This window comes from Bacillus sp. S2(2024) (assembly GCF_050474045.1).
In the GTDB taxonomy this organism is placed as follows: domain Bacteria; phylum Bacillota; class Bacilli; order Bacillales; family Bacillaceae_G; genus Bacillus_A; species Bacillus_A yunxiaonensis.
The window spans coordinates 4,815,172-4,872,842 of record NZ_JBFLUS010000003.1 but is presented as its reverse complement, the minus strand read 5'-3'; the positions used below and the strand labels follow the sequence as shown (position 1 = coordinate 4,872,842).

At 35.4% G+C, this 57,671-nt stretch carries 47 protein-coding genes and 1 riboswitch (2 of these 48 only partly in view); of the genes, 16 read left to right on the top strand and 31 right to left on the bottom strand.

Going from position 1 to position 57,671, the window contains the following annotated elements:
* The 13 genes from AB1284_RS24740 to AB1284_RS24680 all read right to left on the bottom strand — a co-directional run.
* Window positions 1-880, bottom strand: the 5' portion of a protein-coding gene (locus tag AB1284_RS24740; RefSeq protein ID WP_429752613.1) for an ATP-binding protein. Its footprint begins 356 nt before the window's first position; 880 of the gene's 1,236 nt are visible here — the first part of the coding sequence; the start codon lies at window positions 878-880; the stop codon falls past the left edge of the window.
* A gap of 118 nt (window positions 881-998) precedes the next feature.
* The gene (locus tag AB1284_RS24735) at window positions 999-2,207 is read right to left on the bottom strand and encodes a histidine kinase dimerization/phospho-acceptor domain-containing protein (protein WP_429752615.1); all 1,209 of its coding nucleotides are present in this window, start codon (window positions 2,205-2,207) and stop codon (window positions 999-1,001) included.
* 329 nt (window positions 2,208-2,536) lie between these two features.
* Complete coding sequence (locus AB1284_RS24730; RefSeq protein ID WP_429752617.1) at window positions 2,537-2,776, bottom strand: excisionase family DNA-binding protein; 240 nt, start codon at window positions 2,774-2,776, stop codon at window positions 2,537-2,539.
* Window positions 2,777-2,910: 134 nt separating this feature from the next.
* Window positions 2,911-3,552 (bottom strand): L-fuculose-phosphate aldolase, encoded by a 642-nt coding sequence (locus AB1284_RS24725; RefSeq protein WP_429752619.1) that lies wholly within the window; start codon window positions 3,550-3,552, stop codon window positions 2,911-2,913.
* A gap of 32 nt (window positions 3,553-3,584) precedes the next feature.
* Window positions 3,585-3,806, bottom strand: a complete 222-nt coding sequence (locus tag AB1284_RS24720) for a hypothetical protein (protein WP_429761879.1) — start codon at window positions 3,804-3,806, stop codon at window positions 3,585-3,587.
* Between the two features lie 190 nt (window positions 3,807-3,996).
* A complete protein-coding gene (gene mtnA, locus AB1284_RS24715; protein ID WP_429752621.1) occupies window positions 3,997-5,043 on the bottom strand; it encodes an S-methyl-5-thioribose-1-phosphate isomerase in 1,047 nt (348 codons plus the stop codon).
* A 12-nt stretch (window positions 5,044-5,055) separates the two neighbouring features.
* Window positions 5,056-6,288: an S-methyl-5-thioribose kinase gene (mtnK, locus tag AB1284_RS24710; protein WP_429752623.1), complete on the bottom strand. Its 1,233-nt coding sequence runs from the start codon at window positions 6,286-6,288 to the stop codon at window positions 5,056-5,058.
* A 209-nt stretch (window positions 6,289-6,497) separates the two neighbouring features.
* A complete protein-coding gene (locus AB1284_RS24705; RefSeq protein WP_429752625.1) occupies window positions 6,498-7,742 on the bottom strand; it encodes an anaerobic sulfatase maturase in 1,245 nt (414 codons plus the stop codon).
* 37 nt (window positions 7,743-7,779) lie between these two features.
* Window positions 7,780-10,002: a sulfatase-like hydrolase/transferase gene (locus AB1284_RS24700; protein WP_429752627.1), complete on the bottom strand. Its 2,223-nt coding sequence runs from the start codon at window positions 10,000-10,002 to the stop codon at window positions 7,780-7,782.
* Between the two features lie 288 nt (window positions 10,003-10,290).
* Entirely contained in the window at window positions 10,291-12,072 is a 1,782-nt protein-coding gene (locus AB1284_RS24695; protein ID WP_429752629.1) for a L,D-transpeptidase family protein, read from the bottom strand.
* A gap of 155 nt (window positions 12,073-12,227) precedes the next feature.
* Window positions 12,228-12,836 carry a methyltransferase gene (locus tag AB1284_RS24690; protein WP_429752631.1) on the bottom strand — a complete coding sequence of 203 codons (609 nt, stop codon included), beginning with the start codon at window positions 12,834-12,836 and terminating at the stop codon, window positions 12,228-12,230.
* Window positions 12,837-13,000: 164 nt separating this feature from the next.
* A complete protein-coding gene (locus tag AB1284_RS24685; protein ID WP_429752633.1) occupies window positions 13,001-14,107 on the bottom strand; it encodes a M20 peptidase aminoacylase family protein in 1,107 nt (368 codons plus the stop codon).
* Window positions 14,108-14,378: 271 nt separating this feature from the next.
* On the bottom strand, window positions 14,379-15,665 hold the full coding sequence (locus AB1284_RS24680) for a transcriptional regulator (RefSeq protein WP_429752635.1): 1,287 nt from the start codon (window positions 15,663-15,665) through the stop codon (window positions 14,379-14,381).
* A gap of 91 nt (window positions 15,666-15,756) precedes the next feature.
* On the opposite strand from AB1284_RS24680, the gene AB1284_RS24675 reads away from it, so the two are divergent.
* Both AB1284_RS24675 and AB1284_RS24670 read left to right on the top strand, forming a co-directional pair.
* On the top strand, window positions 15,757-16,866 hold the full coding sequence (locus tag AB1284_RS24675) for a mandelate racemase/muconate lactonizing enzyme family protein (RefSeq protein WP_429752637.1): 1,110 nt from the start codon (window positions 15,757-15,759) through the stop codon (window positions 16,864-16,866).
* A gap of 13 nt (window positions 16,867-16,879) precedes the next feature.
* Entirely contained in the window at window positions 16,880-17,575 is a 696-nt protein-coding gene (locus AB1284_RS24670; protein ID WP_429752639.1) for a GNAT family N-acetyltransferase, read from the top strand.
* Window positions 17,576-17,727: 152 nt separating this feature from the next.
* Here the strand turns inward: AB1284_RS24670 and AB1284_RS24665 are convergent, their stop codons facing one another.
* Together AB1284_RS24665 and AB1284_RS24660 are read right to left on the bottom strand one after the other, a co-directional pair.
* Window positions 17,728-18,597: an HD domain-containing protein gene (locus AB1284_RS24665; protein WP_429752640.1), complete on the bottom strand. Its 870-nt coding sequence runs from the start codon at window positions 18,595-18,597 to the stop codon at window positions 17,728-17,730.
* A 148-nt stretch (window positions 18,598-18,745) separates the two neighbouring features.
* On the bottom strand, window positions 18,746-20,452 hold the full coding sequence (locus AB1284_RS24660) for an IS200/IS605 family accessory protein TnpB-related protein (RefSeq protein WP_429752641.1): 1,707 nt from the start codon (window positions 20,450-20,452) through the stop codon (window positions 18,746-18,748).
* A 588-nt stretch (window positions 20,453-21,040) separates the two neighbouring features.
* Here AB1284_RS24660 and AB1284_RS24655 point away from each other — a divergent pair.
* Together AB1284_RS24655 and AB1284_RS24650 are read left to right on the top strand one after the other, a co-directional pair.
* Window positions 21,041-22,075 carry an AI-2E family transporter gene (locus AB1284_RS24655; protein WP_429752642.1) on the top strand — a complete coding sequence of 345 codons (1,035 nt, stop codon included), beginning with the start codon at window positions 21,041-21,043 and terminating at the stop codon, window positions 22,073-22,075.
* A gap of 146 nt (window positions 22,076-22,221) precedes the next feature.
* Window positions 22,222-22,299 carry a DUF4368 domain-containing protein gene (locus AB1284_RS24650; protein WP_429754385.1) on the top strand — a complete coding sequence of 26 codons (78 nt, stop codon included), beginning with the start codon at window positions 22,222-22,224 and terminating at the stop codon, window positions 22,297-22,299.
* Here AB1284_RS24650 and AB1284_RS24645 read toward each other — a convergent pair.
* The 5 genes from AB1284_RS24645 to AB1284_RS24625 form a co-directional block, all read right to left on the bottom strand.
* Window positions 22,296-23,840 carry a DHA2 family efflux MFS transporter permease subunit gene (locus AB1284_RS24645; protein WP_429752643.1) on the bottom strand — a complete coding sequence of 515 codons (1,545 nt, stop codon included), beginning with the start codon at window positions 23,838-23,840 and terminating at the stop codon, window positions 22,296-22,298. The two genes, AB1284_RS24650 and AB1284_RS24645, sit on opposite strands and share 4 nt — an antisense overlap.
* A gap of 406 nt (window positions 23,841-24,246) precedes the next feature.
* Window positions 24,247-24,954, bottom strand: coding sequence for a M48 family metallopeptidase (locus AB1284_RS24640; protein WP_429752644.1), 708 nt, complete (start codon window positions 24,952-24,954; stop codon window positions 24,247-24,249).
* A 121-nt stretch (window positions 24,955-25,075) separates the two neighbouring features.
* The gene (locus AB1284_RS24635) at window positions 25,076-25,606 is read right to left on the bottom strand and encodes a DUF1456 family protein (RefSeq protein WP_429752645.1); all 531 of its coding nucleotides are present in this window, start codon (window positions 25,604-25,606) and stop codon (window positions 25,076-25,078) included.
* 528 nt (window positions 25,607-26,134) lie between these two features.
* Window positions 26,135-27,124: a tRNA dihydrouridine synthase gene (locus AB1284_RS24630; RefSeq protein WP_429752646.1), complete on the bottom strand. Its 990-nt coding sequence runs from the start codon at window positions 27,122-27,124 to the stop codon at window positions 26,135-26,137.
* A gap of 546 nt (window positions 27,125-27,670) precedes the next feature.
* Window positions 27,671-29,140, bottom strand: coding sequence for an RNA-guided endonuclease InsQ/TnpB family protein (locus tag AB1284_RS24625; RefSeq protein ID WP_429752647.1), 1,470 nt, complete (start codon window positions 29,138-29,140; stop codon window positions 27,671-27,673).
* Window positions 29,141-29,637: 497 nt separating this feature from the next.
* Between AB1284_RS24625 and AB1284_RS24620 the strand changes: the two genes are divergently transcribed.
* Together AB1284_RS24620 and AB1284_RS24615 are read left to right on the top strand one after the other, a co-directional pair.
* Complete coding sequence (locus AB1284_RS24620) at window positions 29,638-30,684, top strand: branched-chain amino acid transport system II carrier protein (protein WP_429752648.1); 1,047 nt, start codon at window positions 29,638-29,640, stop codon at window positions 30,682-30,684.
* Between the two features lie 28 nt (window positions 30,685-30,712).
* Window positions 30,713-31,468, top strand: a complete 756-nt coding sequence (locus AB1284_RS24615; RefSeq protein ID WP_429752649.1) for a gamma-glutamyl-gamma-aminobutyrate hydrolase family protein — start codon at window positions 30,713-30,715, stop codon at window positions 31,466-31,468.
* A gap of 455 nt (window positions 31,469-31,923) precedes the next feature.
* On the opposite strand, the gene AB1284_RS24610 is transcribed toward AB1284_RS24615, so the two are convergent.
* The 3 genes from AB1284_RS24610 to AB1284_RS24600 form a co-directional block, all read right to left on the bottom strand.
* Window positions 31,924-32,637, bottom strand: a complete 714-nt coding sequence (locus AB1284_RS24610; RefSeq protein WP_429752650.1) for an HNH endonuclease — start codon at window positions 32,635-32,637, stop codon at window positions 31,924-31,926.
* On the bottom strand, window positions 32,624-33,937 hold the full coding sequence (locus AB1284_RS24605; protein WP_429752651.1) for an AAA family ATPase: 1,314 nt from the start codon (window positions 33,935-33,937) through the stop codon (window positions 32,624-32,626). Before AB1284_RS24605 ends, AB1284_RS24610 begins: the two co-directional genes overlap by 14 nt.
* 435 nt (window positions 33,938-34,372) lie before the next feature.
* Complete coding sequence (locus AB1284_RS24600; protein WP_429752652.1) at window positions 34,373-34,720, bottom strand: hypothetical protein; 348 nt, start codon at window positions 34,718-34,720, stop codon at window positions 34,373-34,375.
* Window positions 34,721-35,021: 301 nt separating this feature from the next.
* On the opposite strand from AB1284_RS24600, the gene AB1284_RS24595 reads away from it, so the two are divergent.
* On the top strand, window positions 35,022-35,534 hold the full coding sequence (locus tag AB1284_RS24595) for a hypothetical protein (protein ID WP_429752653.1): 513 nt from the start codon (window positions 35,022-35,024) through the stop codon (window positions 35,532-35,534).
* A 45-nt stretch (window positions 35,535-35,579) separates the two neighbouring features.
* On the opposite strand, the gene AB1284_RS24590 is transcribed toward AB1284_RS24595, so the two are convergent.
* From AB1284_RS24590 to AB1284_RS24575, 4 genes are read right to left on the bottom strand one after another with little or no spacing between them, the layout of a single operon-like run.
* On the bottom strand, window positions 35,580-36,161 hold the full coding sequence (locus tag AB1284_RS24590; protein ID WP_429752654.1) for a helix-turn-helix domain-containing protein: 582 nt from the start codon (window positions 36,159-36,161) through the stop codon (window positions 35,580-35,582).
* 23 nt (window positions 36,162-36,184) lie between these two features.
* Window positions 36,185-39,175 carry a type I restriction endonuclease subunit R gene (locus AB1284_RS24585; protein ID WP_429752655.1) on the bottom strand — a complete coding sequence of 997 codons (2,991 nt, stop codon included), beginning with the start codon at window positions 39,173-39,175 and terminating at the stop codon, window positions 36,185-36,187.
* Window positions 39,176-39,187: 12 nt separating this feature from the next.
* On the bottom strand, window positions 39,188-40,507 hold the full coding sequence (locus AB1284_RS24580; protein WP_429752656.1) for a restriction endonuclease subunit S: 1,320 nt from the start codon (window positions 40,505-40,507) through the stop codon (window positions 39,188-39,190).
* Window positions 40,504-42,513, bottom strand: a complete 2,010-nt coding sequence (locus AB1284_RS24575; protein WP_429752657.1) for a type I restriction-modification system subunit M — start codon at window positions 42,511-42,513, stop codon at window positions 40,504-40,506. The genes AB1284_RS24580 and AB1284_RS24575 overlap by 4 nt, the downstream gene beginning before the upstream one ends.
* 414 nt (window positions 42,514-42,927) lie before the next feature.
* Between AB1284_RS24575 and AB1284_RS24570 the strand changes: the two genes are divergently transcribed.
* The 3 genes from AB1284_RS24570 to AB1284_RS24560 are packed head-to-tail and all read left to right on the top strand — an operon-like array spanning window position 42,928 to window position 44,604.
* Entirely contained in the window at window positions 42,928-43,698 is a 771-nt protein-coding gene (locus tag AB1284_RS24570; protein WP_429752658.1) for a rolling circle replication-associated protein, read from the top strand.
* Window positions 43,682-43,873 (top strand): helix-turn-helix domain-containing protein, encoded by a 192-nt coding sequence (locus tag AB1284_RS24565; protein ID WP_429752659.1) that lies wholly within the window; start codon window positions 43,682-43,684, stop codon window positions 43,871-43,873. Before AB1284_RS24570 ends, AB1284_RS24565 begins: the two co-directional genes overlap by 17 nt.
* Complete coding sequence (locus AB1284_RS24560) at window positions 43,870-44,604, top strand: hypothetical protein (RefSeq protein WP_429752660.1); 735 nt, start codon at window positions 43,870-43,872, stop codon at window positions 44,602-44,604. Before AB1284_RS24565 ends, AB1284_RS24560 begins: the two co-directional genes overlap by 4 nt.
* A 514-nt stretch (window positions 44,605-45,118) precedes the next feature.
* Here the strand turns inward: AB1284_RS24560 and AB1284_RS24555 are convergent.
* Together AB1284_RS24555 and AB1284_RS24550 are read right to left on the bottom strand one after the other, a co-directional pair.
* Entirely contained in the window at window positions 45,119-46,819 is a 1,701-nt protein-coding gene (locus AB1284_RS24555; protein WP_429752661.1) for an AAA family ATPase, read from the bottom strand.
* Window positions 46,820-46,884: 65 nt separating this feature from the next.
* Window positions 46,885-47,232 carry a hypothetical protein gene (locus AB1284_RS24550; RefSeq protein ID WP_429752662.1) on the bottom strand — a complete coding sequence of 116 codons (348 nt, stop codon included), beginning with the start codon at window positions 47,230-47,232 and terminating at the stop codon, window positions 46,885-46,887.
* Window positions 47,233-48,221: 989 nt separating this feature from the next.
* Between AB1284_RS24550 and AB1284_RS24545 the strand changes: the two genes are divergently transcribed.
* Together AB1284_RS24545 and AB1284_RS24540 are read left to right on the top strand one after the other, a co-directional pair.
* Window positions 48,222-48,380: a hypothetical protein gene (locus AB1284_RS24545; RefSeq protein WP_429752663.1), complete on the top strand. Its 159-nt coding sequence runs from the start codon at window positions 48,222-48,224 to the stop codon at window positions 48,378-48,380.
* Window positions 48,377-49,921, top strand: coding sequence for a recombinase family protein (locus tag AB1284_RS24540; RefSeq protein ID WP_429752664.1), 1,545 nt, complete (start codon window positions 48,377-48,379; stop codon window positions 49,919-49,921). The genes AB1284_RS24545 and AB1284_RS24540 overlap by 4 nt, the downstream gene beginning before the upstream one ends.
* Here the strand turns inward: AB1284_RS24540 and rlmD are convergent.
* A complete protein-coding gene (gene rlmD, locus AB1284_RS24535) occupies window positions 49,849-51,231 on the bottom strand; it encodes a 23S rRNA (uracil(1939)-C(5))-methyltransferase RlmD (RefSeq protein ID WP_429752665.1) in 1,383 nt (460 codons plus the stop codon). The two genes, AB1284_RS24540 and rlmD, sit on opposite strands and share 73 nt — an antisense overlap.
* A gap of 121 nt (window positions 51,232-51,352) precedes the next feature.
* Window positions 51,353-51,454: riboswitch (purine riboswitch) on the top strand.
* Between the two features lie 175 nt (window positions 51,455-51,629).
* Between rlmD and AB1284_RS24530 the strand changes: the two genes are divergently transcribed.
* The 4 genes from AB1284_RS24530 (at window position 51,630) to AB1284_RS24515 (ending at window position 56,619) form a co-directional block, all read left to right on the top strand.
* Window positions 51,630-52,826, top strand: coding sequence for a NupC/NupG family nucleoside CNT transporter (locus AB1284_RS24530; protein ID WP_429752666.1), 1,197 nt, complete (start codon window positions 51,630-51,632; stop codon window positions 52,824-52,826).
* Window positions 52,827-53,016: 190 nt separating this feature from the next.
* Window positions 53,017-54,135: a polysaccharide deacetylase family protein gene (locus AB1284_RS24525; RefSeq protein WP_429752667.1), complete on the top strand. Its 1,119-nt coding sequence runs from the start codon at window positions 53,017-53,019 to the stop codon at window positions 54,133-54,135.
* 68 nt (window positions 54,136-54,203) lie between these two features.
* Window positions 54,204-55,295 (top strand): polysaccharide deacetylase family protein, encoded by a 1,092-nt coding sequence (locus tag AB1284_RS24520; protein WP_429752668.1) that lies wholly within the window; start codon window positions 54,204-54,206, stop codon window positions 55,293-55,295.
* Between the two features lie 94 nt (window positions 55,296-55,389).
* Complete coding sequence (locus tag AB1284_RS24515) at window positions 55,390-56,619, top strand: aminopeptidase (protein WP_429752669.1); 1,230 nt, start codon at window positions 55,390-55,392, stop codon at window positions 56,617-56,619.
* 50 nt (window positions 56,620-56,669) lie between these two features.
* On the opposite strand, the gene AB1284_RS24510 is transcribed toward AB1284_RS24515, so the two are convergent.
* Window positions 56,670-57,671: the 3' portion of an NAD-dependent succinate-semialdehyde dehydrogenase gene (locus AB1284_RS24510; protein WP_429754386.1), read on the bottom strand. It continues 408 nt past the right edge of the window; 1,002 of the gene's 1,410 nt are visible here — the last part of the coding sequence; the start codon falls outside the window, past its right edge — the gene reads right to left on this strand; it ends in the stop codon at window positions 56,670-56,672.

The window sequence follows — 57,671 nt, the reverse complement described above, 5'->3', positions numbered from 1 at the left end:
CAGACATCATCGAAATTGTAATACCACATTGTGAAGCTGGCTGCTCTACAATATAAATCACATAAGATAAAATATCATTTATATTATGTAGTTTATATTCTCTCTTTTTTGGCTTCCCAAGAACCATTAATTCACTAACAATCGTATTCATGCGCTCAATTTCTTGCACCATAACATTATAATATACAGCATCTTCAGGGTGCTTTTCTCTCTGCAATTGTGTAAATTCTTTTAATGACGTTAACGGGTTACGAATTTCATGTGCAATAGCAGTCGCCATTTTCCCAACGACTGCTAGCTTCTCGGCTTGCTGCGCTTCTTCAAATATTTTTGTAATGGTACGAATATACGCTTTAAAACGCGTTAACAGAAGGCATGATATAATTGCAAGAATTACACAAAATACAATAGGAATAATAGCTCTTGGCGTCCCTAAGATAATTCCTAGAAAGGCATATTTCCCAATCATCCCAAGTGTGACTACCCAAAAATATCGTTTATTCACAAAAAGGGGAGAAAATAGAATAAGAAATGGTTCTACTACGTTCCCGCTTGTGAATTCTTTAGTAGTTCCTAAATACATCATTAAATTATTCACTACATCAATGAAGATGTATCCAAGGAAAATAATATACTTTACAGCATATGGATTTTTCTTTTTTATAAAATAAACCCCTATTATTAATAATAGTAGCATGAAAGCATACATTCCAAACTCTAATCCACCTTCAGGCGGAGCAAAATCCTTGTCATCTATTTTCATTTTGAGATAAATATAATTATAGATAATGTCATAAGAGAAGAAAATAATATAAAACAAGCTCAAAAAAAGTTTTAGTGCTTTAATCTCCTCTTGTATAAGTACATGAACCTTGTCCACGATAAAACTCCTTTATCAACAACAACAATTTTCCTAGTCATTTATTACCTTATAAAAAACAATTTTATGAAACTGTTCTATATCGAATAAATTACTAGTATAAGTATGATTTATAAAGTTAATACTGTTCTGCCTGTGTAATTGGCAAAATTACCTCTATCTTAGTACCAGTAATGATTCCATGATTGAAATAGACTTGCCCTTGATGCTCATTCACAATTTTATAAATAGCCATTAAACCTAAAGCAATTTCGCTTTCCTTTTTCATTTCAAAAGGATTTGCAATATCCCCCCTACTTTTTCTATCAATTGTACACATTCTATCAGAAATATATATAAGAGCTTGATTTTCTGTAATCATATACATTCCAACATTTATATTTTTTTCTTGTTTCATTGTTTCAATTACCTTTTTTATAGCATGAACTAAGACGTATTGTATTTGACTCGCATCACATTCTATATTTGGTGCATCTTCTGTAAAAACGTGGTTCACCTTTATCTTACTTTCCAACATTTTTTGTTCTGCCTCAGTCTCAGTAATTGCTGCTAATATTAACTGCTTTACACTATGTATACCATACTCCATAGATCTTGGTTTTCCTAGAATCATAAGCTCACTTATCATTTCATTCATTCTTTCAATTTCTTGAATCATGTTAGGATAAACTGGATCATCCGGATACTTTTCTTTCTGTAATTGTGTAAAACCTTTTAACGATGTTAGCGGATTGCGTATTTCATGTCCAATGGCTGCAGACATCTCTCCTATAACTGCCAACTGCTGCTTTTGTTTTGTTTTTGTAAATACCTTATTAATTCCCTCAATGTAAGATTGGAAGCGCATTAATAAAATGTAGGAGATACCTAATATTACAATAGGAACAAGCATTGTGAGAAAAGCCTTCGGCTCTTGAAATACAGCTATAATTACACTATATTTTATAACTAAACTAGTAGTTAAAACCCAGAGATACCTTGTACTCATAAAAATAGGGACAAAAAAAGTCAAAACACTTTCCATGAAATTTCCAGCCCCGAGCCCAGATGCTCCACTCAAATACATTGTTACATTACAAAAAATATCTCCAAACAAATATCCTATTAAATATACATATTTTACTGCATGTGGAATCTCTCTTTTTATGCAATGTATGCCAATCAATAATAAAACTAACATAAGCAGACACAACCCAATGGCCAGTACAAATTTATATGTACCCGTGTTGAAGTTTACTCCCTTTATGTGTGGTCCCTGAAAAATTATATAAGCAAAATTAAACACCCACAAAAATAACTTTGCACTTTTCATTTCTTCTTCAAACAATATGGTATTTGGATTCACCTTAAACTCCTTTGCACACTTATATAATTGCGAATAAAAATCTCCCTAACATTACATTATAACAATAATACAATGTTACACAATCTTATTGTAAAAATACAAAAGAAGACTTTTATCTAATAGATTACATCTCTAATTAGAAATAGCCTTCTTCCCATTACTTATTCTCCCCTGCTATTTTGAAATATCTTTTCACGCTCTTTGTATATAAGAAAAACTCTCTTTCTAAAGACTATTTAGTCAAACTTTTTCTTCTATGATTACAATCATGTATTTTAATAATTCATTCATATTTTCCAAGTATCCTATCCCTAGTCCTCATCCTTCACATCTACATCTTCTGGAATTGGTTCATTTAATATTTCTTCTACTAACTTTTTATATTTCTCCATTTGTTCTAAGTGCGTATTAAATTGCTCTTTATTCAGCAAGTACTGCTGGCCATCATGGACAGCACGAATGCGTTTTTGTTGGATTAAGCTTTCGATATACGATTCTGGCATACTTAAAAATTCAGCTGCTTCTTTTACTGTTAAATACAATATGTTCATTCCTCTCTGTATGAAATACAACATTTCAGCTATATAAACTTTATCACATACAACATAACTTTTGGAGCTGACTACGCAATTGTATTATATTCTATATAAACAAAAGATTAGGGAATCTGATCCCTAATCTTTTGTTACTTTTGACCGTATGTCTCAAACTTCTTCGCTAATACAGCTAATTCTTCCTCTGGTAATAGCTTCGGTTCTCCTATGCATTTCGTTTGATAGTAAATTTGCGCACAAAATTCGATCTCTTCTGCGACTGTAAACGCCATTTTAATATTATGTCCCCCTGCAATAAGTCCATGATTCGCAAGTAAAACAGCGCGGCGATCTATCATTCCTTCATAAGCTGCTTCTGCTAATTCTTTCGTACCAAATGTTGCATACGGTGCACAGCGCACATTTGGACCTGCAAAGGCTACTAAATAAGAAACAGCTGGAAGCTCCCAACCTAATGATGCAATTGTCTTTGCATAAGGAGAATGTGTGTGGACAAGAGCATTCAAGTCGCCTCTTTTTTGATAATAAATGAGATGCATATCAAGTTCACTTGATGGTCTTCTTGTTCCATCAATCACATCTCCAGCTAAATTCAGTACAACCACATCTTCAGGCGTTGTTTCAAAATAATCTAAGCCGCTTGGACTCATTGCAACTAGACCTTGCTCACGGTTAAAAATACTAATATTACCGCCTGTCCCCTTTGTTAGTCCGCTTGTAATTAATTTCTTTCCATACTCTACAATTTCTTCTCTCTCTTTTTGTAGTAACATATACATCCTCCTCAGTGGGAAACTTGCTACGGCTAGTTTGCTATAATGACAGGTATTCCATATTCCTTATAGCTTGTAATACATTCTTGCTGCATCGGTGTAAGTGGTATAAGTTCATCTGTAATAATTTTTGTAATACGCTGTTTATCGCACACTTCAAAGAAAGCAACCTTTCCAAGTTTCGTATGATCCACTAGAACGATGGTCTCACTTGCCTTATTCAGCATCGCCTGCTTCGCTTCCCCTTCATCTATTGCTGTATCTGTTAAACCTTCATGAAAACTTAGCCCTTTACTTGAAATACATCACTTAAATACGAAACATCTGCGTACTCTGTCTTCTCGAGCATCGCAATTATTTTATTTCTTCTATCTGTTGGTGAATTAGACATGATAATCGATCCTCTTTTTTATATTTTCTTATATGTCTAATATGCAAAATTCATTATGACTGAAATAACTTTTTTAGATTCTCCGCAAACGGTGGACGTACGATGCCCTTCTCTGTAATGATTGCTGTAACATTCTCATGTGGCGTTACATCAAATGCCGGGTTATACACCTTGCTATCTTGCGGTGCTGAATATTGTCCAAAGCGGTTAATAACTTCAGAAGCATCGCGCTCTTCAATCGGAATCTCTTTGCCTGTTGGTGTTTTCAAATCAATTGTTGGTGTCGGCGCTGCTACATAAAATGGAATGTTATAATACTTTGCTAAAATAGAAACACCTAACGTTCCAATTTTATTCGCTACATCACCGTTTGCTGCCACACGGTCACACCCTACAATTACTGCATCAATTTTCCCTTGTGACATCACCATCGCTGCCATATTGTCGGTGATGACCGTTACATCGATACCAGCTCGCTGCAGCTCTAACGCAGTTAGCGTAGATCCTTGTAATCTTGGACGCGTCTCATCAGAATAAATTTTTAAATCCCAGCCTTTTTCCTTCGCTAAATACATCGGTGCTGTCGCAGTTCCGTATTTCGTTGTCGCCAAAGCACCCGCGTTACAATGCGTTAACACACCCATGCCGTCTTGAAATAAAGTGAGCGCATGTTCACCAATTTGACGGTTAATCTCCTCGTCTTCTTTATGAATCATTTTTGCTTCTTCTAACAATCTATTTTTCAAATCTATAATAGATAAATGAACATGTTCTTTTGCGACACTCTCTATTCTCTCAAGTGCCCAAAATAAATTCACGGCTGTCGGTCTTGAAGTTGCTAAATAAGCACATACCTTTTCAACTTCATTTATAAACACTTCCATTGAATCTTCCGGCACTTCTTTTACTCCTAAATACACACCGTAAGCTGCTGAAACCCCAATCGCTGGTGCACCGCGCACCTTCATTACTTGAATCGCATCCCATACGCTCTCTGCCGTTGTAAAAGATTCATAGACAACCTCATTTGGTAATAAAGTCTGGTCTAATAAAACTAAAGCTTCATCTTTCCATTGAATCGGTATTAATTGCTCTGACATGATTTTCTCTCCTTACTTTGTGCTAAGTGATAGTGCTTGCGTTTTTAACGTTTGTAAAAAATCATTGCCTGTTTTGTGCGTACTTGCCTGTAAAATAAATGATTTCGCAGCTTGTAAACAAATACGTTCTGCTCTAGCACGCGCTTCTTCATCTGCAATAGACGTGATATCCTTCACCTTTGCTAAGCCAACAATACGGCGAATTAATTCAAGACCAGTAACAGCTGCTGTATCTTCTAATACAGACTGTAAATACCAACGATCAAATCCCTCTTCTTTCGCCATAACGTCTGTGACATGCACATTCCAAGCTTCTAAGAACTTCACCGAGAATAGATCAATTATATCTGTAATCGTACATTCCAACCAGTTCATATATGTATCCTTTTTCACACCAGAACCTATTGTTGCATCTGCATTTGCCCATGCAAATATTAAGTTTGCCACAACGTTCCCAATGTCATATCCCATCGGTCCATAAAACGCAAATTCTGGATCAATTACCTTTGTAGAATCTTTTCTTACAAACACAGACCCAGTATGCAAATCTCCATGCAGCAAAGCTTGTGCAGTTGTCATAAATGCAAACTTCAGCTTTGCTACTTCCATACGAAGTACATCATCACCATATATATGCTCTCGAATCCAGCCTTCGTTTAAAGGAAATAATTCGTTTCGTTTATTATGATCTATAAACGGCTCAGAGTACACAAGATCTTCTGTAATCTCACATAACTCTGGATTTATATAGTTTTTCACAAGCTCTTTCTTCTCTTTATGATTCATGACCACATCCGATGTTAATAGCAATGTGTTCACCATAAAAGTTGTTAAATCATCTGCGAGCTTAGGAAAGATTTGATGATTTATAAGTGCAGTTCTAAGAATCATATGATCTGATAAATCTTCCATTACACAGCAATTCATTACATCATCATACAAATACACATCCGGCACGAGACTTGGTGCCAGCTTCCCCTCTAGCTGGAGCACATCTGACTCAATGCGAATACGATTCGTAGATAATTTAAACTCATCAGAAATCCGCGCCGTATCTCCCGCCTGCTTCACAATAACAGAAGTTCTCTTCTCTTCATCCCAAACACGGAACACATAATTTAAATTTCCGTCCCCAATTTCCTTACACTGCAAACGCTGTGCGTCCTCGAACATCGATAACTTCTCCATCACATACGGTATTACATTGCTAGATTCCATTAAAAAATACTTCGTGAATTTAGACATGGTTTCTCCCTCCACACCAAATGTAAGCGTTTTCTAAAAGACGTAAAAATAATAGATTGATAGTATTTTATTCAACCTACGATATGTTCTTTTTGTATCATATTTTGTTAGAAACGAACATCTAGTTTTTATTATAGCTTGTTAAGGAGGGGAGTCAACTTTTGCCTATATAAAGTCCCAACGGTTTAAAAAATTAGAAATATCCTTTTTTAAATTTTTGAAAGACCGCCTTGATCCATAATTATTTCTTTAATATAAGAAACAGGCAATCCGTCTTGTAACAGCTGCTTCATTATTTTCGTGTACGGATGAATATGTTTAAAATACTTCTTATAGGATGCACATAAATAATTTAACGCTGGTTCATTTTGATCTGAAACTAAAAATCTATTTTTAGGACATTCTCCATGACAAGCGAATCGAACCTCGCAATCTCTGCACACTTTTGGTAGAGTATCTCGCTTCTTTTCGCCAAAGGCAAGGAGTGATGGCACATTCATTATATTTGTTAAACCATCTGTAATATTCCCCAATCGATATTCAGGATAAACGTAATGATCACAAGAAAACATCTCACCATTATGTTCCATAGCTACCGCCCGGCCACACTCTTCCCTAAAAATGCAGATTGGTGACGGGATTCCTATCCAGGCAGCTAATGCCCATTCAAAATTCATAACATAAACCGATCCTACATCATGTTGAACCCACTCATTAAATATTTGAATCAGGAACTCTCCATACATTTCAGATTCTACTGTCCAAGGAGTTACCTTTTGCTCTGCTTCTTCCATGAATAAAGAAGGAGGAGTTGCATGGCGCAAGGATAACTTTGCAGCCTCTTCATTCACTTCTCTTTCTACAATCGGGATAAACTGTATATATTGAATGTCTTGCTGCTTAAAAAAATGATAGATTTCTAGAGGTTTATAAGCGGAATATCTCGTAACGCAAGTCAGTATGTTAAATGCTACGCCATGTTTCTTTAACATAGCAATTGCCTTCATTACGAATTCAAATGTAGGTTTCCCCCCGTGGTCAATCCGGTACATGTCATGAATATGCTCAGGTCCGTCTAAACTCAGACCAACTAAAAAATGATGAGCTGAAAAAAATTCACACCAACGGTCATTTAACAATGTTCCATTCGTTTGAATTGTATTTGTAATTTGTTTACCATCTGCATATTTTTTTTGAAGAGATACAGCCTTGCGAAAGAAATCTAAGCCTATTAATGTTGGTTCTCCTCCCTGCCAAGCAAAAACAATTTCTTGCGTGTCCTGAGAAGCGATATACTGTTTAATATATGATTCTAAAACTCCATCAGACATTTGGAAAGAATGATCCTTAGGAAAATAAGCTTCTTTTTCAGTGTAATAGCAGTACTTACAATCGAGATTACACATCGGGCCCGTCGGCTTAACCAGAATATGAAAACTGTTATGCTTCCTCATTTTATTACCTCTTTTCTCTAGAGGGATAATACCAACCTTACAAATAAATAATCGTTCCGTTTAAATTAATGTAAATGGAATCTCTTTTGTTCAAAAACTGGTTATCTTTTTGATCATCCTGAAATTCAATAACCGCTCTCTCTATTTGCCCGCTAAACGGAAATTCCGCCATTGGATAGTTAGTGCTCACAGCTGTTAATCCATCTCGCCCTATATCTAATCCCTCAGTAGAAATAAGAAATGGTAATGTGCGAGGCATATAGAGTATACCAACCTGTTGACCATTGATATAAAAAATGCCCGTTCCTCGATTTAACATCCCTTTTTTAAATTCAAATCGTATAATTGAATACCCAACAGGTACCTCAACAGAAGATTGCATTTTATAAACAGCTCCAACATAGTTATATTCATAAAATAAATAGTTATCTTTTATATATAATGTATAACCACTTGAATGATTACCATGAGCAATCAATACACCTTCTGCTGTAAGGGTTGAACGAACGATTGGAACTGTAATGGAATAAGAAGAAAATGTTATTTGAGGAGCAGCACTTGTTGGCAAATGAGCCATACCAGGATAGAAAATGAACTTTGTCCTCCCCTCCTGTAAGCCTTCATATCCTTTTCTATATGGATTATCACTTAAGGGTAAGACACCGTACTTCTTAGCTTCTTTCCACCATATTTCTTGAAGTTCTTTCAATTTTCTTGGATACTTTTTTGCTAGATTGTACTTTTGCGAAAAGTCTTTATTTACATTGTATAATTCCCAATGATCTTCCTTATAAGGTATACCTGTTTCATGATAGGTAACGGCAACCCATCCATCTTGCCAAATAGCCCTATGTCCGATCATTTCAAAATACTGTGTTTTTCGTTTTGATGGAACATGCGGTTCTGTAAATGTATCCAGCATGCTCAAACCATGAAGCGGCATCTGCGGAACGCCTTCATATACCCCAGGAGCTTCAATGCCTAGAAGGTCTAGTATAGTAGGAGTAATATCAATAGCATGATAAAACTGGGAACGAATTGATCCAGGGTCTGGAATACTTTGAGGGCATTGGATAATGAGCGGGACATGTGTCCCTCCAAAAAAAGTATTTTGCTTATAATATTTAAAAGGTGTATTACAAACTTGTGCCCATCCTTTAGGATAATTAGAACTTGTGGAAGGTCCTCCTATTTCATCTATATGAGCAAACATAGTATCCACACTTTCCTCAATCCCATTGAAGTATACCGAATCATTAATGGAACCATTCCAATTTCCTTCCTGACTGCCTCCGTTATCAGAAAGTAAAACAATTATAGTATCATCTAGCTTATTTTTTGATTTTAGGAAATAGAGCAGCCTGCCAATTTGCTGATCTGTATGTGTTAGAAACCCGGCATACGTCTGTTGAAATTTGATAAACAATTCTTTTTCTTTCGTTGTCAGTTCAATCCACGGCTTAATCCCTGGATTGCGTTCAACGAGTTCTGTATAAGGCGGAATAACTCCCAATTCCTTTTGCCTATTGAATCGCTCTTTCCTTATCTCATCCCATCCTTTATCATAAACTCCCTTATATTTTTCTATAAATTCTCTTGGCACTTGATGAGGCTCATGCTGTGCCCCGAAGGCTAAGTATAGAAAGAACGGCCGGTCCGGAGTAACAGAAATATGATCTGTTAAAAATTCCAAGGTTTTATCAACTAGATCCTCCGATAAATGATAATTAGATATATCGGGCCTCTGTACACGATGATTATCGTATACTAAATCCGGTGCATACTGATCTGTCTTAGCTAATAAAAAACCATAATATCGTTGAAAGCCTTTTGAGAGCGGCCAATTTTCAAAAGGTCCGCTTGATGCCGCTTCATGTCCAGGAACCAAGTGCCACTTTCCAACCATATATGTAGCCATCCCATTCAACTTTAAGATTTCAGCTAAAGTGGCAGCATTATCTGAAATTTTCCCTCGTTTATTAGGGTATTGGGGTCCAAAATCTAGTTCAGTTATGAATCCCACCCCCACAGAATGGCAGTTACGGCCTGTTAAAAGGCAAGCACGAGTAGGAGAACATAACGGAGTTACATTAAAATTATTGTAACGCAGACCATTTTTAGCTAATGAATCAATATTAGGTGTTTCAATTTCTGAACCAAAGCATCCTAAAGCGGAATAACCCACATCATCTAAAACAATATATATTACATTGAGCGCAGATTTTTTATCGGAACTTCCAAGCCCTGTCTTCAATCCCATCACCATCTTTCCTTTCACACTGACAAAGTCTGTAAACAATGGATCATATATATTAAGTAATTTATTAAGGGAATAATTTTATAATGAGTGCTCTAGTAAAAAAAAGCTTTAAAAAATGATTAGTTATATCATGTACTTGCTGTTCTTATAAAAATAAAATTGCCCTACACTTCACCAAAAAGGGAATTGTGTAGGGCAATTTAACTTGCGCTTCTTATTATGAAATAAAACCTTTGATTTTTAAATTAACATCTCTAACAAATGTACTTAAAAGCTACTATTTCCTGCTTAATTCTTAGATACTGCTTTCCAAAACTCACCCGCTACCACACTATATCCCGCTAAACTTAAATGAGCATCAGATTGATTTGGAATATACTCTGCATAATTCGCTTCAATTGCCTTCTCAGTAGGTACGAATGTATCACCATGTGAATTAGCCTGTAATTCCATTTGAGTATTTAAATCATGTAATAATGGTAATAGCGTCGCCTGTTGTTCTTGTGATTGATATGGGAAAGGATTATAGTATCCCATTACATAAACATGAACGTGATTATTAAGATTATCTATAGTACTCAAAATCGTTTCTAAATTCGCACTTACATTTTGAATTGCTTCTTGGGCTTGATTTGAATTTGTTTGAATTACAGGAGCCAGATCATTCAAACCAATATCGATAGTAATATGACTTGCTTCTTTTATTTCTTTTTGAACTTTTTCATTGTATAAAACATCGTTTTTCAATTGAACAGATGTATATCCCGCCGTACCAAAATTATTAAAATCAACTACATGATAAGATTTTTGAAAGCGTTCTTTAATAAAATTAGGATAACCTGCATCCATTTTTCCATATGGAGTTTGCCCAGCTGCTAAAGAATCTCCTAAAGCAAGATATTCAACTTTAACCAAGACGCCATCCTTGTCTAATTTATACCCGTCGATTATAGTACCTGCAGCCCTTGAGCCATTATCATAGAAGTAATACCAGTCATCATCGATTTTCATCCAACCAGTTTTCATGACACCAGATCCATCTAGATAATACCATTTCCCTCCGTCTGATATCCAACCGGTTTTCATGACACCAGATCCATCTAGGTAATACCATTTTCCTCCGTCTAGTAACCAACCAGTTTTCATAACACCAGATTTATCAAGATAGTACCATTTCCCTCCGTCTAATAACCAACCAGTTTTCATGACACCAGATTTATCAAGATAGTACCATTTCCCTCCGTCTAGTAACCAGCCCATTTTCATCACACCAGATCCATCTAGGTAATACCATTTTCCTCCGTCTGATATCCAACCGGTTTTCATGACGCCAGACCCATCTAGGTAATACCATTTCCCTCCGTCTGATAACCAGCCGGTTTTCATCACACCAGATCCATCTAGGTAGTACCATTTCCCTCCGTCTAATGTCCAGCCGGTTTTCATCGCTCCATTACCATCTAGGTAATACCATCTTCCTCCATCTAATAACCAACCAGTTTTCATCACTCCGTTGCCATCATAGAAATACCATTTACCATTTGTTTGTTTCCAACCGGAAACAACATAATAGCCATTGGAAGCAGCAATCGTATCGAATGTATCATTTGTATTTGTTATGATTACTGGTGTGTACAGCTGTACTTGATCAAAAAGCCAACGAATTTCATCGTTGTGCATTCGTATACACCCTGAACTTACATAAGATCCAATTGAATTTTCGTTATTATTTCCGTGTATAGCATAAGTTGTACCATATGTACCCCTAGCATCTAATCCCATCCAACGGTTACCTAGAGGATTACGAGGATCACCACCAGGGATATTGCCTGTATAATATGGCCGGTTTACAATCTTAGTTACAATTTTAAAATTCCCTTCTGGCGTTAAAGAGTCATCTCTTCCTGTAGCTACTCTAAATGTTTTAACTAAAGTACCTCCATTATAATAGGCCAGTTGATTTATTTTTTTGTTAATGATAAGTAACTGGGAACCACTATCTGCTTTTGTCTGATCGGTATAAAAAAACATACTAAACAATAAAACAAGCATAATCGTAAATTTTTTCATATTTTCCCCCGAATATATATATATTTTAAAAATAACAATATCATATTATGTGAGAAAATTCTGTCAAACTTTGATGAAAACGTGTGATATTTTAGTATTTTTTATCCCCCATTAACGTGGAGAGGCCCCTTTCTTTATCAATCTAGCACGGCTTTCTAATACGCTAATCGATATATTAAAAACCTCTCATTCGAATTTCGTTCATACAATCCTGACAATATAACCTCCTCTTTCAATTCAAAAGAAGTTTGATTATCTAAAAAATAAATATAATCTTCTGATGGATAATATAAAACTAGTTCTACTTCCCTTTCTATTCTTTCTACTGAACGCAATATGTTGTTTATCACATTCATAAACACTTGCACCGAAAATGGATTAAAAAAGTAAAATTTATTATCCAGTGGATCAATCTCGTACTCTTGTGCCAAGCAACACTGAAATTGAATTTTATCTTTACTTTTTTTAGACTTGTTCAAATAACAATCTCGATTTTCCATTGCTTCTTGATAGAAGGTCTCGTTCATTTCTATTCCTACCACAGATGCATGATAGAAATGATGGATATAGAAATTTAAACGTCCTTTTCCGCATCCAAAATCAACAACTCGATCACTACTTTTCAGTTCATACTTATTAAACAACTGTTCTAGTGCCAGATATGGTGTTGGTTCATAACGATGATAATGCAGGGACTCGTAGAACCCCTTTTGCTCTCCTACTGTTTTTATGTTTAGTACTGCATCATAATACTGTTCGTTCATGGATTCACTCCTAATTAAGAAACTATACATTCTATTATAAAGGATTCGCACCTGTACCCTATGAAAAAGCTACCCTAAAAGGACAATCATTTTTGACCTTTTCAGGATAGCTTTCATATCTAAATTTAAGGACTAAAAACCTCAAATTTCAAATAGAAATAATCTTATTTCAGAACTTCCAATACCGTTTGCTTCAATATTTGCACGCCATCTACTATACAAGCGTGATCAAACGTCATGTGAGGATGATGTAACCCTGGCTTTAGATTCGCACCTAATCCTAGCATGGCAGCTTTTAAGTGCGGCTTTTTGACCGTATAATAATGAAAATCATCACTTCCTGCTGTAGGAAGCGGTGCAGTGCAGCCTTCTTCGCCATATATTTGGAGAATTCCCTTACGAAGGAACTGCTCCGCCTCAGCTGATACTTGTGCTCCAGGTGCGAAATCAACCCATTCATAAGAAATCTTCACACCCATCGCTTCAGCTGCTTGAATAACTTTTTCTATCTTTTCCTTTAACTCTTCCAACAATGGATTGCTTTCTGCTCTTACATCTAAAGCGAAATGCCCGTTCCCTGGAATGATGTTTAAACTTTCACCACCCGCTTGGCATCTCGTCATTTTAACGGAGTATGAATGTTGTGGTGACAGCCATATATTTTTCAATCCAATATTAATCATTGAAATCACATCGATTGCGTTTACACCTTGATGCGGCCGCGCACCATGAGCGTCAGTTCCATATATATGAGCTTCTAAAAAATCAGCCGCTCCATGGCGAATGGATGGTGCCGCTTGCTTCAATGATAATTCCTCTATTGGTCGTAAGTGAACACCAAATAGGAAATCAACATCATCCACAACACCTTTCTCAACCATCTTCAGAGCTCCGCCTCCTTTTTCTTCTGCGGGCTGAAAAATAAAGCGGACCGTTCCCGTTTGCCACTCCTCATTTTTCAACTGTAAAATAAGCCCCATCACAATTGTCATATGACCATCATGACCACATGAATGATTTGCTTTGAACTCCCCATCTACCTCTTGCCATAATGCATCCATATCAGCTCGAATAGCGACAACTGGTTTCCCGCTTCCCATTTCTGCAATTACTCCAGGACAATCATCAAATGTTTTATAAGAAATTCCTTCTGTCTCTAAAAATTTTGTAATATAAGTAGTCGTATTATGTTCATGCCAACTCACTTCAGGATGCTCATGTAAATATTGAAAAATTTTATTTAAACGATTCTGCAAATCTTCTCTTTTCAACTTGATGCTCTCCCTTCTATACGCAAAACAATTCTCTTAAGGCTGTTTTGAAATGACATTCATTCCACACTGAACAGCCTTTTGTTTTTCAAAAACATATTGAATATTCGTTTAAATGTCAAGTAATCCTTCTCTCAGTATGATGAATGAACTTTCCCTTTTCACCATATGCCGGACTGAATTTTACTGTATCCACCCTCTCCATTCTTTATGCGTTAAATCTTTTTAGTATCACTAAACTTTCCAAGACAAAAAGAATAGCACTAAGAAACTACATTAGAGACATAGTATGAAAAGAATAAATGGGAAGCTTTAGCTCATAAAGGGCGCGAGGACGTCCTTGCTGATAAGGCATCTCCTCACCACAAATATTTGCATATCCTTGATCCACTAATTTCTTTAAAATACGCTCTGTTGTACGTCTTGTTACTTGTAAATACTCCGAAAGGTCAGCTGCCGTAAATTGAAGTGATGAATGATATTGACTAAATTGAATGATTTTCGATAAATTTGCCGGACTCAGTTTTGTTTCTTTCGCCATCTTTAGTAGCTCTTGGTCATCATTTTTAAGGCTCTGTACTTGCTTTTCTCTTGGAAAAGGACCGAACAGTTCTTTTTCATCCGTTAATATATAACAACAGCTTTCCATTTGATTGTTTGTTGCGAAACTTTGAGCAATCTGAGCGTTTTGTTCCGCTTCTTTTACTGTTCTTCCGTAGCCAAAGCCAAGTGCTATAGGATCTTTTGAATTGCTCAAAAAGTTTTGAAGAGAACTTGTTTTTATAAGTGCCTCAATATCACCACGCGTCGTATACAAAATGTATGAAGTTTCATCTACTTGGCGAAATGAGCCGTGAATTTCACGAGCAAATGTATCAAGATGCTCCATTGAAATATGGTTTGATGCCGGGAATGCTACCACACAAGCTGCAACAGTCGCTGAGTGACTCTTTGCTAACTGTGCTTTTGCTTTTGCATCTTTTAATCCTTGTATAAGAGCTTTTGTCGGATCAAGCATTCGCTGTGTGGGCACACCAAGTTCAATAAGTTTGTCATAGACAGCATGAACACTCGTTAGTGCTAAATCAACCAATCCTAACTGGTACCGAGAGTAATGAAAATCCACAATCTCTTTTATTTCAAACATATTCGGTAACATATCTTGATAATCCATAACGTGAGGAACCCCTGTAATCCCGATATCATTGAAAACATTTGTAACGAAAGAAGAATTCACTAAATCAATTGAAATTCGCTCCGGTTGAATGTTTTTATGATGTAAAATGAAAAGCAAAGAAGACGCAAGTGCCATTTCGTTTTGCTGCAAATAAATACTTGGAATTCGTAATTGTTCTCGCATTTCTTTTGAAATATAATAAGGTATAACACCGGAGAAGAAGATAACATCACACGGCTTTAAATGCCGGATAACTTCTGAAGATTCTTTCGGATGAGAATAAACATAAGGTTCAATCTCTATATCTTCGACTTGGTGGGCAACAGATACAAGACGCTGAATAGACTCTTGTGTCCCAATAACCGCAATCTTTATCATCATTTGTTCAAACTCCTTATAACTATTTAACGACTATTTAACGACAACTATATCAAATGCACAAGAGCATTGTAAACAGAAAGGGGTCTTTTCAATGAAAATCACAGCAATTCATCTTTATGCAATTCGTTTACCGCTTCAGAGTCCATTTATCGTAAGCTACGGCACTTATCCTGATATGCCTTCCATTATTGTAAAACTCGAAACTGATGAAGGCATCATTGGTTACGGGGAAGGCGTAGCTGACGAGCATGTTACAGGTGAAACATGGGAAAGCACTTTTCATATTTTAAAACATACAATAGCTCCTGCACTGATAGGTAAAAATCCAATGAATATCGAGAAAATACATGACATCATGAATCAAACTATTTACGGGGTGCCTACTGCCAAAGCTGCAATTGATATTGCTTGCTTTGATGCAATGGGGAAAAAACTTGGACAGCCTGTGTATCAATTGATCGGCGGACGCTATCATGAAGAATTCCCAATTACCCATGTTTTAAGCATCGATTCCCCAGAAAACATGGCGGAAGAAGCTGCTTCCATGCTACATAAAGGGTACCAATCCTTTAAAATGAAAGTCGGAACAGATGTCAAAAAAGATGTTGAGAGAATTGAAGCTGTACGTGAACGAGTCGGAAATGATGTCGCAATTCGCGTTGATGTGAATCAAGGTTGGAAAAACAACGCGACGACGCTAACTGCATTACGCTCACTTAAGCATCTGGACATTGATTGGATTGAACAGCCTGTTATAGCCGACGATATCGACGCAATGTCTTATATTCGCTCAAAAACAGACCTTTCTCTTATGATTGACGAAGGATTAAAAGGAACGCGTGAAATGCGCCAAATTATTCAAAAACAAGCAGCTGATAAGGTGAACATTAAATTAATGAAATGCGGCGGAATCTATCCAGCTGTCAAACTAGCTCATCAAGCAGAAATGGCTGGCATCGAATGTCAAATTGGTTCAATGGTCGAATCATCCGTTGCCTCTTCCGCAGGATTCCATGTCGCTTTTTCTAAAAAAATCATTACAAGTGTTGAACTAACAGGACCATTAAAATTCACAAAAGATATCGGGAATCTCTCCTATGATGTCCCATTTATTCGCCTAACAGAAAAGCCAGGACTCGGCGTTGACGTCGATGAAAATATACTCAATGAGTTAACTGCTTTTCAAGATATTGTTCGCTAAAGGGGGCAAAAGCATGAACATTCTTTACGAAGGAACGTTAAAACAAAACAAGCAAACATTCAAAGTCACACCATTGTCTTTACATCACATCGAGCAAATCTTATCCGTACAAGATGACGTAATTGAAGCACTAGAAAACAAAGAAAGCTTGCAGCCTCTTACATTAGAAGAATTTCAAAATATATTAACAGGAAATGGCTTCATGATCGGTGCATTCGCAGACGAACAACTCATTGCGTTTCGTGCGCTCTTAGTCCCACCGATTGATGAAGAGCATTTAGGATTTGATATTGGCTTACAAGGTGAGGAATTAGAACGTGTCATCTATCAAGAAGTCTCAAACGTTCATCCAACCTACCGCGGAAATGGAATGCAGAAAATATTAGCGAAGGTCATTATGGATCAATTACAACAAACCGATAGCAAATACAATTATGTCTGCTGCACAGTTGCGCCATTTAATATCCCTAGTTTAAAAGACAAGTTCGCCCAAGGGATGGAAGTTGCTGCGCTGAAAGAAAAATATAGTGATCTATTGCGGTATGTGTTTGTGAAAGAGTTGAAGAGTGAGAGACAAAGAGAATGGGTGAACGTAGAAGAACTTCTAATGAGTGATATTGCTGGGCAGAAAAGGTTGCTGGCGGAAGGGCATCGTGGATATGAGATGGAGTTCCGTGATGGGGAGTATTGGGTTTGGTTTGGGAAGTAAAATAACAATAGCGCATTTTCTAATATTATTTATTTGAAGAACTAAAAAGGTGAGATACTACTATCTGTAGTGTATCACCTTTTTTCAATGAAACAGCCTTCTTAGAAAATGGTAGAGAAAATTTGATAATTTTCTCCTTCCACCTTTCCTCTCTATAATTTCGAGCAGTTTCTTAAATAATACTGATAAAATAATTCATCGGACCAACCCATTCGATGCTTTAGTTCAGTTAAATAGGCCAAGATAATAATGGGGCCATCTGAATTGGACTGAAAAGAAACTCCTCTTTCTTCCAGATCATTTGCTAATGGCGTGATCATTTCAATATTTCCACTATGATAAATCACCTCACCAGCGGTAGAAACTTCCTTCACAAATTTTAATAGCCCGCTTTCATGCAGTTTCGCTTTTTGTGACTCATAAATGCCATATGCACAACTGAATAATACATCGATGTCCTTCAACGTAAGTGTTTCTTCTCCAATAAATAAATTTTGTGTTTCTTTTTCGAACACCCGAATAATTGGAATGTCCCGCTTTTTTTCTTTCAAAGCATGCAAGATACTCATGTAATACCATGATTGGTCACGCTTCCCACGATTAAATCGCGACCATACTTGATCACCTTCTCTTTCTATGTCCTCTTGAATGGATCGTAAGTTATGTAATTTATCTGCGACAATCAAAGTAATCTCTTCATTCGAACGGTGTGGAAGAGATAGAATGGTATGTTTTTTTCTTTCTTCCCATGACAACGATTTATCTGGTTCTGAAGCCGCCTGAACCAATCTCAGCACTTCTTCGCCAAAATGCTCACACAACTCAGCCTCGGTTGTATTCGTGTCTTCTAAAGTATCATGCAATAATCCTGCGGCAATCACTTCATCACGCTGCTTTGCTTTCTGTAAAATGAGTGCTACTCCAAATGGATGTATAATGTACGGAATGTTAGTACCCTTGCGCATTTGACCTTCATGCTTAATAGCAGCAAACTGCATCGCCTTCTCAATTAACCTGCTCATGTACCTCATCTCCTTTACCTTCATTTATATTCATAACATAAACACCGCTCAGATTGAACTACCCCCACCTAAAATCCTAACGAATTTTTGAGGAAGGGGATTCCCCAAAGGGACAACTAAGACAAAATGCTTAGCAGACCATACCCATTCAACAAGGTATGGTTTTTCTGCTTTCAAACTTAGACAAACCTTTTACTTCCAAGTCTGTAAGAGCCCCTGAAGGAAAAAGTTCGTTCACAGAACGAATCTTGTTATGGTTCGAAAGCTCTATCCGATAGAATGTGTGAACACGTAAATCAGACAGGATGCCAGACAGCCACTTCCATTGCGCCCAATGATGCAGACCTACCATCTTCTCCGGTAATAGTGAATACAAAATTGGTGGAAGTTTTTCTTTAAATCCCATTGCTCTTCTAGCAATGACATAAGAAGCTGTTTGGTGAATGCTGATACCAAAACGTTTCATATATTTGATTTTACCAATTTGAGAAGTGTACGCTGGATTTACCTCAAATGCTGCTACACCCATTTTCTCAGCACGGCTCTTAATAGCTGAAATCATCTTTTTGTAAGCAAACATGCTCATCATCATATTTGCTTTTTTGTTGCCATAAGGGGTCTTAACCTTTGCTTTTGTTGTGTTTAATTTTTCTACAACAATCGGTTTGTTTGCTTTTACAGCAATATCAACTAATGCAATGGCTTCCCCTTCAATAATTTTAGTAATTTGTTCTGATGTTTTACCTAAAATAGCAAAGGATAATACACCCGTTTTTATGAGTTGTCCTTGTTTATCGATGTTTGACCAAGCAAAGTGGTCAAAATTACAGTCTACTCTAATGACACCATCAGATTTGCTGAAGTTTTTATTTGGGTTCTCTTCCATATCTATTAAACATTTAAAAATGTAGTAATCCCCGTGATCTTCAATTGCCCAACTGATGGGTTTTCCTGCATTCTTTTTATCTTTGCAATTCCATTGGTTTTGAACAGCTGCATTCACTTGTTCTTGCCCATATGGAAATGTAAGGTTCGGAATTTCAACTGCAACACCGTTTGGGGTTGTAAAGTATAAAGATTGTGATTCTGTATTGTATGTAAATACAAAGTTTCCTGATTTCGCGTCTTTTCGACCTGAAATCAACATTTGACTGTAACGTGCCGTTTCAAAATCCTGAACCCAAAGTGTATGATTTTGAACATAAGTATCTACAGTGTGTTGTGCTTTGAATAGTTTTTTACTCCCAAATACAACAGAAGAAACTTTGTTTTTTAAACTATGACGTAGTTTTTGTAATCTATCCAATCGAAATTCAAGGCTACCTAAACGAGAACGAAGTGTTTGAATACGCACATTTAAATATTCATGCTCAAATTGATAGGCATGATAGTAAATATCCGTTCTCCTTTTAAATTGCACAACAAAATATCGTCCCATTTGTTGTTCTCTGGACGTTTTATTGAACTTTGGCTTCCCTTGGATCAAAGATGTTTTCATTTTATTCAGCACTGTCAAATCTGACTTGGTTTTCTTAATCTTCTTTTTTACAGCTTTAATCTGTTCATTTTTATTTTCGATATACAATTTCTTCAATTCTGTCTGAGAAGAAAACAGTGTATTGGCTTCCTGCACAGCACTATTTGCATAATAGTCATTCAGACTAAATCGTGATTTTACAGTAATTTGCATACTATCAGAACGTCTGAAGGTGCCAGAACGTTTTTCTAACACTTGCGTTTGAAAAGCGAAATGCTTCGCACGATTAAATATGAAAAGAGCATGTCCAATCGCTTCAACATACTCCGGATTCAGTGCATTCTTATAGATACGAATTGAAAAATATGCTTTTTTCATTGGACACACTCCTTTCTTGTTTTGTATACACAAAGTATACCAAAAAGGAACATATGTTTCTATTTATATACTAAAAAAAACAAAAAGCGATTCATCCCCCACCTACTGCTTCGCGCTTGAGGTGGGGGTCTTCTCGCCAGATATGATAAAATCTTCCGAGCGGTGTTTACTCCTCCAACTACTAAAGCCATTCAACTTTACAAGATCCTTCTTTTACAGTTAGTGTTTCTTTAAATTGAACAAGCTGATTCAAAAGACTATATCCCCGAAAACTTAGATTCGGATAATGAATCACCGGAATCTGATGAATTTATACAATGTTATTTAATATAAAACGTGTACGTCTAACACGTAAATCCAACTGCCCTCATTATTTTTCATCTAAACTTCTCCTTTTCTGTAGATTAATTATATAACTGCTGAAAATTGATTCTTCTCTTTTTAATCTACGTATGCATATTATAATTACATGTGTTTTTTTATATACAAATAAAAACACAGAAAGCAGGTAGAAAGTAATAGATAAATGATCAACGTTTTCATGAATATATTGAATTTCTATCCACTGAAGGGGGAGATCGAGTCCTAATGATACAAATGAAAAATTTCTTTCAAAGTAAAGGGTTTCAAAGGTTGCTTGTGTTAATAATTTTAGCCCTTATATTATATGGGTTAAAAGGTATGATTCATTTAATATTGATTACCTTTATCCTTACATTTTTAATGGATCATTTTCAAAGGTTTATTTCTGAAAAGCTTAATCGTTTTGTACGGATAAACAGGAAAGTGATTATCGTTTTTTTATACATCGTTTTAGTTATGTTCATTGCTACCACGTTATATAAATATTTACCGGTCATTACCGTTCAAATTTCACAGTTAATTCATCAGTTTCAAGTGTTTTTTAAGCAGCCACCTGATAATGAAATTATAAAATATTTGATTTCTACCATTAAAGAGATGGAAGTATCAAAGTATATTGAACAAGGTGTCGATGTTATTTATCAGTCTTTAGCTAATATCGGAAAAGTAAGTTCGCAAATGTTTCTTTCCTTTATTTTAAGTTTGTTCTTCTTGTTAGAAAAAGAGCGTATTATAGCCTTCACTTCTAAATTCAAAGATAGTAAGCTTAGCTTTTTTTACAATGAGATTGCATATTTTGGACAGAAATTTGTACGTTCATTTGGAAAAGTTATTGAGGCACAGTTTTTAATCGCTGTTGTAAATTGTATTCTTTCAGTTATTACACTTTGGCTTTTAGGATTTCCGCAGCTCCTTGTATTAGCAGTAATGATCTTTTTGCTTGGGCTCATTCCAGTTGCAGGTGTAATCATTTCGCTATTTCCAGTTTGTATTATTGCCTATAATATTGGTGGGATTACATATGTAGTATACATTTTAATTCTCATTACAGTCATTCATGCGTTTGAAAGCTATTTTTTAAATCCAAAATTTATGTCTGCAAAAACGAATTTACCAATTTTCTATACGTCTATGATCCTTATATTTTCAGAGCATTTTTTTGGTGTGTGGGGGTTAATAATTGGGATTCCGATTTTTATCTTCTTGCTTGATGTACTTGACGTGAAGAATGAGGAGAAATCGTATGTAGATGTGGAATGATACCTCGAAGGCATGTAAAAAGCAATCCAAGTATATTGGATTGCTTTTTATCCCGCTATTCGTGGGCAGTAATATCCCCACCTCAAAATTCAGCCTAAGAAAAGAAGTAAGCACTCAGTAAAATAAAAAAACAACTTAGTGTTTTCATGAATTTTAACGAATTAACTCCTGAGATGCTTCATCGATTAATAGACAAAATTGAAATCTTTCTCATTACTTATTAAGCTCTAACAAAGCCCTCTGTTTCAGATTTTTCCTTATTGTCTTTTTGTTCAACCTTATAACGATCTCCACCTACAAATAAGGAAACAAGCAATCCAATGATACCAGCTACCATTGCCAATATAAAGCCATGGTGCAGTGCTGCTTCTAATGCCCCTCTCATGAATTCTACTAGCTGAGGAGGAAGCTGTGTATGATTTTGCATCAAGATTTCTGGTTTTGCTAATTTATCAATTTGATTAGCTGGCATTTTAGAGGATGCCGCAAAATCTAGCATCTTTTCTTTTAAATCATTGTTCACAATGGTTGCTGTAATTGCAGCCCCCATCACACCACCAATACTTCTCCAGAACCCAACAACTGATGAAGCAATCCCCATATATTTCATATCGACGGATTGAGCGACAGCATTTTGTGCGACGCTCATAAGCGGGCCAAGAACAATCAGCCCCATTGTGATCATGACAAGAGTCACTGTCAATTTCGCCGTATCATGTGTAATGTTACTAAGCATATAAGCTTCAAATATTCCAACTGCCATCGAAATGACCATGATAGTACGGAAAGGAACTTTCGTACAAAGGAAACCTCCTAAAATCGCACCAATCATAATTGGAAACATCATCGGTGTTAATACACCATTTGAATTTTCATTTCCAATAATAGCTACTGAAAGAATAGGAAGATACGTAATTGCCGAGAACATGATTGCTCCCTGACAAAATACAACAATACTTGTGCCAAGCACCATTTTATTTTTAAATATGGAAAGAGGTAAAATCGGCTCACTAGCCTTTCTTTCCACTAATATGAACAACACAATTGATATTGCAGCTGCACTGAACATTCCAATAATTTGAGCGGAATCCCAAGCATAATCCTTCCCGCCCCATTCTAAACCGAGAAGAAGTAAAACAGTTGAAGTAATTAATAAAACTGTTCCAAAATAATCAACCTTTGGTTTATGTTCTGATTTAGATTCTTTTAAAGAAAACAATAAAGTAACAATCGATAAAATGCCAAAAGGTACATTTACATAAAAGCACCATCTCCACCCCAACCACGAGGCTTCAGAAATCCAAGTACCGATTTGTGGTCCAAGAACTGAGGATATACCAAATATCCCGGCAAACACACCAGACATTTTTGCTGCTTGCTTAGGATCTGTAGAAATTGAATAAATGATTGTGAATGAAATCGGAAAAATAGCCCCTGAACCTATCCCTTGAATAACACGATACGCAATCAACTGATCTATATTTTGAGCAGTTCCGCATAATGCCGAGCCAATTAGAAATAAACTGATCCCAAGTAAATAAAACAGTTTTCTTCCAAATAAATCGCTCATTTTCCCAAACACAAGCATCGTACTCGTTGCCGCAAGCATATAAGCTGTAAAAACCCAGCTCATTTTATCAAATCCACCAATATCCTTAATGACTTGACTAATACTCGCAGAAACAATGGTGTTATCCAAAGATGACATAAACAGTCCTAACGCCATAGCTACGATCACAAAAGGCATCCTTTTATTCTTTTCCATCGCGCTCTCTCCCCGTTTTTTCAATCGTATCCACTCAAATAGAATAACATCTTTCCATTAAATAACAATAAAATTCAGAAGTGATTTTTTGACAAAAAGCGACTTCGTTTGTAATGACATACAGGTACTTACTATAATTACGCTTTGAAATTTACTTTATGTGGATTAATTATTGCTAAAGTTATTTTAAATGTATTGAGTTTATATTTCTGTAGATACAAAGAGAAGCCCACTTTCGGGAAGGAAGTGGGCTTCTTCTTATTGAAGTATTAGTGTTGCTACGCACTCGACATGTCCAGAGTGTATGCGGCAATACAATAGGATGTTTGTGAATTCAATTATAAGAGAAGAAGCAATTATAAACTAAAACTGTAGTGCAATAGTAATCGCTCCAACGATGTCACTGCTAAACAGTCATTTTCCAGCTTGATAATGCCAACCAGTTTTCCATTTCCTTATAATCAGGCATTATTTTCCCAACAAGGCGCCAAAAGGATCGATCATGATTTAGATGGACCATATGGCACATTTCATGAACGACTACATAGTCGATCACCTGCTGAGGTGCCATTGCTAGCTTCCAATTAAACGTTAATTGTAGATTTGAATCACAAGTGCCCCAAGTACGATTACTATCTGAAATACGAATGGAACGCGGTTTTGTTTTAAAGTTGCTTTGATAGGATTGGATACTCTTCTCTACTAACGCTTTACACTGCTTATAGTAAAATCGTTTTAAAGCTTGTTGTATTTTCTCATTCTTAAGCTCTTTCACATAAATATGTAGCTTATCTCCCTCAAACACTGCGTTATCTTTCTCAATACTTGCATCTTGAGAAATCTGTATCGGATATGTGTTCCCTAAATATAGAAAGCCATCTCCTTGATCATAAGCCTTTTCCTGTGGTCCAAGCACTCGCTCCTGCATTTCCTTACGTGTTTTCTGAATCCAATCCCATTTCCCCTCTAACAATTGGACTAAGTATTCAACAGGCGTTCCTTTCGGAGCTTGTACTTCAACATTTCCGTACGAATCTACATAAATACGTACAGATTTTTTCTTCTTATAATTTATATGAAAATTAATTGTCTCACCTAAATATGTATGTATCATTCCATCACCTAAAGTATTCGTTCATGTTATTTTTACAAATAAAAAAGAGTAGGCTACAAACGTCCTACTCTATCTATTATATCATTTACTGTTTCAACATAAATGTTACAAGGCTTATTCCTTATCCTCTATACTTTACAGCTAATCCCTTTACGAAATTCCTTGCGTATCTATCGCCGCACTCTTTGTAATTCTTATGACCTTTCTTTCTTAATAGAGCGCCTAACTCTCCTTTTGTCACCTTAACTCCTACGCTGTCTAATATATCCAGCACATCTTCACTCGTTAATGAAAGTGCTATTTTCATTTTCTTTAGAAGAAGGTTATTGGCACTCTCATTACTCTGTAAAGGCATTGCTTGTCTAGCTGGTTGCCCTGGTTTCGGATCTTGCTTTCCTCTTTTTAAAGTAATAAATCCATTTAAAAATGACTCTAACATCATCATATCGCATGTTAATACGTAATCATCTTCGACTACATCAGCATTTTCAGCTTCATGCTGGGGACTTTTCTTTACTTTTGTAAGCATATCAACTACTTCTTCTTTCGTTACTTCCATGCCACCAAGTTTAAATATCTCTACCATATCTGTATCTTTTATATCCATAGCATATCTTACTCTTTTTAATATATCATTATTGCTCATTGCCATTGTTAGTCCTCCTAAAATGTTGATTATTTATCCAGCAGTAAAAGCGTATCCTTTAACACGCTCTAAATTTCAACCATTATCATGTTAAATATAATAGTATCACCAAGAATCGTCCTTAAGATTGTATCCCCAGCACTTTTAAGCTAAGGCCTGCTAAATTAATACTTTAACATTTTAAAGATGGGTTTTATAGTCTTACCCGAACTTTTTCCATCATTGTATCTATAGATCTCTTCCATGTTTGTTGTATGCCTATAAAAAGATTTCCCTCATAACATTAACGAAAAGAAAAAACAGTGCTTTGATTTCTCAAATACACTGTTCTTTTCCAGCTCTACGCTTATTTTAAACTCAGCCAAGCCACACACTCCATATGTCCAGAGTGTATGTGGCAACACAAGGGGGCTGGTTGGTTTATTACATTCTTAAAACCTTTTTCTTTCAGTTGCCATCTACAAAGGAACTTGAAACGGAATAAAATAAGTACCCATAAATTGATGCAATTCATTTCCCTCTAACTTTTGAGAGTTACATCTTTTCACTATCCCCTGCCTCATCAACACTCTTTTCAAACTTATCAAGCAATGCACGCACTTCATCTGTTGATTTCGTGCTCATCAATTGATTTCTTAATTCAGCAGCTCCATGGAATCCTTTGACATAAATTTTGAAAAAGCGATGAAGCCCTGTGATTGAACGTGGTAGTACTTCCGCATATTGATCTTGAAGATCAAGCTGTAGTCTTAAAAGATCAAGGTGTTCTTTACTGGTATGCTCTTTTGGCTCTTTTTCAAAAGCAAAAGGATTTTTAAAAATACCTCGCCCGATCATAACGCCATCAATACCATATTGTTCAGCAAGCTGCATCCCGATTTGACGGTCAGGAATGTCTCCATTGATTGTTAGTAGCGTATTTGGTGCAATACGGTCACGTAATTTTTTGATTTCCGGAATTAGCTCCCAGTGCGCATCTACTTGGCTCATTTCTTCTCTTGTACGTAAATGAATAGAAAGGTTCGCAATATCCTGTTTTAAAATATGCGTTAACCACTCCTCCCACTCATTTACATCCTTAAAGCCAAGTCGTGTTTTCACGCTGACAGGCAGTCCGCCTGCTTTTGCTGCTTGAATAAGTTCTGCCGCAACGTCTGGACGCAGAATAAGGCCACTACCTTTCCCTCTCGATGCCACATTCGGTACAGGACAGCCCATATTAATATCGATGCCTTTAAATCCTAACTCTGCCATGCCAATACTCATTTGACGGAAATATTCGGGATTATCCCCCCAAATATGTGCCACTATTGGCTGTTCATCTTCTGTAAAAATCAAACGGCCACGCACACTTTTCATACCCTCTGGATGACAATAGCTATCCGAGTTTGTAAACTCTGTGAAAAATACATCCGGTCGACCGGCTTCACTTACTACGTGACGAAAAACAACATCTGTCACATCTTCCATTGGTGCAAGTACAAAAAATGGTCGTGGTAAATCACGCCAAAAATTATCTATCATTTCAAACTCAAATCCTCTCACTATGAATACAACTTCAAACTCTCGGTCAAAACATATAAAGTGAAACTTTAATCAATGGGGATTTTCTTCATCCCCCACTGATTATCAGCCCTCACCAATCAGGCTTTTACGGGCAGTTTATCTCCCACCTAACTTCTTTAGAAAAGCGGAAGCGGCTCGCTCAGGATCGCAGGACGTTGGAGCACCCGACAGAGATGCGCTTTTTTCCTCGTCCGAGGGGGCGAAACGACCGGAGATTCTAGCCGCTAGAGCTGGACAATGCTTTCATCGAATTTTGAGGTGGGAGTATTACTGCCCACGAATAGTGGGATAAAGCCAAATGTTCCACTTCTTTTACACTTATATCATGCCTAATAACTTATTATCAAACACAAGTACATTTGGACATTTATAATTTGTGAAAATCGGCAATGTTTATTTTAACTAAAATCGGTCCTGAATGGTATTTTTATAAACAAAAAAGCAGATGGTATGAATACTCCCCCACTTAGCAAAGCTTGAAGTGGGGGTTTCTAACGTTTCGACCTAACGGACGATTAACGTCAGTGGAGTTAACACATTAGCGAGTTGTTTCACGCCTAACCCCTCTATCCCGTTTGTCCATGCATTCGGGACTACTTTTCGTAAAATATTAGCCGCAGCGTTTACGTCTGCGTTGATTTCGATTCCTTTTGCAGAACAATACATACCGCGTTTCATTCGTTTTCCTGAAAAAGTTACATTTTGGTTATTTATTCCATACGTTGGAATAAAGTCATGATCTAGAAAACTTGCTTTTGATGTGTAAGATTCCTCGGTTACAACAACTTGAATACCTACTGCACTCGCTTTGTATGTAATCATTTGAATCAATAAACGATGCGGGATATGGCAAAATGTTTGGTTATTTTTCTTTCCCATATCAGTTTCTTGTTTCCAACTTTTGTTTTGACCAATAACGATTTTGCAAACTTCCTCTTCTTGAGCTAGTTTTACAATATGATGACTAGCTTTATGGAAGATGTCCTTTATTTTCAGGTAACGATTTTGGTGAAGTTTTTCTATTCTTTTAGAAGTAAAAGGTCCTTCATTTGTTTGTTTACCTTGCCTTAGAATACTTGTAAAGTGACTCTTCATTTTGTTGTAATATTGATTTATGCTTTTGACATGTTTGCCCTTAACAAGTACAGGCTTCATACCTGTGTTTGTTACGATGGTTGCAAGGTTATCAATACCTAAATCAATACTCATATAACGATCATTCTCTTCAACGGATTGTTGTTTTGAAGGAACATCTACCACCAATTCCACTACATACTCATTGTATTTTGGAATGACACGAACTTGCTTCAATTTACCTTCAGTAAACCCTAATTTCCCAATATTTAATTGCAATTTTGTCTTTGGAAACTTTAAAAACTTATCATTTTTAATGAGACAATCTTGATTTGTATACAAGATTTCCTTTTCAGAAGAACGAATATACTTTGGAATTCTAGGTTTTCCCGTATATTTGTTGGGATTTTTTTTATAATTTTTTAAACTAGCAAAAAAAGACTTCCAGTTTTGGAATACATTTTTCATGATTGATTGACTAGATTGCGTAGGCAAAGCACGATAATCCTTCTGAATCATCGCTTTAAATAATGCATCTAGAAAATTATAATCTACATAAGGTTTTTCTGTAGTTGGTTCTGAAAACAAATTACATTTCACTTCTTTTTGTTTTTCTTTTGGTTTTGTTTTCTCTTTTTCTAATTTCTTTTGATAGGTAAGAAGTTGTGTATCATTCATCTTCCCAATATTTTTATCAATTGTATCCAAAACTTCTTTTTGTAAAGGTTGCAATTCCTTATCTTGTGTCAAACCTGTATACACTTGTCGTATATAAAAGTTTGTCGTGTTGTACATATTCTTAGCATTTTGGCAAGATTCTTGAAAATAAGAATACATACGATGTCCTTTTTTAATCCAAATCTGAAGAGTTTTATAATTTTTTTGATTTTCCGTTGGCATTTTTTCACCTCCCTGTTAAAGCTATTATATCAAAACAAGAACGTGTGTTTCTGTATTTTTACTTGAACATAAAATATTTTTTCGATTCACCACGCGACCGCTTCACAATGTGCGAGGTGTATATGGCAACACATGAGATGTTGGTGAGTTTTATTTTACACTTAAAGAAAAATCTCTTGTAACTCCATGTTAGTACATAATTTTTTATCATTAGAAGTAATACTTCTACCAAGAATCTCCTGGATTAAAAATACAGTAAATTATAGTAAGCTGGTACCTAGATACCCCATATATGATATAAGAATAATACGCATGAATTTTGTTTCAGAGCGTTTAGATTAGTTTTTATTAGTTTTATATGTATTGTTACTCAGCGCTATTTATTAATTGAATCTATAAAAGGTCTCAATTCATGCTTAATGAAATCACTTAATTTGTCTGCTGGATTTTTGATAACCAATTTATAGTTACCAGTAATTAGTGAAGTAAGCGTAATCATGATAGTCATTGGAACTTTCATCAATGTTCCGCGAACTGCTGGAACTAGTTATGAAGTTTCTATTCAACCATTTTTTCCTAATTTCCCTACAGTCTTGTTCAGCATCATTTTCTTTGCTATTGTGTTTTTAGTTTCTGCTAACAAAGCAAAGGTTATTGATACAATTGGAAAATTCTTCACTCCTTTTAAATTAGGATTGCTACTGGTTATTGTTGTTGTTGCCATTTTTTCTCCTATTAGTAATCCAATTTCAACCAATTTATCGCAACCATTTTTAAATGCCTTTGTTCAATTCTATCAAACAGCTAATGTATTGACTGGGTTGCTGGTTTCAAATATTATCATCGTAGCGATCCGTGCCAAAGGATACGCTGGAAAAGAATTAAAGAAAATTACAATCTATGTTTCTGCCATTGCTGGTCTTGGGCTTTTCGTAATTTACGGAGGAGTGCTCTATCTTGGATCATGCGGTAGCCAAGTAATTTCAAACATTAATATTGAAAGAACTAGTTTATTAGTAGATTTGATGAATAAATTGATAGGGAAAGGCGGCCTGACACTACTTGTACTATGTGTTTTACTAGCTTGCTTGGTTACAGCAATCGGATTGACAAGTGCGACTAGTGATTTCTTGATAGACCTAACAAAGAATAAAATTCCTTATACTACTTGGGTGACTATTAATGCAATAATAAGTGCAATTTTTGCAAATGTTAAAGTGGATGCAATTATTTCAGCTGCTGCACCTATCTTCCTTGCTTTGTACCCAATTTCGATTACACTCATTATTTTAGGATTGTGTAGTAAGTATATACCAAATCGAGGGTCTTATATTGGAACAACATGCATTAAAAGCATCTTTAGTTTAAATGATGCTTTTAATGCAATGGGTATTAAATCAGATGCCTTTAACTCATTTGTGGCAAAGATACCATTCAGTTCTCAAGGTTTCACATGGTTGATACCGGCGATCGTAGGTTTTATTGCGGGAACTATCATTTACAAAATATTCATTAAAAAGCCTAGCAATACTATTGCAGCATAACTTACACGAATTGAAAGAAGGAAGTTTTATGAAAAAACCTATTATCGGAATTTCTTGTAACTTTAGTCCAAATGGACAGATTGGAGTTGTGTCTCACCTGGGTGCATCAAGCCAGGAATGGCAACTTCTTGCAGACGACTACATTCAAGCAATTGAGAAAGCTGGAGGGATTCCAGTGATTTTGCCAGTCGTTGAAAACCCCGAAACAATCCTTCCGATTCTTGGGAAGCTAGATGGAATTATTTTTACTGGTGGAAATGATGTGAGCCCACTTTGTTATAACGAAATACCTTCAAGTGCCGTTGGAGAGGTTTCTGTGAAAAGAGACCATGCAGATTTGGTACTAATCAAATCTGCATTGGAGAACTATCAAATTCCGATATTAGGGATTTGCAGAGGTTGTCAAATGCTGAACGTGGTTCTTGGTGGCACATTACATCAAGATCTTGCTAAAGATGGTGTTACAAAGAATGAGCACTTCTTATTGTCATACCCTATCGAAAATATTTCTCAAATAGCACATATTGAGACAAACAGTAGACTTGCAAAAATTTTCGGAAGTAAAAGTATAGGAATCAATAGTTTCCATCATCAAGCAGTTAAAGATTTAGGGGAAAATTTAGTAGTAGCTGCAAAAGCTGAAGATGGTGTCATTGAGGCTATTGAAATTCCTGGTGAGAGATTTATAGTTGGTGTTCAATGGCACCCTGAGATGATGCAGAGAAACAAAGTAAATCACTCTGTCTTTTTTGAGAGTTTTATTAAGGAGTGCTCCCTTAATTAATTATTAATGTACACTTGCTACATAGTGAAAATTGGATTAAATGCTTATGGCTGTAAGGTTTATCAGTAGAGTAGAGAACTCTGTCTATTAGTTAAACATTAAATGGTTCAGTAATACATTTTTTATATTTTATTGATGTGGTAAGTGCACTTAACATATGAGAGAATGCTTAAAATCAAAAAAGGCAACGTTCAATATCGGAGCGTTGCCTAATTTTTGATAAAACTATTTTTTTAGTATAAGTTTCGCAACTGCCTCGCAATGACTGGTGTGCTGAGTGTAGATAAAATATAATAATGTTGATGTAGTAGTGTCCACCTAATATTAATATGAATATTTTATTTATGATATAGTTCACCGTAACAGACTTCTCTACAAGCCTAAAAAAATTATATAAAGGGATAACCTTAAAATAGGTTATCCCTCTCTTAATGATTATATTGAAGTTGATTAATCTATAAACGTCCACCACTACGATTTATTGCGATATACTTAGACTTAGCATCAAAGCAACTGGAGCTTGTTCCTGGAAATGCTTGTATGAACCTTCGAAGCATATCAGAATCGTCTTTAAAAACTGACATCCATGTAGAAAAAAAACCTGTTGCAGTAGCCATATGAACAATTAATTCTCTTGTTGAAATTGTATCGTTCTCAATGAGGCTCTGCCTAGCATGCTTAATTCTATCGAAGGTTGTGCGTCTTTCCCTCCAACGTGTATCACTCATCTCAGGATTAATAAGCGGATCAAGGCTTGGACAACGATCTAGACCAACTAAATTAACAATATTTTCTGCCAGTTGTTTTATTTCTGGTGCTAATGATGAAGAAATAGAGATTAATCCTCCTTCCCCATATTCAAAAGCTAAAAATGTATTATCTTTATCAGGCCATAGATATTCATCTAAAATAACTGGTTTATGGCCTTTTGTAGAATTACAATTATTACATGCAAGTAAAAAGTTATCCCACTCCAATTCTAAATCTTTATGTAAAGTTTTAGGTAGCACATGTTCCACAGCTACATTCCCACTAAGACTTCTTTCACAATAAGAACAGTATGAACCTATTCTACTCATTAGATGACCTTTCGACTGTTTATAATGAGTAAATTGTATAGGTTTCCCACTTTTATCTAACGGAACGTTACCTTTATCAATCGGTCTCATTTTTATCCTTCCCCAGTTCAGAAGCCATTCTTTCCATTTTTAAGAACGCATAATAAGCTACATCTTTACTATATAATGCTTCAATATCGTCCAACCTTGCCTTTAATTTCAATACCTCTTTATCCGAAGCCTCTTTTCCCTGTTGTAAAAGAGAATAGTATTCCTTTGCCATTCTGTACATTTCGTTAAGTTTATCACTTCTTTGCACATCTTTAATTTCCATTACATTCTCTGTAATATCTTCAATACTTCTATTAACAAATTCTTCACTGTTTACTACTTCATCATCATCTTCGTCATGCAAACGACGAAGTTCTCCCTCTTCAAGAGATTGAATGATAAATGGTGAGTGGGAAGTTGCAATAAACTGCACTTTTGGAAAAGTTCTTTTTAAATCTGCTACTATTCGACGTTGCCAGCTTGGATGTAAATGTAAATCAAGTTCATCAATTAAAACCACTCCTGGTGTCTCTTTAATAACATTTTCTCCTAATCCAGGGTTTAACTGGGCCATTCGATGAGCAAGATCAGCAACCAGACCTATCGTATTTCGTACCCCATCACTAAGTAAGCGAAATGGTATTACCATATTATTGAAATCAAACGCTCTTAACTCTTGGGAATCAACATCAAATTCGAGTGTCTTCCATTTTCTCATACATTCTGATATTGCATTTCGAACTGCTTGAAGAACTGGAGGAGTTTCCTTCCTCTGCAATTCAATATAAGTCATTTTTTCCATCCAACGGAAGAAATGTTTTTCATTAGAAGCAGGATCTAAACAATATGAGTACCCCTCAAGCCTGTCACTTCTTCTTCTTATTTCATTACGCTCTTTCTTTTGTACCCATAACCTTCCAGTTCCATAGTAAGAAATAACGGGAAGTGTTACTGGTTCACCTTTACTAACTGCTTTTTGTAAACCAGAAGCATATTCAATTATAGACTTAGCATCTTTGCTAGTAGTTGAGCCTTGCTTTCCATTTACTGCTCTTGACCACTCTAATATATTTCCATCTAAATTACCCTTGCAAGAAATTCTAACTGGAAATTGCATTTGAACATCTGACAAGCCTCCATGATAGTATATCTTTCGAAAAATTTCATCACGTCTTATATGTCTAGATTGAACGCCATTAAAACCACTTAAAAAGGAACCTAATGCAACAGCCAAACCATCTAGAACAGCTGTTTTACCAGTACCATTATCACCAACAAGAACAGTAAACTGTTCAGAGAAATTTATATACCTAGTTTCAAAACCATGAAAATTTTCCATATATAATTCTTGAATTTTCATGAGCATACCTCCATTGACAACTTAAAGTTGGATACTAAAAAAGTAATAAAGACTATAAACTAAGTCAACACTTGTTTTATATTTTTATTATACAATTACTCTTACACTTATAACATTTATTAAAAAAACTCTTTATATTATTATCCGAATTTTCGCATTTTAAAAATCTCAACTCTTAATTATATAATAGTAGTTGGGATTAATTATCTCTAAAATGGTTTTAAAATTTAACAATAGGTCATGTAGAGATCGATTCAGAAGTTATTTCAGATATTTAAAATATAGATTAGATTACCATAGTACATATACGTATAGGTACTGACCAAATAATTAAATTATTTATACGATTTATTGCATCTTGGTATCCTATCTCATGTACAGACCATATACTCTTATCGACTAAAACTTGTTGCACCATCTACTTTCCCCTCTCATCTATTCCCATTCATCTCTATTTGCAATACGGAGTGATTCTTCGATGTGTTCTGGGTTAAATTTTCTTCCTGAACCAGCAATTTTATTTAGTAATTCAAGTTTCTTTTCTATCGTAAGTTCGCTTTCTTTGTTCTGTTGAGGACAATCTGGTTTCACGACGAAAACATCCTGATTTTCATCTTTTTCAAAATAAACATGTACTGCCGTAGGAATATAGTTGAGTTCATTAAATTTCCTTCTAAATTCAGGGTTTTTAACAAGTTTATCAGCAATTTCAAAAGCAAACTTTTTTTCTTTTATACGATATTGCTTAGAGTGAGATGGACTTCCTAAACGTTTCTTGTTCATAAATTCCCCACCTTCTGTCCCTATTTAGTAACATCTTAACACAAAAATTCTTAAGAAATTTGTATCAACTTTATATTTTCTCCTAAAATACTCTCAAGGGATATAAAGTAAATGTTCAATTTAATATAAGACCTCTAGAAGCTGGATATTTGTATGGGAAAATAAGTCCATTCCAACATTAACCATCATACAACACATGAATGTTGTATGATTAGTGTAAAGAAAAGTTGACAATTAAGTTTACATCAATGTACTTTTCGTATAAACTTAACTTTATTATTGAAAAACAGGAGGAAAAATAATGTCAAAAATATTACCAAAATCAAAAGATCTAGTCGGATTCGGTACGATAATCTCAAAAAACGAAGAATATCCAGTTATTCTTAAAAGGTGGTTCTCTGACGATAACAACTCATTGGCCAAATTAGTAAACAGTGATAATTATAGAGGGATGATAAAGAAATCAAACGGTACTGATTACTTTATTCCTACATCCGATACAGCAATTTATATAGAAGAGCATCAAAATCATATGTTTTTTAATGTAGCTTTTGAAAACCAAAAAGATGTATTCGGTTTTAGTGGTGAAACAGATACCAAAAAGGCCTTCTTGCCTTTTTTAGCAGCATTCAATAAACATAAACAAATTTTTCTGCTTCTCGAAAGTCCTTCTCATAGTATTCTTATTAAAGGGATTACAGCGGGTAAATCTCTGATTGTAGATGTCGGATTAGAAAAGACATACACTTTTGATAATCGTAGTGATATTACAATTAAGCGACTTGATGGGACATATGTTATTAAAGGAAAATAAAATAAAGCTCGAAGTAAGTTATTTCTTTACTTCGAGCTCTTTAGATTATACTAATAAAAATTCAGTTTTTATCGGTACATATTCCAAGCTTTCCTTAATGTTTAATATATTAACCTCACTAAGAGCCATACTTTCTTTCGCAAGAATTACATGCAACTCAATTACATTCAAATCTTTATAATTCAATATCAAATCTAAATAATATCCTTTTATTTCTTGAATTAATAAAGAAACGTCTAAATAAGAAGTAATAATTTTGAGTATAGAAATCTTATCATCTGTATGATTAATCACTGCTTCAAATATAGAACTATTGATTCTTATATCTAACCCCACATTAGCTATTTCATTTCTATTCTGCAACCACTTTTTTAAGCTTTCTTGCTTAAATGCTATTTCTTTATTAGAGAATAACTCATTTGGCAAATACCCTGCTAATTGAAGAATATATTTATAATCTAAATCCAATACCTGAGCTATCCTTTGTAATAGTACAGGATTGGGATTGTTGATATTTCCCTTCTCCAAATTAGAGATAAAGGTATTGCTCGTATCAATCTGTTTTGCTAATTCTCTTTGAGAGATTTTTAAATTCTGTCTAGAATCTTTAATATAGTCTCCTAGCAAATTCACTTCCCTCCCTTAATAATCTATCTATTGACTTCCGCATAAACCTCATCCATCATGTCTTCCATAATGAAATGACGGAAGTCCTCATTCTCCAGTATTTTCATAAAAAACTTTTCATTCGTACTCATGCGTTCAATAACAAAGTCCATGAATGATTTTTCGAATGCGAATTTGAAGTTATCTCTCGTATTGTTTTTTGCTTTATTGGTGATGTCTTCACTACGCATCATATCTTCTTTTACTTGATCACGTGATAGCATATCAACATCTGTAAACTCTGTACCAAAGCGTTCATTTAACTTATCAATAATAGATGATAAGCGAACCTTTTCATCCTCTCTAGGACCACCTGCTCCATAGGAAGTTGGTTTTAGCTCTTGGCCACCAGTCACTTCAAGTTCAATGCTACCCTCAAAAATCTTTTGATTACGATAATATTGCAGTGCTACATCATCTGCTATATAAATCTCTTTATCTTTTCCATCACGTGGAAGTTTACGTAAAAGATAGTTTAAATAAATATACAACTTGTGTAGGTCTACATCAATAAACGTTGCAATTTGAAGAATGAAAGCATATGTACGAACAAACTTCGTCGCAGAAGCTTTAAATGCTTCTTGTTCTTCTTTTTCTAGATTATTTTTATAACGCTCGACACCTTTATCAATTAAAGCGTTCAGTGCTGTTTGATCCTTAACCGATTTTTTGAAACCACCTTTCATTTCAAGTTCAACTACAGATTGAATTTCTTCTTCTGTAAACACTTGATACGGCTCTATTTCTTGTTGTAAGCCATATAAAATATTGGGGTCCGTTACAGACTCTAATCCAGTCGTTTCATAATACTGCTGGAACGATGCTTTGATATCTTCTGCGTCATTCACAAAATCCAGGACAAATGTATCCTCTTTACCAGGACAAGTACGATTTAGACGTGATAAAGTTTGAACTGCTTTAATTCCACTTAAAGGCTTATCTACATACATTGTATGTAGTAACGGCTCATCAAATCCTGTTTGATACTTCTCCGCTACTAATAACACCTTGTATTCATCAGAATTAAATTTGTCTGGTAGCTCTCTCTCGCTGAATCCGTTCATATCAGGCTCTGTATATGGAATTTCACCATCTTTAACAGTACCGGAAAAAGCGACAACCGTTTTCAAATCATTGTATCCCATTTTCTCAATATATTTATCAAAAGCAATCTTATAACGTACTGCGTGTAAACGACTTGCAGTTACGACCATTGCTTTTGCTCGCCCACCAATTTTATGGCGGGTAAAATTAAGATAGTGCTCAACAATAATTTCTGTCTTTTGAGCAATATTGTGAGGATGGAGCGAAACGTATTGCCCTAACTTTTTCGTCGCTTGTTTTTTTGATACTTTTGGATCGTCACCGATTTGCTTGGCAATTTTATAAAATGTTTTATACGTTGTGTAATTGCGTAAAACATCTAAAATAAATCCTTCTTCAATCGCTTGTCGCATCGTATATTCATGGAAAGCACGTGGCTTCCCAACGGTTCTCATTGTTCCAAACTTCTCAAGCGTTTTGGGTTTCGGAGTCGCTGTAAATGCGAAAAACGAAATATTATCTTGCTTACCGCTCTTCATAATCGTTTCCACAATTTGCTCTTCGAGGTTCTCCATATTCTCTTCAGCAATACGATCCTCTTCATATGCATCTTCTAACGTCTTATCTGAAAGAATATTTGTCAATGCTGTGGAAGCTTTTCCGCCTTGAGAAGAATGTGCTTCATCAATAATAACCGCATACTTTTTACGTTCAAAATCAGACACTTTCTCCATGATGAATGGGAACTTTTGAAGTGTCGTAATAATAATACGTGTTCCATCTGTCAACGCACTTGCCAGTTGGTTTGAATTCTTATTAATACGCTCCACCATCCCGGCTTTATGTTCAAACTGATACACAGCATCTTGCAGTTGCTTATCTAGTACTCGGCGGTCCGTAATAACTATTACACTACTAAATACAGCATTACTTTCTTCATCATGTAACTTCGCTAAACGATGAGCTAACCAAGAGATCGAATTTGTTTTCCCACTGCCAGCACTGTGCTGAATTAAGTAATTGTGACCGACTTGTTTCTCTTGTACATCCGCCTCTAACTTACGAACAACGTCAAGCTGATGGAAACGAGGGAAAATAAGCATTTTACGTTCCCCAATTGTTTCACCATTTGAGTCTAAAATATCATCGCTCTTTACAAAAGCAAAACGGAATAAAATATCTAATAAACTATCAGGTTCTAAAATTTCATCCCATAAATAATGTGTTCGATAGTTGCCATAAACAGCAGAATTTCCTTTCCCTCCATTGTTTCCTTTATTGAATGGTAAAAAGTATGTTTTCTCTCGTTTCAATGCTGTTGTCATAAATACTTCATCTGGATCCACAGCAAAATAAACAATCACACGTTCATTTAACTTAAATAATTGCTCATTCGGGTCACGGTCATTCCGAAGTTGCTTTATCGCATCTTCCACTGTTTGTCCTGTAAATGGATTTTTCAGTTCCATAACAATAAGTGGTAAACCGTTTAAAAATAGAACCATATCTAAACTATTATTATGCTTATCACTGTAATATACTTGGCGACTCACAGTGAAAATATTTTTACTATAAAGGTCATTCATCAACTGGTTCATTTTCGTCGCAGGCTTATTATAAGCAAGGCGAACTGTGATACCACGGTCTTTAATACCGTGACGCAAACAGTACACAAGCCCTTGCTGCCTTAATTGATTACAAATGCGTTCAATCATCTTCTGCTTATAATCCGCACCATAAGACTTCTTTAAACTGTTCAGAGATTTCTCCTGCGTTGCTTCTAAAAACTCGAACAGCTTCTCCACATCAATTGCATACTTTTTAAATAAAGTTGATGCTTCCCCTTCAAGTACACGCTTCGTATAGCCATTCTTTATTAAAGCCAATTCAATATTTGTTTCAAACCCTTTTTCTGTTGCATCAATTGCCATCTCCTCACCCCTCTATTCCTCTACTTCAAAATCACGCACATCAATTTTTCCTGTCACCACTTCGTAAATTAAGGATTGGCGATATTCTTTTAGTTTTTGAATTTGGCTTTTTATTAAATAAATGCTTTTATCAATTGCATCAGTTTTAAAGTCCAAATACTTTGCAATCTCTTCTTGTTCTTCAGTAGGTGGAAGAATTACTATAAAATTTCTTAATAACCCTTGTCCTAATGAAGCTCTAGTCACAATATTCATCTCTTTCACAAAATATCTACGCCCTAAACTACTTCTGAAATAGTATTTAGAATATGAAGGTATAATCTTATCCGATGTTGGCCTAAATCTAATTAAGAACCCTGCAAAGGTTGCATTTGCTAGTGTTTTCAAACATGTTGAAGCGAATCCAATTTCATCAATTGTTTCAGAAGTTCTTGTAAAGAATACGTCACCTTTTTCAACAGAATATAATTGTCGTTCCTCCTCGCTTGAATTCACTAATCCATCTACAGAATTAGGCAAGACACCATTTCTATAAACGTCTCCATAGCTTACAAATGGATATCCCGAACCAAATGCATCTGAGGATTTACTAATGCCATTCTGTAGCCTTCCAAGATATCCTATTTTTTTCAAATCCCAATGCTCAGGTATTTCACCAATCCACTCCACACCCGAATCTTTCATTTTCACATTTGGATCTAATCCTTTTGTTACGGCTTCTGTAATCATTGATTGGTGTTTTTCCTCAAGAAGTTGGATAAGCCTTTCTTTAGACGATATCAATTCGTCGATAGCACTCGTTTTCAAATCCAAATAAGAAACAATTTTATTTATATCATCCGACATAGTGATTGATATATTTTCAAGAACTCCTAAGGATACAAAAGACTGTACGCCACCTCTATTCAACAAATTAATTTGTTTTTGAACGATCTCACTAGATAACAAATACTTTAAATACTTAGCTTTAATCAAATCGCCATTTGTTTTAAATAATGCAACATTCTTTATAGAAAATTTTTCATCTATATCAATAATAGCTGGATTGCCTATTGTACCAATCATAGGCATAATTACATCGTATTTTTCTACATTAGATCTTCTATTAATAGCTAGATAATCTTCCTCCGAGATATGCTTTGCATTCTCCAAAGACACAACTCCATTATCAATATCTTTAGAAGTCACCAAAGGATAAGTGTTTTCTGTAGCATCTACATATGCTGGTGTATCATGTGTACCATCCTTTACTTCACAAAAGTATTTTAATTTTAGAAATTGATAATCTAGTGATAATTTGATTAAATCTAAGACTGGATTATAATTACTCATTCCATCACCTTTTTCAACTTCTCTAAAATGCTTGCCTCAAGCTCCTTAATTTCTTCCATAATCTCAGCTGAACTACGAAGTGCTGTATATTTATAGAATTGGCGTGTAAACGGGATTTCATAGCCGACTTTTGTTTTCGATTCATCAATCCATGCATCAGGTACATGCGGTGTTACTTCACGTTCAAAATATTCGTAGATGTCTTCTTTTAAAGGTACATTTTCTGTATCACGTAAGTCTGCATCTGGCTCAACGTCTATTTTATTTTTCATACAAATGTCCGCTGTTTCGTCTTTCTCAGAAAGACCCGCTAAAATCGCTTTTAACACTGGTGCACCAATGGCTACATCTTCCTTTTTAAAGGCATCTTTTAATAATTTTGTGAATTCTTCACGATTTTTATATAGTTGCTCGCTTCCTAAACTACGTAACACTTCCATGATTTTTTCTTGTAGAACCTTTCCTGCTTCTATTTCAGCAAGTCCGTTGTCACCTCTTTTCTTAGACGTTGCAAGGTTTTGGAATGCTTTTTGCTCTGCAACCCGCTGAATTCGTTCTTCAGAAATAAGGAAGTTGAAACGTAATGGACGTTCTACAGTGATTTTGTGATAGCCAAAGTCTTCATTATCAAAGATTTTTACATGCTCTCCTTCTTTAAACTCACCATATAAACGAACAATTTCATCAATTTGAGCTTCTGTGATTTCATTACGCTTGCTGCCCATACTTTTCTTCATCTTTTTCGAGAAATCGACTGCATTAATTAACTGTACTTTTCCTCTACGAATCGCTGACTTGTTGTTAGTTAAAATCCAAATGTATGTTGAGATGCCCGTATTGTAAAATAAATCGTTTGGAAGTGCTACAATACCTTCTACAAGGTCATTTTCTAATATATAACGACGAATTTCACTTTCACCTGAACCTGCATCACCTGTAAACAATGGTGAACCATTCATGATAATTGCCAAACGTGATCCTTGAGAGTTCTCAACTGTTACTGGCTTCATTTTTGAAATTAAATGTGATAAGAATAGTAGCTGTCCATCACTTGTACGGGGTGTACCAGGACCGAATCGACCTTCAAAACCTTTTTCTTCATGTTCTCCCTTAACTGTCTTTTCAACAGTTTTCCAGTCAACGCCATACGGTGGGTTGGAAATTAAATAATCGAATTTTTCATTTTTGAATTGATCGTTTGACAATGTGTTGCCGAATCGAATATTTTTTGCTTCTGCACCTTTAATTAAAATATCTGCTTTACAAATTGCATATGATTCTTCGTTAATTTCTTGACCAAAAAACTCAAGCTCAGCTGTTGGATTCAACTCTTTTAAAAACTCCTGTGCAACAGAACCCATCCCGCCCGTACCAGCAGCGCAATCGTATAGTGTTTGAGTTAAACCTTGTTTCGTTAAAATATCATCATCTTGCATAAATAGTAAGTTAACCATTAAGCGAACAACTTCACGGGGTGTGTAGTGATCCCCCGCTTCTGCGTGTTCAGAGAATCGACGAATCAACTCCTCAAAAATGTAACCCATTTCTATGTTCGAAACGACTTCTGGATGTAAGTCTAGTTCGCTAAAACGTTTAATTGTTAAATATAGTAAATCGTTACGGTCCATTTTTTCAATTTGCTTATCAAACTCAAAGTACTCTAAAATCTCACGAGCTGTCTTTGAAAAACCATTTATATAATCACGTAAGTTATCTGCAATATTATCCGCATCCGTTAATAATTTTGAGAAGTTGTATTTACTTATGTTATAGAAGTTTTGCTTTGCTTCACGATTTAAAATATGCTCACGTGCATCTTCACTTAAATGTTTGAACTGCTCAAACTTTACAAGTACTTCCTCTTTTGTATTCTCTAAAACGCAATCAAAGCGTCGTAAAACCGCTAAAGGTAAAACAACTTTTCCGTAATCTTCTGGTTTATATGGTCCACGTAAAATTTCAGCAATTGACCAAATAAAACTTACTTTATCCTGGAAGTTAATCATGTTTGTATCTCCTTTAATGAAATCTTATATATAAAGAATACTGTAAACACCCCTATTTAGAAAGTACCCTCTCCTAAGTACGAATCTTTAAAGGATAACAAGAAAAAATACTCCTCTTTTGCGGTTCAACAGAAGCTTTTTCCTAATTTAGAAGAAATTCAAAGGAATCCGGAGCATTTATACGATTCGAGAAATAACTCATGGACATATACGATTACATCTATGTAATCTGTTTGCCACCCTCGCTGATTGACGTGGGGTTTTTAAAAGTTTTTTTATAAAATTAGAGTACAAATGTGATTCCGGGACACACAACCAAATTTTTAGATATTCACAGTCAATTAATTCTTTAACTTGATAAATAGTGATTAATTTGACCCAAATTAACAATACAGAAATAAAAGGAGCACAAACATGAAACAGCCTATAAAAGCTACCATTAGCAATAAATACATTGAAGTCACTCAGCAATCCTACTCACCATGTGTAAGTAGAACTTCATTAGGTGGACGTAAATCCTTATCGCATCAAAGCAGTAAGAATTATGAAACTAACTTAAAGATCAGCACTAATCGTGCACGTAAAAAAATTCGTAGATTACTAGAATGTAATTTTCCTAACCAATATGCATTCCTTACACTTACCTTTGCCTCATCTAAAGGAATAGATGTTACAGACATTGATGGGTGCTACGAGAAGTTTATTTACTTCAAAAAGCGGCTTTCTCGTTATTTAGATAAAAAGAACCTGCCTAAATTTAAATACTTAGGAGTAACAGAGTTCCAAGATAAGAATCGCCAAGGAGCAATTCATTATCATATTATCTGTAACCTAACAGACATTCCTTCAGAAAAACTACAAGAGCTTTGGCAATACGGCTGGGTATATAAAAAAACGACTACATCTGATGCTACCGAAAATAAAAAGATTTCTAACTACCTAAAAAAAGGCATCGTCGACAATAGGCTCAACGGCAGAAAAAGATACTTTCATTCCCACGGTCTAAAACAGCCCATTATCGTAGAGATTAAAAGTTCCGAAGAGTTTTATAGCAAACTAGACAAATGCCAGCCAACTTTAATAACTGGCGGCACTTATCAGTCTCCTTTTTCCGGAGAGACCAAATATGAAAATTACTATGTAGAAAATGCAGAGGAGCTAATCAAATATGTACAAGAACTTTAAAGATTATCCAGACGTGCTAAATGTATCAGATATCCAAGGATTACTTGGCATTGGCAGAAAACAAGCTTATGAATTGGTACATTCAGGAGAATTTCATGTAATAAATATCGGAAAACGCATTAAAGTATCAAAAAATGTTCTAATTAGTTGGATGGAAGGAGACAATCAAGAATGAAAACACAAACAAAATTAGTTAATTGCGGTTCTAAGGTATTTGTTTACGATTTTAACCGTAAAGAAATCAAGAAATTAGGCTTTGAAAGGAATGTTATTAGAGGTAGTATTGTCGCTCTAGAGAGACTGCTCTTAACCAACTTCATGGATGATAGTCTACTCACAAGCTTCTGTCTAAGCATTCCATTAAATGAATACAAATACGTACAGAATAGATTGAATGCCTTTATAAAGAGCCTTAAAAGAGCAACTGGGCATAAACAGATAAAATATTTAGCTATAGCAAAGCCGTCATCCCATCATAATGAAGACACTGTATATATTCACCTTATTACAAGTATTGAGATTACTGATTTGACGATAAATTTAAACGAAGATATAACTGAAGAGAAGCAAGAAGAATATTTCGCAAGCATCTGGGGAAACAAATTATATATCTATGTATATTCCCCAGATGAACTAATTAAAACCTTTACTGTTGCTTATAAAAAATCATTAATGAGTAATGCTCTTAGAGCATATCCTAAAAGTTTTTATAGCAACCTCCAGCAACCTTCTGTGCTTTGGAATGAAGATGCTGAAACTTTTATTAAACATCATAAACTACTTGAAATGCCTTTCCACCACTCTACTGAGATTTATGAGGATATCGGTGGATTCGTAACTATAAATGAATACTCCATGATCAACTACGTTTCTCACTCAGAAGAAATGGATATGATATTCTTCTAAAAATCAAGCAAGATTACCCCAAGTTTAAAACAAGGAACTCAGTATTAGAGCCCCTTGTTTTAATTATTTTATAAATAATTAGCCATTAGGTAGAACAACCTTAGTTAACTCGATATGCAAATTAATATACATTATGATGTTCTATTACAAACCAAATTGCACCTATTCACAAGTGTGTAGAGATAATAAATTTGTTTAAAAATTGCTTTACTACTTTCATAAAACTATATTTCACGAACAATAAAGTTGTTTAAAAATGTAGTGTAGTTTTTAGAGGATAACAAAGATCTGTTCTCCATAGAAAAATCCCCAACTTTAGGACAAAAAAGTAGGGGATTTTTGGCTTTTAATAGACTTAGGAAAAAGTCTTCCTCGTTAATTCACTTAATTTTTCTGATACATCAGCCTCAGAAAAAAATCAGATACTCCATTGTAGTAGACCATAAATAAATTCATAAATATATCGTTTTTGACTATCTTTTACATAACCCATTTAAAATAATAAATATTCTTCTTAATTTAGCTCTTTGTCGTTTATTTCTTCAATTATTGATATTATCTCGGTTTCTATTTTACTTAAATACACTCTTTGTTGAGACTCCTCTAACTCGTTACATATATATTCACATAAGGCAACCTTCTCAAGACTTTGAGTTACAGTACTTCCTCCGTAATTATCATGTTTTGTAACTGTTCTATAAAACCTATCCTTTGGAAAATCAGGAGGCAGTGTTAATAAGTTTTCAACTCCTATTTTGAAAAGTTCATTTTCTTCATTTTTAGGTGACTTTCGGATATATAAATTTACTGAATCAAAATCTGCATTTTTAGTGTTAGTGTCCGAGTCATATAAAAGTAAAAATTTATTATTAGAGATATTATTGTTTGACAATAAATATTCTTTCGTATGATTTAAAGCTGTATCTCCTGTGAATTTATCACCAACAGCTTCTTTTCTTCCTACCCACTGGACTATAACAGGTAGATTTTTTTTCTCGAAAACTTCCAATGCTTTGTTAATATATTTTTCGTCTGTAGGCCCTTCAACTAATACTATTAATTTATCTCTGTCATAATCCAACTGAATATCAAAAGCTTGAGTTACCGCTTGTTCTGGGGTCCAGCCAAAAAAGGTCGGTTCGGTTTGTACAGAAACTCCAGTTTCACTTTTTCCTAATACAATAATTTTATCTTTTTCTTGCTTTTTATTATGAATTACAAAAGGAGAATGAGTCGCTACAATAAGTTGTGAGGTCTGTACTTTATCCTCATTTAAAAAGAGTGTTTTATAAAAATCTAATATATTTAATTGCCAATTAGGGTGTAAGCTTATTTCAGGCTCATCGATAAGAACAACTGCGCCTTGAGTCGAAAATTTATCTTTAAGAAGAAAGCCTCCACGAAATACTATTTGCTTTTCACCTGAACTTAGATTATTTAATGATATCTCTTTTCCATATTCCTCAAATAAAACTTTCTTTCCCTCTGGTGTATTTAATATTCTCTTAAATCTTTTGTTAGGAAACATGTAATGAAAAGCATTTTTAAACCTACTCATTCGTTTGTCCCTAATACCCTCTGAGACTACTTTATCCTGATTATGTCCAGCCCACTCCGAAAATTCACTGCTATCTATTGCTTCAATATCAATTAATAATTGAGTAATTTCAGTTGCTAAATTCGAGGAAGATTTAATATTTAATTGTGTTGCAACATCAACATCTAAAGAAGAAGTAGTTCTAATTTCGCTTGGAGTATAGTTAACCTCGACATCTGAGAAAACACTTTTAAAGATGTTTTTTACTCCTGGTTCATTAAAGAAATAACCCTCAAAATCTATTGGAGTTCCGCCTTCTCGAGAAATATTCGGTTTTATAGCATTCCAATTATTTATTATAGAATGGTCTATAGTAACAGTGAGTTCATTTGTAACACTGTATCCTTGCATTCTTTGTTTGATTTGCTCAGAAGTATAGAGCATATCCATTTCATCTTCATTCAATTCAAAGACGAATGTTTGCTTTTCATTGGATACTTTTGACGGGATTAGTAAATTTAAAAAATCATAAATAATATTTAATAATGTTGATTTTCCTGTACCATTTTCTCCAGCTAGCAAAATAGTGTTAAATGGCACACCATTTGTATCACAAAAATTTACAGTAAAATCCCCTAATATTGGATTATTTTCTAAGTTAATAGATTTAATTTTCATGTTAATCCCCCTGTGATAATCGTTTAAAGCTTTGTAAATTCTTTAATACTTGATTTATATAAATTTTAGCGATGCATTCCGTATACACATGCTGTTGGTCTGTTAGGTTGATCAATCTCGTCATCGAATAATACTTCCTGTTTTTTCGAAACGTTCTCTCCTTTACTATGTTTAAGGGCAAATAAAAACTCAGCAATTCCAGTACTGTCTGAGCTAAACTTCAGTGTCTTAGTATGTTTCCAAGCGATGCCTTTATGGTCTAGAAAGGCATCAAACTTGATACATGAAGTCACATGAAAACGAACCCCAATGTCCATTCCCACATAGAACTGATAAAACTTTCGTGAGTTAATATCTTCACGGATTTCACTTTCATTTCCATAACTAAACGGAGTAGTGGTTTCTTTCATCATTTCTCCTCAGATAAAGCAGTATGACAAATCTGACTATCCAAGTTTCTGTTAGAGCTTTATACCCAATGTAGTATGTCAAGATTATATCACCAGATATTAAATCTCTAATTGAGCAAAAGAGTCTAATCTAGTAGCTCCAAAAAATGCTAGAGTTTCAACTGCTTAATTATTATATAAATTTAATCAGCCTTATATACAGTCTAACAAATATAAAATACGACAAGCTATTAGATATTCCTCCTGAAAAATAAAACAGCCTGTCGAAGAAACAGGCTTAAACGAATATATGTTTATTATGTGCAGTGCCATTATGTATGGAGTGCCCCACATCTATATAAGAGGTCTAGGAAATTAGCCCCAATCTAGTTAAGGTCGGAATCACCAAAAGGCCACTGCACATATTTATTTTACATGATTTTATCCAACAAAAAACAATGTCCTAATGCTAGAGTTCCTCTAAAAGAGATCTCACGTTGGATACAAGGGTACATTGATAACTCCATTATAAAGTAATTATTTCAATTGTAAAAGACTTATACGTTAGCATGTAGTCTATTAGAATAATCGATATAAAAGTTAAAGCATTACAGAAACAACTTTATTATTTGTGTACAACAAGAACTTATTTATAAGCAAAGGGGTGGGGCACCGAACTCCACTAGCCGAAGGCCCACTAAAACCTACTACCTCTCCAAAATTTTTTTATATTTTTTTGCTATATAAGCAAAATTTCAAGCTATCACTCATAAAATCAAGCATTTGCAAGAATTACCCTGATTCCTTCTAAATCTTTCGCCTTTCCCAATGCCCACCATTTCAGACCATGCGTCCTGCCACGCTGCCGACTTAGACGGAAACTCTTTATAAAAGATATAATTATTACTAGAAATCAGCTGAAATCACTAGAAATCATTGAAAATCACATATTATAAATAATTTCTAGAATTATTTAGGTCTAGACCTCTTTATAAATTAGGGAGGATATTCATATGAAAGTTGAGCGCATTTTTAACGAAGACACTAATGTTACAATCCGCGATATTATACAGTCGCTTATAAACGAAAAGATTGACACTCTTATTAGTAACTATTACCATCAAAACAAGGTGAACACTGCTGCATCTTCAGAAAAGGAGAATGCGGTATGAAATGTGCTGTTTATATACGGGTTTCAACAGATAAAGAAGAACAAAAGACTTCACTAGTGACACAAAAGCAATTATTTATGAAGTATGTGAGCGATAAAGGCTGGGACGTTTATGAATTCTATGAAGATGTAGAAAGTGGAACAACTTCTAAACGGCCAGAATTACAGCGTTTAATAGGAGATGCTAAAGCAAAAAAGTTTGATGTGATTCTAGCAAAAGAACTTTCTCGGTTAGCCCGAAATGGCGAACTCTCCTACCAAATTAAAAATATTGCGGAGCAGAATAGGGTTCATATCATCACTTTAGATAATGCGATAAATACATTGGAAGGTAACAGCCATATGTTCGGTCTGTATGCATGGGTCTACGAACAAGAAGCGCAGAATACGAGCAATCGGGTAAAAGACTATCGCAGAACTGCAGCACAAAATGGAATCTTTAAAGGCTCTATTCCTCCTCTAGGATATGAAATGAATGAAGGAAAACTTTATGTCCGAAAAGATATGACCCCTGACATTGTAAGAAGAATTTTTCGGGACTACCTATCTGGTAAAGGCTTCGATTACATCGCACGGGACTTATATGTAGAAAAGATTCCCACACCTTCACAAATCGCAGGAAAAAAGAATGCCAGTCATACCTGGAGAGGCTCAACAGTGCGGCGGATACTAGAAAATCCACATTATACAGGAGATCTGGTTCAAGGACGTTCCACAACTAAAAGTGTAACAAGTAAGATTCGAGACTATTCTGATCCAGAAAAATATATCATCGTTCCAGATACACATGAAGCAATTATTTCTAAAAAAGACTTTGAAACTGTTCAACAATTAATAGCAAGTCGTAGAAAAAAGCGCCCATATCAAGAGAAACATCTTTTTACAAATACAGCTTTTTGTGCGGATTGCGGAAGCGGAATGCACTACAGAAAAAATTCTAAAGGATATATGTGCGGAAGCTATGTTAAATATGGTTTAAAAAAGTGTAATGATCATCTCATAAGAGAAGCGGATTTATGTCTAGCTATTTTAAGTGATATTCGCTCAATGGTATCCACTCTGAACAATGACTTCATAATCTCAGAGCTAGAATTAAAACTAAAAAAACAAAAACAGCAAGATGAAAAGTGCATCAAAGCTTTCGATATGGATATAGAAAAGTTAAAAAAGCGAAAGAAAAGAGCTCTGGATGCTTATTATGACGGTGAAACATCTAAAGAAGAGTATGGCGATTATGTGGATTCAATTAATCAAGAAATGCACGAGTTACTATTACGTAAACAGCAGTTCGAATCTTCTCTTCAACAACAAGATGATACTTTGGCATTCACGGAATTAAGAAGCAGTCTAGAAGAGTTCATAAATTTAAAAAATCTTACCCCTGATATTCTTCATCGTATCATTGAAAGAATTGAAATAAAGGCAGATGGAAGTCCGAGAATCTTCTACAGATTCTCGAACCCATCTGCTTACTCTTTGATTCTTTCTATCGACACACAGCACTCCACGTGCGTAGTATGCGGGAACATATCCACAGGTTGAACTTCCTGCGTCTTATACCCGCCCTCTTCAAGAACCTTCAAATCACGAGCAAGTGTTGCTGGGTTACATGATACGTATACAACACGCTTTGGCTTCATGTCGATGATTGTATTTAGTAGTGCTTCATCACAGCCTTTACGTGGTGGATCGACTACGATTGTGTCAGCGATGATGCCTTGTTTGTACCAGTTTGGAATGACTACTTCTGCTTCACCTACGCCAAATTCAACGTTTGTCATGTTGTTTAGTTCTGCGTTTCGGTTTGCGTCTTCGATTGCTTCTGGTACGATTTCAACGCCGTATACTTTTTTCGCTTTTTGCGCTAGAAATAAGGAAATTGTTCCGATGCCACAATATGCGTCGATAACAGTTTCGTTTCCATCTAATTTTGCGTACTCCAGCGCTTTGTCGTACAATACTTTCGTTTGCGTTGGGTTTACTTGATAGAATGAACGTGCTGAAATGGCAAATTTAATATCGCCGATGAAATCATAAATATATTCTGATCCGTATAGAACTGTCGTTGTGTCGCCGAAAATGACGTTCGTGCGTTTGTTGTTTACGTTTTGGACGATCGATTTTACGTTTGGGAACTCCGCTGTAATTTCTTCAATGATTGCATTTTTGTTTGGAAGTTCTGCCGTACGTGTAATAAAGACAAGCATGATTTCGCCTGTTACTTGTCCGTAGCGAGCCATTACGTGACGAAGTGTCCCTTTATGACGTTCTTCGTTGTATGCCGTAATGCCGTGCTTCTCACAAATGCGTTTTACTTCTTGAATTAATGTATCGTTTTCTTCTGCTTGAATTAAGCATGTTTCCATATTAATGATGTCATGCGTCCCTTGGCGGTAGAAACCAGCGACAAGTCCGCCTTCACGTTCTCCAATTGGCACTTGTGCTTTGTTTCGATATACCCATGGATTTTCCATGCCAAGCACAGGGTGAACAGGCACATCATGCAGTCCACCGATGCGCTGCATTACGTCACGCACTTGTTTTTCTTTTGCTTGCAGTTGTCCTTCATATGTTAAGTGCTGAAGCTGACAACCGCCGCACTGGTTATATACTGGGCACTCTGCCTCTTTGCGATATGGACTTTCTTTATGAAGCTTCATTAAACGCCCAAAAGCAAAGTTCTTTTTCACTTTAATGATTTTTATTTGTGCTGCTTCACCCGGTAATCCGTTTTTCACGAAAATAGGATAGCCATCTACTTTCGCAACTCCGGCACCATCATGTGTTAAATCTTCAAACACTACATCTATAAACTCGTTTTTTTCAACTGGTGGCGTCATTTTATTACTCATTTTCCGACCTCTCTTTTTTCATAACACTGCGTTACATTTTACCATATTCCCTCGCTCTTTAGCCATTGGAAGAAAAAATCTATTGACGATAATTCTTTATTAATGTTACGCTACTACTAATTGCATACGGATGGTGTTACCTCATATATACTTGATGATATGGATCGAGAGTCTCTACCCGGCAACCGGAAATTGCTGGACTATGGGGAAAACTAATGAATATTAGCTTTTTTATGTATATAAAGACTCATATTGATTAGCTTTCTCGCATAGAAGGAAGTCGATCTGTATGGGTCTTTTTTTTATTCCTATTTTAAAGGTCAGACATCATACGTATGACTTGAAACCTTTGAGGTTTACTCTTCTATTTATTTAAACATCTGAAAGGAGAAAATTTTGTGCACTATGTAATGAGTATCATCGGCATTCTTGCCGTATTAGGAATTTGTTTTGCTTTATCTAACAACAGAGCAAAAGTTAATTTCCGCGCTATTATTATTATGCTTGTTTTCCAAATTTTAATTGGTTGGTTTGTATTTGGTACAAAAACTGGTCAGCAAATTATTGTTTGGATCGGTAAAGTCTTCAATAAATTGATTAAACTTGGTACTACGGGTGTAGACTTTTTATTTAACGGAATTCACAAAGATTTTGTCTTTTTCTTCAATGTATTATTAATTATCGTCTTTTTCTCAGCACTACTATCCATTTTTAGTTATCTTGGTGTTTTACCTTTCATTGTTCGTGTTGTTGGCGGTGCAATTTCGAAAATTACAGGTTTGCCGCGTGTGGAATCGTTCCACGCTGTAAACTCTGTCTTCTTTGGATCAAGTGAAGCGTTACTCGTTATTAAAAATGACCTGCAGCATTTTAATGCGAATCGTATGTTTATCATTTGCTGTTCAGCAATGAGCTCTGTATCCGCTTCTGTCACAGCATCTTATGTGATGATGTTAGATACAAAATACGTATTAGTGGCCCTGCCGCTGAACTTATTCTCTAGTCTCATTGTTTGTTCACTATTAACACCAGTTGATACGGCGCAAGAAGATGAAAAACTGCAAAAGTTCGATAAAAATCTTTTTGGCAACAGCTTAATCGACGCGCTGATTAACGGTGCATTAGACGGTTTAAAAGTAGCCGGAATTGTTGCAGCATTAATGATTGCATTTATTGGTGTAATGGAAGTTGTAAACTTCTTAATTTCTTACGCATCAGGCGCACTTGGTCATAAAATTACACTACAACAAATTTTCGGTTACATTCTTTCACCGTTTGCATTCTTAATGGGAATTCCAGCACACGATGTGATTTCTGCCGGCGGTATTATGGGGACAAAAATTGCATTAAACGAATTCGTTGCTATTCTAGATTTAAAGAAAATCATAACTACATTATCTCCGCGCACAGTTGGGATTGTTACAGTCTTCTTAATCAGCTTTGCAAGCATTAGTCAAATCGGTGCAATTGTCGGTACAATTCGTGCCCTATCTGAAAAACAAGGGCGCATTGTATCACGCTTTGGATGGAAGCTCCTTTTTGCTTCGACACTAGCTTCTATTTTATCTGCAACAATCGCAGGATTATTCATTTAACTATACAAGGAACTCCCTAATTTAAAATAGGGAGTTTCTTTTTGTTTTCTTCACACAAATTTTACATGTTGCTCATAAGCTAAGAAAATACAGTATTTTTGTCGTAATTAACCAAAAAAGGATATTTCCCTCTATATTTGAGAGTGATATGATTAACAAGGGTATAATACACAATAGAAGGATGGATATAATGAAGAAATATGTACTAATTGCTTTACTTTCTTCTACCATTCTCACAGGTTGCAACACTAGTGTAACTGGTGATAAACAGAAAAAAAATGCAACTGCCGAGAAAAAAGTAGAACCGAAAAAAGTTGAAGCAAAAACAGTAACTGTTCCCTTAACGCAAGGAAACATAACATGGGAGTCCTTTGCACCTGATGCAAAAAATACTGTGCTCTATGTGACTAATTTACGAGATGCGTTTAAACAAGTACAATATCATGTTTGGCGCACTGCTGATGGCCCTGAAAGCAAACAAACCTTTTCATCTCAAGAAAAAGAACGTAACTTTTCTTTGCCATTCCACTTAAAAGCCTTCAATTTGAAACGCGGGGAATATCAAATTGAAACAACAGGAGTAAAAGAAGACGGCACACAAGTACCTCTTGCTAAATCCACAATTACCTTTCAACAATCTGTACCATTTCTAATGTATCATGCAATTGAAAAATATTCAGGACCAGGTGATGGTGAGTTAGGTTTATATGTGCCCCCAGAGCAATTCGAAACACATATGAAATATTTAAAAGATAATGGGTATACAATGCTGACGTTTGAACGTTGGGGCGATATTAACCGCGTCAATAAGCCTGTCTTTGTAACATTTGATGACGGGCGAAAAAATAATATGAATGCCCTTCATATTTTACAAAATTTAAAAGATGACAAATTTCAACCAGCAGCGACAGAGTTTCTTGTTTCGAATACAATCGATACGCCAAACCGTCTATCAACAGATGATATTAAACAAATGCTAAACTCTGGTATCTTCTCTATACAATCGCACACAGCCAATCATACTATGCTGGCTTATGCAAGTAATTACGATGAAGAATTACATGGATCAAAAGAAAAAATCGAAAGTATTACGGGTAAAAAAGTAATTGCTCTTGCTTATCCTGTAGGCTCTTATAATGATCAAACAATTGCAGAAACGAAAAAATATTATGAGTTCGCAGTGACAACGAATCATGGAAATTATATTACAAAAGGTGAACCAAACGAACAATATTTAATTAAACGACATTTTGTCGGACCTAAAACATCAATGGCAGAGTTTGCATCATTGGTAAGGGAACGCAACTAACTATTTAAAAACTGTTGCATTGAAAAAAACGCTCTTTTTATACATTTTGATTAAAGGATGCTTACACGATGAAAAAATATATTTCAACTATATTATTGTCTACGCTGTTCATCTCTGGTTGTAGTCATGCACCTCAACAAGATCCAAAGAAAGAAGTTCAAGCTGCTGAACAGCAAACAAAAAAGAAAACAAAAGAGAAAGTGCAGCCACAAGGAACTATTTCTTGGAATCCAATTACATACGAATCAAAAAATACAGTTTTATATACGAAAGATGTAACAACTCCAATTACAGAAGTACAATATAAAATTTGGCGCACTGCTGACGGAAAAGAGAGTGCAAAAACATTTTCTTCTAAAGAAAAAGAGAACTCTTTTTCTTTACCGTTTGATCTAAAAGAATTTGAAGAAAAACGCGGTGAGTATCAAATTGAAGCAAATGGTGTAAAAGAAGATGGAAAAACCATTCCACTCACAAAATCGGCAATTGTATTCCAGCAATACGCTCCAGTTCTAATGTATCATGCGATTGATGATTATAAAGAAGGCTATGGCCTGAAAGATCTGTTTGTATCCCCTGCCAACTTTGAAGCGCAAATGCAATATTTAAAAGACAATGGCTACACATTGTTAACCTTTGAACGCTGGGGCGACATTAACAAAGTCAACAAACCGATTTTTGTTACATTTGATGATGGTATGAAAAATAATTTGAATGCCTTTCATATTTTACAAAAGCTGAAAGATGATAAGTTCAAGCCAACCGCGACAGAATATGCAATTGTCAATTCCATCGATACAGACGGCTCACTATCTACAGCAGATATAAAAGAAATGATAGATTCCGGCATTTTCTCTGTTCAGTCTCATACAGAAACACATGCGGATTTGCCGAAAATTACAAACTATGAGGAAGAGCTAAAAGGTTCAAAGGAAAAACTCGAAAAGATTACTGGAAAACCTGTTATCGCTATCGCTTATCCATTTGGCCATGTAAATGACCGCGTTGTTGCTGAAACAAAAAAATATTACCAATTTGCAACAACAACAAAACCCGGTCAATTTATTGAAAAAGGTGAGCCAGATGAATTGTTACGTATAAAACGCGTCCGCATTCATAACTCAACAACAGTGGAACAGTTTGCGCTGGCAATTAAATAAGAAATAGAACCCGATTCCAATCGGGTTCTATTTATATTTTCAGAATTTTCCTGTATTATGTACATAAGAACTATTTACGCAAAGGAGAATATATATGTCATTTGAACAAACGTTAGAAAAATATGCTGCGTTAGCTGTAAATGTCGGAGTAAATATTCAACCAGGACAAACATTAAATATTGGCGCGCCAATTGAAGCTGCTCCATTTGTTCGTCTTGTTACAAAGAAAGCTTATGAATCAGGTGCAAAGCATGTGTATGTCGATTGGGTTGATGAAAATTTAACACGCTTAAAATTCGACTTAGCACCAGAAGAAGCATTTTCTGAATTTCCTGCATGGAAAGCGCGTGCACGTGAAGAACTAGCAAAAGAAGGAGCAGCATTTTTATCCATTTATGCGGAAAACCCTGATTTATTAAAAGGTGTAGACCCAAAGCGCATTGCTAGCGCAAATAAAGCAGCTGGAGAAGCAATGAAAGCAGTTCGCGAATATATGATGGCTGATAAAGTAAGCTGGTGCGTTATTTCTGTTCCAACAACAGAATGGGCAGCAAAAGTGTTCCCTGATGTACCGGAAGAAGAACAAGTAGCAAAATTATGGGATGCAATTTTCCAAGCAACTCGTGCTAATTTAGAAAATCCTGTTCAAGCTTGGAACGAGCATAATGGTAACTTACATACGAAAGTAGACTATTTAAACGACAAACACTATAAAGCGCTGTACTATAAAGGACCAGGAACAGATTTAACAATCGAACTTCCTGAAAAGCATTTATGGGTAGGTGCTGGCAGCATTAACGAAAAAAATGTACCATTCATGGCAAACATTCCAACAGAAGAAGTATTTACAATGCCATTAAAAACAGGCGTAAACGGCTATGTAACAAGTAAAAAACCATTAGTTTATGCAGGAAATGTTATTGATAACTTTACGCTTACATTTGAAAACGGCCGCATCGTAGACTTCAAAGCTGAAGCTGGCGAAGAAACATTAAAACATTTAATCGAAACAGATGAAGGTTCTCACTTCTTAGGAGAAGTTGCATTAGTACCTCACGACTCACCTATTTCGAATACAAATATTTTATTCTACAATACGCTATTTGACGAAAATGCATCTTGTCATTTAGCAATTGGTAATGCCTATGCATTTAACTTAGACGGCGGTAAAACAATGTCTAAAGAAGAATTTACAGAAAACGGTGCAAACTCTAGTATTACACACGTAGACTTTATGATCGGTTCTGCGGAACTTGATATTGATGGTATTACAGCAGATGGTACACATGAACCAATCTTCCGTAAAGGAAACTGGGCATTCTAATAAGCGTACTAAAAAAATCGCATCAACGGTTTCGTTGATGCGATTCTCTTTTATAATCCTAATGAAATATATTTAATTTCTAAATACTCTTCAATTCCAAAGTGACCGCCTTCACGGCCAATACCACTTTCTTTAAATCCGCCAAATGGAGCTTGTGCAACAGATGGAAGACCATCATTTAAGCCAATAATTCCGTATTCCAATGCTTCGCTAATTTGGAATGCTTGGCTAATATTTGTTGTAAAGATATATGCCGCTAAGCCATATGGCGTGTTATTTGCACGCTCAATTACTTCTTCAGCCGTTTTAAATTTCGCAACAGGTGCCAGTGGTCCAAATGTTTCTTCTGTCATACATAACATATCATCATTTGCTTCGCCGATTACAGTTGGTTGAACAAAATGGCCGTTTAATTCTGTGATCTTTTGTCCGCCATTAAGTACCTTTCCACCCTTTTGAATCGCATCTTCTATATGTTCTTGCACTTTTTCAACAGCTGACTCATCAATAAGCGGTCCGACAGTCGTACCTGCAGCAAAACCGTCACCTACTTTTAGTTCTCCTACAGCTGTTTGGAACTTCTCTACGAATTTTTCATACACATCTTCTTGAACAAAAACTCGATTCGTACAAATGCACGTTTGACCAGCATTACGGAATTTTGAGCCGATTACTGCTTCTACAGCCTTATCTAAATCTGCATCATTCATTACAATAAACGGTGCATGACCACCTAATTCTAATGAAACTTTTTTCACTGTTTCAGCTGCACCGCGCATCAATTCTTTTCCAATTTCCGTTGATCCAGTAAAGGATACTTTTCTCACACGTCCATCATTCATCCATGTATCAGCAATAGCTTTCGCACTTCCTGTTACGATATTTAAGACACCTTTTGGAATTTCTGCTTCATGTGCAAGCTCAGCTAGTTTTAATGCTGTTAATGGCGTTTGGCTCGCCGGCTTCACGACCGCCGTACATCCCGCTGCTAATGCTGGCCCCACTTTTCTTGTAATCATAGCTGCTGGAAAGTTCCATGGCGTAATTGCTGC

Coding starts and splice junctions, on each gene's coding strand:
- AB1284_RS24730 (WP_429752617.1), bottom strand. CDS start 2,776: ATGAACATATTGTATTTAACAGTAAAAGAAGCAGCTGAATTTTTAAGT.
- AB1284_RS24725 (WP_429752619.1), bottom strand. CDS start 3,552: ATGTTACTACAAAAAGAGAGAGAAGAAATTGTAGAGTATGGAAAGAAA.
- mtnA (WP_429752621.1), bottom strand. CDS start 5,043: ATGTCAGAGCAATTAATACCGATTCAATGGAAAGATGAAGCTTTAGTT.
- mtnK (WP_429752623.1), bottom strand. CDS start 6,288: ATGTCTAAATTCACGAAGTATTTTTTAATGGAATCTAGCAATGTAATA.
- AB1284_RS24705 (WP_429752625.1), bottom strand. CDS start 7,742: ATGAGGAAGCATAACAGTTTTCATATTCTGGTTAAGCCGACGGGCCCG.
- AB1284_RS24700 (WP_429752627.1), bottom strand. CDS start 10,002: ATGGGATTGAAGACAGGGCTTGGAAGTTCCGATAAAAAATCTGCGCTC.
- AB1284_RS24695 (WP_429752629.1), bottom strand. CDS start 12,072: ATGAAAAAATTTACGATTATGCTTGTTTTATTGTTTAGTATGTTTTTT.
- AB1284_RS24690 (WP_429752631.1), bottom strand. CDS start 12,836: ATGAACGAACAGTATTATGATGCAGTACTAAACATAAAAACAGTAGGA.
- AB1284_RS24680 (WP_429752635.1), bottom strand. CDS start 15,665: ATGATGATAAAGATTGCGGTTATTGGGACACAAGAGTCTATTCAGCGT.
- AB1284_RS24675 (WP_429752637.1), top strand. CDS start 15,757: ATGAAAATCACAGCAATTCATCTTTATGCAATTCGTTTACCGCTTCAG.
- AB1284_RS24670 (WP_429752639.1), top strand. CDS start 16,880: ATGAACATTCTTTACGAAGGAACGTTAAAACAAAACAAGCAAACATTC.
- AB1284_RS24665 (WP_429752640.1), bottom strand. CDS start 18,597: ATGAGCAGGTTAATTGAGAAGGCGATGCAGTTTGCTGCTATTAAGCAT.
- AB1284_RS24660 (WP_429752641.1), bottom strand. CDS start 20,452: ATGAAAAAAGCATATTTTTCAATTCGTATCTATAAGAATGCACTGAAT.
- AB1284_RS24655 (WP_429752642.1), top strand. CDS start 21,041: ATGATACAAATGAAAAATTTCTTTCAAAGTAAAGGGTTTCAAAGGTTG.
- AB1284_RS24650 (WP_429754385.1), top strand. CDS start 22,222: ATGAATTTTAACGAATTAACTCCTGAGATGCTTCATCGATTAATAGAC.
- AB1284_RS24645 (WP_429752643.1), bottom strand. CDS start 23,840: ATGGAAAAGAATAAAAGGATGCCTTTTGTGATCGTAGCTATGGCGTTA.
- AB1284_RS24640 (WP_429752644.1), bottom strand. CDS start 24,954: ATGATACATACATATTTAGGTGAGACAATTAATTTTCATATAAATTAT.
- AB1284_RS24635 (WP_429752645.1), bottom strand. CDS start 25,606: ATGGCAATGAGCAATAATGATATATTAAAAAGAGTAAGATATGCTATG.
- AB1284_RS24630 (WP_429752646.1), bottom strand. CDS start 27,124: ATGATAGATAATTTTTGGCGTGATTTACCACGACCATTTTTTGTACTT.
- AB1284_RS24625 (WP_429752647.1), bottom strand. CDS start 29,140: ATGCCAACGGAAAATCAAAAAAATTATAAAACTCTTCAGATTTGGATT.
- AB1284_RS24620 (WP_429752648.1), top strand. CDS start 29,638: ATGATAGTCATTGGAACTTTCATCAATGTTCCGCGAACTGCTGGAACT.
- AB1284_RS24615 (WP_429752649.1), top strand. CDS start 30,713: ATGAAAAAACCTATTATCGGAATTTCTTGTAACTTTAGTCCAAATGGA.
- AB1284_RS24610 (WP_429752650.1), bottom strand. CDS start 32,637: ATGAGACCGATTGATAAAGGTAACGTTCCGTTAGATAAAAGTGGGAAA.
- AB1284_RS24605 (WP_429752651.1), bottom strand. CDS start 33,937: ATGAAAATTCAAGAATTATATATGGAAAATTTTCATGGTTTTGAAACT.
- AB1284_RS24600 (WP_429752652.1), bottom strand. CDS start 34,720: ATGAACAAGAAACGTTTAGGAAGTCCATCTCACTCTAAGCAATATCGT.
- AB1284_RS24595 (WP_429752653.1), top strand. CDS start 35,022: ATGTCAAAAATATTACCAAAATCAAAAGATCTAGTCGGATTCGGTACG.
- AB1284_RS24585 (WP_429752655.1), bottom strand. CDS start 39,175: ATGGCAATTGATGCAACAGAAAAAGGGTTTGAAACAAATATTGAATTG.
- AB1284_RS24580 (WP_429752656.1), bottom strand. CDS start 40,507: ATGAGTAATTATAATCCAGTCTTAGATTTAATCAAATTATCACTAGAT.
- AB1284_RS24575 (WP_429752657.1), bottom strand. CDS start 42,513: ATGATTAACTTCCAGGATAAAGTAAGTTTTATTTGGTCAATTGCTGAA.
- AB1284_RS24570 (WP_429752658.1), top strand. CDS start 42,928: ATGAAACAGCCTATAAAAGCTACCATTAGCAATAAATACATTGAAGTC.
- AB1284_RS24565 (WP_429752659.1), top strand. CDS start 43,682: ATGTACAAGAACTTTAAAGATTATCCAGACGTGCTAAATGTATCAGAT.
- AB1284_RS24560 (WP_429752660.1), top strand. CDS start 43,870: ATGAAAACACAAACAAAATTAGTTAATTGCGGTTCTAAGGTATTTGTT.
- AB1284_RS24555 (WP_429752661.1), bottom strand. CDS start 46,819: ATGAAAATTAAATCTATTAACTTAGAAAATAATCCAATATTAGGGGAT.
- AB1284_RS24550 (WP_429752662.1), bottom strand. CDS start 47,232: ATGATGAAAGAAACCACTACTCCGTTTAGTTATGGAAATGAAAGTGAA.
- AB1284_RS24545 (WP_429752663.1), top strand. CDS start 48,222: ATGAAAGTTGAGCGCATTTTTAACGAAGACACTAATGTTACAATCCGC.
- AB1284_RS24540 (WP_429752664.1), top strand. CDS start 48,377: ATGAAATGTGCTGTTTATATACGGGTTTCAACAGATAAAGAAGAACAA.
- rlmD (WP_429752665.1), bottom strand. CDS start 51,231: ATGAGTAATAAAATGACGCCACCAGTTGAAAAAAACGAGTTTATAGAT.
- AB1284_RS24525 (WP_429752667.1), top strand. CDS start 53,017: ATGAAGAAATATGTACTAATTGCTTTACTTTCTTCTACCATTCTCACA.
- AB1284_RS24520 (WP_429752668.1), top strand. CDS start 54,204: ATGAAAAAATATATTTCAACTATATTATTGTCTACGCTGTTCATCTCT.
- AB1284_RS24515 (WP_429752669.1), top strand. CDS start 55,390: ATGTCATTTGAACAAACGTTAGAAAAATATGCTGCGTTAGCTGTAAAT.